Annotated in this window: 36 protein-coding genes and 1 other annotated feature; of the genes, 34 read left to right on the top strand and 2 right to left on the bottom strand. The window is 35.3% G+C overall.

The annotated features are described in order from the left end of the window. The 27 genes from JVV30_RS04670 to tuf all read left to right on the top strand — a co-directional run. Positions 1-81: UvrB/UvrC motif-containing protein (locus JVV30_RS04670; protein WP_204193574.1), on the top strand; the 81-nt coding region annotated here is incomplete at its 5' end. Next, on the top strand, positions 74-1,081 hold the full coding sequence (locus JVV30_RS04665) for a protein arginine kinase (RefSeq protein ID WP_070854638.1): 1,008 nt from the start codon (positions 74-76) through the stop codon (positions 1,079-1,081). The genes JVV30_RS04670 and JVV30_RS04665, both read left to right, overlap by 8 nt. A 15-nt stretch (positions 1,082-1,096) precedes the next feature. Beyond that, positions 1,097-3,577, top strand: coding sequence for an ATP-dependent Clp protease ATP-binding subunit (locus JVV30_RS04660; RefSeq protein WP_204193571.1), 2,481 nt, complete (start codon positions 1,097-1,099; stop codon positions 3,575-3,577). Between the two features lie 351 nt (positions 3,578-3,928). Next, positions 3,929-5,293, top strand: coding sequence for a DNA repair protein RadA (radA, locus tag JVV30_RS04655; protein ID WP_053031005.1), 1,365 nt, complete (start codon positions 3,929-3,931; stop codon positions 5,291-5,293). Positions 5,294-5,367: 74 nt separating this feature from the next. Further along, positions 5,368-6,390, top strand: a complete 1,023-nt coding sequence (locus tag JVV30_RS04650) for a PIN/TRAM domain-containing protein (protein ID WP_371106756.1) — start codon at positions 5,368-5,370, stop codon at positions 6,388-6,390. Between the two features lie 414 nt (positions 6,391-6,804). Then, on the top strand, positions 6,805-8,259 hold the full coding sequence (gltX, locus tag JVV30_RS04645) for a glutamate--tRNA ligase (RefSeq protein ID WP_070854636.1): 1,455 nt from the start codon (positions 6,805-6,807) through the stop codon (positions 8,257-8,259). Positions 8,260-8,701: 442 nt separating this feature from the next. After that, a complete protein-coding gene (cysE, locus tag JVV30_RS04640; protein ID WP_070854635.1) occupies positions 8,702-9,343 on the top strand; it encodes a serine O-acetyltransferase in 642 nt (213 codons plus the stop codon). Continuing rightward, positions 9,327-10,727 carry a cysteine--tRNA ligase gene (cysS, locus tag JVV30_RS04635; protein WP_053031010.1) on the top strand — a complete coding sequence of 467 codons (1,401 nt, stop codon included), beginning with the start codon at positions 9,327-9,329 and terminating at the stop codon, positions 10,725-10,727. Before cysE ends, cysS begins: the two co-directional genes overlap by 17 nt. A 1-nt stretch (position 10,728) precedes the next feature. Then, a complete protein-coding gene (locus JVV30_RS04630; protein ID WP_070854633.1) occupies positions 10,729-11,115 on the top strand; it encodes a Mini-ribonuclease 3 in 387 nt (128 codons plus the stop codon). An 8-nt stretch (positions 11,116-11,123) separates the two neighbouring features. Beyond that, positions 11,124-11,873 (top strand): 23S rRNA (guanosine(2251)-2'-O)-methyltransferase RlmB, encoded by a 750-nt coding sequence (gene rlmB, locus JVV30_RS04625; RefSeq protein WP_070854632.1) that lies wholly within the window; start codon positions 11,124-11,126, stop codon positions 11,871-11,873. Then, positions 11,870-12,397 carry an NYN domain-containing protein gene (locus JVV30_RS04620; RefSeq protein ID WP_053031016.1) on the top strand — a complete coding sequence of 176 codons (528 nt, stop codon included), beginning with the start codon at positions 11,870-11,872 and terminating at the stop codon, positions 12,395-12,397. Before rlmB ends, JVV30_RS04620 begins: the two co-directional genes overlap by 4 nt. A 70-nt stretch (positions 12,398-12,467) precedes the next feature. Next, positions 12,468-13,055, top strand: coding sequence for a sigma-70 family RNA polymerase sigma factor (locus JVV30_RS04615; RefSeq protein ID WP_070854631.1), 588 nt, complete (start codon positions 12,468-12,470; stop codon positions 13,053-13,055). Between the two features lie 98 nt (positions 13,056-13,153). Continuing rightward, positions 13,154-13,297, top strand: coding sequence for a 50S ribosomal protein L33 (gene rpmG / locus JVV30_RS04610; RefSeq protein ID WP_080365550.1), 144 nt, complete (start codon positions 13,154-13,156; stop codon positions 13,295-13,297). A 61-nt stretch (positions 13,298-13,358) separates the two neighbouring features. Beyond that, positions 13,359-13,559, top strand: coding sequence for a preprotein translocase subunit SecE (gene secE, locus JVV30_RS04605; protein ID WP_011276726.1), 201 nt, complete (start codon positions 13,359-13,361; stop codon positions 13,557-13,559). 17 nt (positions 13,560-13,576) lie between these two features. Next, entirely contained in the window at positions 13,577-14,125 is a 549-nt protein-coding gene (gene nusG / locus JVV30_RS04600; RefSeq protein ID WP_053031020.1) for a transcription termination/antitermination protein NusG, read from the top strand. A gap of 187 nt (positions 14,126-14,312) precedes the next feature. Continuing rightward, positions 14,313-14,735 carry a 50S ribosomal protein L11 gene (gene rplK, locus JVV30_RS04595; protein WP_001832298.1) on the top strand — a complete coding sequence of 141 codons (423 nt, stop codon included), beginning with the start codon at positions 14,313-14,315 and terminating at the stop codon, positions 14,733-14,735. Between the two features lie 224 nt (positions 14,736-14,959). After that, complete coding sequence (rplA, locus tag JVV30_RS04590; RefSeq protein WP_011276724.1) at positions 14,960-15,655, top strand: 50S ribosomal protein L1; 696 nt, start codon at positions 14,960-14,962, stop codon at positions 15,653-15,655. 277 nt (positions 15,656-15,932) lie between these two features. Beyond that, positions 15,933-16,085: a sequence feature (ribosomal protein L10 leader region), on the top strand. Positions 16,086-16,123: 38 nt separating this feature from the next. Further along, a complete protein-coding gene (gene rplJ / locus JVV30_RS04585) occupies positions 16,124-16,624 on the top strand; it encodes a 50S ribosomal protein L10 (protein ID WP_053031024.1) in 501 nt (166 codons plus the stop codon). A 39-nt stretch (positions 16,625-16,663) separates the two neighbouring features. Next, complete coding sequence (rplL, locus tag JVV30_RS04580; RefSeq protein WP_011276720.1) at positions 16,664-17,032, top strand: 50S ribosomal protein L7/L12; 369 nt, start codon at positions 16,664-16,666, stop codon at positions 17,030-17,032. Positions 17,033-17,206: 174 nt separating this feature from the next. Further along, entirely contained in the window at positions 17,207-17,815 is a 609-nt protein-coding gene (locus JVV30_RS04575) for a class I SAM-dependent methyltransferase (protein ID WP_070854630.1), read from the top strand. Positions 17,816-18,023: 208 nt separating this feature from the next. Then, positions 18,024-21,575 (top strand): DNA-directed RNA polymerase subunit beta, encoded by a 3,552-nt coding sequence (rpoB, locus tag JVV30_RS04570; RefSeq protein WP_070854629.1) that lies wholly within the window; start codon positions 18,024-18,026, stop codon positions 21,573-21,575. Between the two features lie 200 nt (positions 21,576-21,775). After that, positions 21,776-25,369, top strand: a complete 3,594-nt coding sequence (gene rpoC, locus JVV30_RS04565) for a DNA-directed RNA polymerase subunit beta' (RefSeq protein ID WP_174841861.1) — start codon at positions 21,776-21,778, stop codon at positions 25,367-25,369. Positions 25,370-25,566: 197 nt separating this feature from the next. Continuing rightward, entirely contained in the window at positions 25,567-25,827 is a 261-nt protein-coding gene (locus JVV30_RS04560; protein WP_053031031.1) for a ribosomal L7Ae/L30e/S12e/Gadd45 family protein, read from the top strand. 89 nt (positions 25,828-25,916) lie between these two features. Beyond that, on the top strand, positions 25,917-26,330 hold the full coding sequence (rpsL, locus tag JVV30_RS04555; protein WP_053031033.1) for a 30S ribosomal protein S12: 414 nt from the start codon (positions 25,917-25,919) through the stop codon (positions 26,328-26,330). A gap of 70 nt (positions 26,331-26,400) precedes the next feature. After that, entirely contained in the window at positions 26,401-26,871 is a 471-nt protein-coding gene (rpsG, locus tag JVV30_RS04550) for a 30S ribosomal protein S7 (protein WP_001137495.1), read from the top strand. A gap of 121 nt (positions 26,872-26,992) precedes the next feature. Then, entirely contained in the window at positions 26,993-29,074 is a 2,082-nt protein-coding gene (fusA, locus tag JVV30_RS04545) for an elongation factor G (RefSeq protein ID WP_070854628.1), read from the top strand. A gap of 204 nt (positions 29,075-29,278) precedes the next feature. Further along, positions 29,279-30,463, top strand: coding sequence for an elongation factor Tu (gene tuf / locus JVV30_RS04540; RefSeq protein ID WP_037552072.1), 1,185 nt, complete (start codon positions 29,279-29,281; stop codon positions 30,461-30,463). Positions 30,464-30,670: 207 nt separating this feature from the next. Here the strand turns inward: tuf and JVV30_RS04535 are convergent, their stop codons facing one another. Continuing rightward, positions 30,671-31,837, bottom strand: a complete 1,167-nt coding sequence (locus tag JVV30_RS04535; RefSeq protein ID WP_049396697.1) for a M20 family metallopeptidase — start codon at positions 31,835-31,837, stop codon at positions 30,671-30,673. A 235-nt stretch (positions 31,838-32,072) separates the two neighbouring features. Between JVV30_RS04535 and JVV30_RS04530 the strand changes: the two genes are divergently transcribed. The 4 genes from JVV30_RS04530 to JVV30_RS04515 all read left to right on the top strand — a co-directional run bounded on the left by JVV30_RS04530 (position 32,073) and on the right by JVV30_RS04515 (position 35,833). Beyond that, on the top strand, positions 32,073-33,263 hold the full coding sequence (locus JVV30_RS04530) for a glycine C-acetyltransferase (protein ID WP_033079549.1): 1,191 nt from the start codon (positions 32,073-32,075) through the stop codon (positions 33,261-33,263). Between the two features lie 212 nt (positions 33,264-33,475). Beyond that, positions 33,476-33,982, top strand: coding sequence for a GNAT family N-acetyltransferase (locus JVV30_RS04525; protein ID WP_204193569.1), 507 nt, complete (start codon positions 33,476-33,478; stop codon positions 33,980-33,982). 11 nt (positions 33,983-33,993) lie between these two features. Beyond that, positions 33,994-34,413: an NUDIX hydrolase gene (locus JVV30_RS04520; RefSeq protein ID WP_204193566.1), complete on the top strand. Its 420-nt coding sequence runs from the start codon at positions 33,994-33,996 to the stop codon at positions 34,411-34,413. Between the two features lie 460 nt (positions 34,414-34,873). Continuing rightward, entirely contained in the window at positions 34,874-35,833 is a 960-nt protein-coding gene (locus JVV30_RS04515; RefSeq protein ID WP_075140399.1) for an ornithine cyclodeaminase family protein, read from the top strand. Positions 35,834-36,031: 198 nt separating this feature from the next. Here JVV30_RS04515 and JVV30_RS04510 read toward each other — a convergent pair whose 3' ends face one another. Continuing rightward, positions 36,032-38,935 (bottom strand): 5'-nucleotidase C-terminal domain-containing protein, encoded by a 2,904-nt coding sequence (locus JVV30_RS04510; protein ID WP_075140400.1) that lies wholly within the window; start codon positions 38,933-38,935, stop codon positions 36,032-36,034. Positions 38,936-39,223: 288 nt separating this feature from the next. On the opposite strand from JVV30_RS04510, the gene JVV30_RS04505 reads away from it, so the two are divergent. The 3 genes from JVV30_RS04505 to JVV30_RS04495 all read left to right on the top strand — a co-directional run bounded on the left by JVV30_RS04505 (position 39,224) and on the right by JVV30_RS04495 (position 41,912). Beyond that, on the top strand, positions 39,224-40,180 hold the full coding sequence (locus JVV30_RS04505; protein WP_033079552.1) for an L-threonine 3-dehydrogenase: 957 nt from the start codon (positions 39,224-39,226) through the stop codon (positions 40,178-40,180). A gap of 242 nt (positions 40,181-40,422) precedes the next feature. Next, positions 40,423-41,499, top strand: coding sequence for a branched-chain amino acid aminotransferase (locus tag JVV30_RS04500; RefSeq protein ID WP_070860921.1), 1,077 nt, complete (start codon positions 40,423-40,425; stop codon positions 41,497-41,499). 149 nt (positions 41,500-41,648) lie between these two features. Continuing rightward, entirely contained in the window at positions 41,649-41,912 is a 264-nt protein-coding gene (locus tag JVV30_RS04495) for a TrmB family transcriptional regulator (RefSeq protein ID WP_142236911.1), read from the top strand. Positions 41,913-42,141 lie beyond the last annotated feature (229 nt).

The following is a 42,141-nucleotide window of genomic DNA, read 5'->3' as shown; positions in this document are numbered from 1 at the left end:
CAAAACTTTGAAGAAGCTGCTATCGTTAGAGACGAAATAAAAGCATTGAAAGACGAGAGCGGGGTGGAACGTAATGAGTGATATGAATACGCATATCAGTGAATGGATGAAGCAAACGGAAGAATCTCCAATTGTGATGTCTTCCAGAATCCGATTAGCTAGAAATTTAGAAAATCACGTCCATCCACTCATGTTTCCCTCAGAACAAGATGGCTTTAGAGTGATAAATGAAGTGCAAGATGTATTGCCTGATTTGTCTCTCATGCGATTAGATACAATGGATCAACAAAACAAGATGAAACTTGTTGCTAAACATTTAATTAGTCCTGAACTTATTAAACAACCGGCATCAGCAGTGTTATTAAATGAAGACGAATCAATCAGTATTATGATTAATGAAGAAGACCATATACGCATACAAGCAATGGGAAATGATTTGTCATTACATGATTTATATAACAAAGCGAGTGATATTGATGATACGTTAGATCAATCGCTAGACATTAGTTATGATGAACATTTAGGGTATTTAACAACATGCCCAACCAATATTGGTACAGGTATGAGAGCAAGTGTAATGCTACATTTGCCAGGGTTATCCATCATGAAACGTATGAATCGTATTGCACAGACCATTAATCGTTTTGGTTTTACGATTCGAGGTATATATGGAGAAGGCTCGCAAGTTTATGGCCATATCTATCAAATTTCAAATCAATTAACACTTGGTAAAACTGAAGAAGAAATTATAGATAACTTAACTGAAGTTGTTCAACAAATTATAAATGAAGAAATGCAAATTCGTGAACGCTTAACGCATTATAATGAATTGGAAACGTTAGACCGTGTTTATCGGTCGTTGGGTATCTTACAGAACAGTCGAATTATTTCAATGGAAGAAGCTTCCTATCGTTTAAGTGAAGTGAAATTAGGTATCGATTTAGGGTATTTAACATTGAAAGACTTTAAATTTAATGAATTAATGGTAAGTATTCAATCAGCGTTTATTTATAACGATGAAGATGAAACAATCTCTGTAAATGAGAAGAGAGCAGATATATTAAGAGAATATACACAATAGGAGGTACAGAAATATATGCTATTTGGTAGATTAACTGAACGTGCACAACGTGTCTTAGCACATGCGCAAGAAGAAGCTATACGTTTAAATCATTCTAATATAGGTACAGAACACTTACTACTTGGCTTAATGAAAGAGCCAGAAGGTATAGCCGCTAAAGTATTAGAGAGTTTCAATATTACCGAAGATAAAGTGATTGAAGAGGTTGAGAAATTAATCGGCCATGGACAAGATCAAACAGGAACATTGCATTATACACCTAGAGCCAAGAAGGTAATTGAACTTTCAATGGACGAAGCTAGAAAGTTACATCATAACTTTGTAGGTACAGAACATATTTTACTAGGTTTAATTCGTGAAAATGAGGGCGTAGCTGCGCGTGTGTTTGCTAATCTAGATTTAAATATTACAAAAGCGCGTGCTCAAGTGGTTAAAGCATTAGGAAGTCCTGAAATGAGCAATAAAAACGCTACAGCAAATAAATCAAATAATACACCTACATTAGATGGATTAGCACGTGATTTAACTGTGATTGCCAAAGATGGAACACTAGATCCTGTTGTGGGTAGAGACAAAGAAATTACGCGTGTGATTGAAGTATTGAGTCGTCGTACTAAAAATAACCCAGTACTAATTGGCGAACCTGGGGTAGGTAAAACTGCAATTGCAGAAGGTCTTGCACAGGCGATTGTTAATAATGAAGTGCCTGAAACATTAAAAGATAAACGTGTCATGTCACTTGATATGGGAACAGTTGTAGCAGGTACTAAATATCGTGGTGAATTTGAAGAACGTTTGAAAAAAGTAATGGAAGAAATCCATCAAGCTGGTAACGTTATTCTATTTATTGATGAATTGCACACATTAGTTGGTGCTGGAGGTGCAGAAGGCGCAATTGATGCATCAAATATATTAAAACCAGCATTAGCTCGTGGTGAATTACAATGTATTGGTGCTACAACATTAGATGAATACCGTAAAAACATCGAGAAAGATGCAGCGTTAGAACGTCGTTTCCAACCCATTCAAGTTGATGAACCTTCTGTTGAAGATACAATCGCAATTTTAAAAGGATTACGAGATCGTTATGAAGCGCATCATCGTATTAATATTTCTGATGAAGCACTTGAAGCGGCTGCTAAATTAAGTGATCGCTATATATCTGATCGTTTCTTGCCTGACAAAGCAATTGATTTAATTGACGAAGCAAGTTCCAAAGTAAGACTGAAAAGTCATACAACACCTAACAACTTGAAAGAAATTGAGCAAGAAATTGAAAAAGTAAAAAATGAAAAAGACGCTGCAGTTCACGCTCAAGAATTCGAAAATGCGGCTAATTTACGTGATAAACAAACGAGACTTGAAAAACAATATGAAGATGCTAAAAATGAATGGCAAACAACGCAAGGTGATAAATCTACATCACTATCTAAAGAAGATATTGGCGAAGTGATTGCAGGCTGGACAGGCATACCACTTACAAAAATCAATGAAACAGAGTCAGACCGATTATTGAATCTTGAACAAACATTACATGATAGAGTGATTGGTCAAAATGACGCTGTAACATCTATAAGTAAAGCAGTACGTCGCGCACGTGCAGGATTGAAAGACCCTAAACGTCCAATCGGTAGCTTTATCTTCTTAGGACCAACTGGTGTAGGTAAGACGGAACTAGCTAGAGCGTTAGCAGAATCAATGTTTGGCGAAGAAGATGCAATGATTCGTGTTGATATGAGTGAGTTTATGGAAAAACATGCAGTGAGCCGTTTAGTTGGAGCGCCTCCTGGCTACGTAGGTCATGATGAGGGTGGCCAATTAACTGAAAAAGTTAGACGTAAACCTTATTCAGTTATTTTATTTGATGAAATTGAAAAGGCACATCCAGATGTGTTTAACATCTTATTACAAGTGCTAGATGATGGTCATCTAACGGATACTAAAGGACGTCAAGTTGATTTCCGTAATACTGTGATTATTATGACATCAAATGTTGGTGCACAAGAATTACAAGATCAACGCTTTGCAGGTTTCGGTGGTGGCTCTGACGGTCATGACTATGAAACGATTCGCAAGACAATGTTGAAAGAATTAAAAAATTCATTCCGTCCAGAATTCTTAAACCGTGTAGACGACATTATCGTATTCCATAAACTTTCTAAAGATGAATTGAAAGAAATTGTTACAATGATGGTTAATAAATTAACACAACGTCTTTCTGAACAAGATATTAATATTGTAGTAACCGACAAAGCGAAAGAAAAAATTGCGGAAGAAGGTTATGATCCAGAGTATGGTGCACGTCCATTAATCAGAGCTATTCAAAAAACAGTTGAAGATAACTTAAGTGAATTAATTTTAGATGGCAACCAAATCGAAGGTAAAGAAGTCGTGATTGATCATGATGGCGATGAATTTAAATATAATATCAATGAAAAAAATAATAATGTTTCAGATTCAGACGAAGATAGTGACGTAACTGAAACAGAAGCATAATTTAATAAAATGAACGTTAGGCCTAGCTGTTTTTAGGATAAAAATAGTATAGGGTTATAACGCAAAGTACGTGCTAACTAATGAAGATGAGATAATATTTATATAGTGCGTTTCTTAGCACTCGTCATTTATCTGGGAGTGGGACATGAATTCTTAATGGATTCTGTTCCACTCCTATTACTTTTTGAAATATAATGTAATGATTTCAACTGAAATAAAATGATTATCTATATACGTCATTTCGAACAATAAATATCAATATATTTATATAAAATGCTTAAGTTTACATTTGTCATTGTGCAACGTTACATATAAAATAGATTTGTTCAAAGAAAAATCGGAGGTGCAATTTTGGCCAAAAAGAAAGTGATTTTTGAGTGTATGGCTTGTGGCTATCAATCTCCAAAATGGATGGGAAAATGTCCTAATTGTGGTTCATGGAATCAAATGGAGGAAATTGTTGAAAAAGCTTCAAATCCCAAACACGGCGTTAAGACATCAACATCTAGCGCAAAGGTCCAGAAATTAAATGATATTAAGAATGAAGTGACGCCAAGAGTTCAGACAGAATCAAAGGAATTTAACCGCGTTTTAGGTGGTGGTATTGTAAGTGGTTCTTTAGTGTTAATAGGTGGAGATCCTGGTATTGGGAAATCAACACTATTACTACAAATTTGTGCATCACTATCACAAAAATTAAATGTACTGTATATTACGGGTGAAGAATCACTTAATCAAACTAAATTACGAGCTGATCGTTTAGATGAAGATTCTAGTAATTTAAACGTGCTGGCAGAAACGGATTTAGAAGTGATATATCAAACGGTTCAACAAGCACAGCCAGATATTTTAGTGGTCGATTCGATCCAAACCATATATCATCCAGAGATTAGTTCGGCACCTGGCTCTGTATCTCAAGTTCGAGAAAGTACGCAGAGTTTGATGAATATTGCCAAACAAATGAATATCGCCACATTTATCGTTGGTCATGTAACCAAAGAAGGTCAAATTGCAGGACCACGTTTATTAGAACATATGGTTGATACTGTGTTGTACTTTGAAGGAGATGAGCATCATGCTTATCGTATCTTGAGAGCAGTTAAGAACCGTTTTGGTTCTACTAATGAAATGGGCATATTTGAAATGAAACAAAGCGGATTGAAAGGGGTACATAATCCGTCAGAAATGTTCTTGGAAGAGCGGTCTACTAATGTACCTGGATCAACAATTGTAGCAACGATGGAAGGTACGCGACCATTGCTAATAGAAGTTCAAGCGTTAGTGACACCTACCACATTTAATAACCCTAGACGTATGGCTACAGGAATTGATCATAATCGTTTGAGTTTATTAATGGCAGTATTAGAGAAAAAGGAAAATTATTTATTACAACAACAGGATGCTTATATTAAAGTGGCAGGTGGTGTTCGATTAACAGAACCAGCAGTTGATTTAAGCGTTATTGTAGCGACAGCTTCAAGTTTCAAAGATAAGGCAGTGGATGGACTGGATTGTTATATTGGAGAAGTAGGTTTGACTGGTGAAGTGAGACGTGTTTCTCGAATTGAGCAACGTGTTCAAGAAGCGGCTAAATTAGGGTTTGAACGAGTTGTTATTCCACAAACTAATATTGGTGGATGGCAATTCCCTGAAGGTATTAAAGTAGTAGGCGTCTCTACTGTACATGAGGCGCTTAAATATGCTTTTAAAGCGTAACATAAGCTGAAAAAGAGGTGAGACTTTTGAAAGTATTAAAAGGCATTGTAATCATTATATATATTATCTTAGGTATGGCACTTGGTATTTTGCTAATACCTGAAATACTCAAAGATTTTAATATTAATGGTTATCCATTTTTAAATAATTATTATATTGACGGCTTAATAGGTATCGTAGTATTTTTCTTGATTTTTGGCTTCTTTATTAATAAAGTAACAAGAACTTTCAAAGCCGTTGAACATTGGATTATGCAACGTAGCGCAGTTGAAATTTTATTTGCAACACTCGGACTTATCATTGGCCTATTTATTTCAGTAATGGCCTCGTTTATTCTAGAAATGATTGGAAATACGATACTGAATCATCTTATACCACTTATTATTACTTTATTGCTATGTTATTTAGGCTTCCAATTTGGTTTGAAGAAGCGTGACGAAATGCTCATGTTCTTGCCGGAAAACATGGCGCGTTCTATGTCTAAAAGTAATATTAGTGCCGTACCTAAACTATTAGATACAAGCGCAATTATCGATGGTCGTATCTTAGATGTCATTCGATGTGGTTTTATCGATGGCGAAATACTTATTCCGCAAGGTGTCATTAATGAACTTCAAGTCGTTGCTGATGCGAATGATAGCGTGAAGCGTGAAAAAGGGCAACGTGGATTAGATATATTAAATGAATTATATGATTTAGATTATCCGACACGTGTGATACATCCACAAAAGTCTCACAGTGATATCGATGAACTATTAGTGAAATTAGCACAGAAATATCATGCGCATGTGATTACTACCGATTTTAATTTAAATAAAGTATGTCACGTTCAAGGAATTAAAGCGTTGAATGTGAATGACTTGTCTGAAGCAATTAAACCAAATGTACATCAAGGCGATCGCATTAATATTCTATTGACTAAAATGGGTAAAGAACCTGGTCAAGGTGTTGGCTATTTAGATGACGGTACAATGGTAGTGGTTGATAATGCGAAACCACTTGTTGGTAAGCATGTAGACTTAGAGGTCATCAGTTTATTGCAAACATCATCAGGTCGTATTATTTTCGCTAAAAAAGTTGACGATTCGGAATCATGATTCATAGAATAGGTTTGATGATGACAATAAAATATGTGTAAATGACTAGGTTTCATGTGAAACGCTAAATGTTGAGCGTACGCTTTTCAAATAGCAAAGCATGAAACCTATTTATGTAATGTGAGTGAATGTGCAACTAAGTGTGGTAAGTGGAAACATGTGACTTATCAAAGTATTGATTTAATGCTACAATAATGAAGAAATGCGAACTTTTATCTAAGATGAATGTAAAGTGGAAAGTTATTCGGAAACACGTCTAAAATGATAGTTTGGAATAACTTTTTTCTAATGGTTTGAAGATGTTTCTGAATGGTGTATGACTGCTCGGTTAAATTACAGAGCGCGTCACCTATATTAGATAAAGCGTATGAATTCGATGGTAAAACAGAATTAATAATTATAGGAGTGAATACGATGAGTGAACGCATTAGAGTGAGATATGCGCCAAGTCCAACTGGATATTTACACATTGGTAATGCAAGAACTGCATTATTTAACTATTTATTTGCTAAACATTACGATGGTGATTTCGTAGTGCGTATTGAAGATACAGATAGTAAACGTAATCTTGAAGATGGTGAGTCATCTCAATTTGATAACTTGAAATGGTTAGGTTTAGATTGGGATGAATCTATCGATAAAGATAAAGGTTATGGTCCTTATCGTCAATCTGAACGCGGTGACATCTATAATCCACTTATCCAGCAATTATTGGATGAAGATAAAGCTTATAAATGTTATATGACTGAAGAAGAACTTGAAAAAGAACGTGAAGAACAAATTGCACGTGGTGAAATGCCACGTTATGGTGGCCAACACGCACATTTAACTGAAGAGGAACGTCAACAATTTGAAGCTGAAGGACGTCGCCCATCAATTAGATTCCGTGTGCCTCAAGATCAAACGTATACGTTTAATGACATGGTGAAAGGTGAAATTTCATTCGATTCAAATAACATAGGAGATTGGGTTATCGTTAAAAAAGACGGCATACCTACGTATAATTTTGCTGTAGCCATCGATGATCACTATATGGAAATTTCTGATGTTATTCGTGGGGATGACCATGTTTCTAACACACCTAAACAACTTATGATTTATGAAGCGTTTGGTTGGGAACCACCACGTTTTGGTCATATGTCATTAATTGTTAATGAAGAACGCAAAAAACTAAGTAAACGTGATGGTCAAATTTTACAATTTATCGAGCAATATCGTGACTTAGGTTACTTACCAGAAGCATTATTTAACTTTATTACATTATTAGGTTGGTCTCCAGAAGGCGAAGAAGAAATCTATTCTAAAGAAGAATTTATTAAGATCTTTGATGAGAAACGTCTTTCTAAATCACCAGCAATGTTCGATAGACAAAAATTAGCTTGGGTTAATAACCAATATATGAAAACGAAAGATACGGATACTGTATTTGAACTTGCATTACCGCATCTTATCAAAGCTAATTTAATCCCAGAATCTCCAAGTGAAGCTGATAGAGAATGGGGTCGCAAATTAGTTGCACTTTACCAAAAAGAAATGAGTTATGCAGGCGAAATTGTACCGTTATCTGAAATGTTCTTCCATGAAATGCCTGAATTAGGTGAAGAAGAGCAAGAGGTTATTAATGGGGAACAAGTACCAGAATTAATGTCACATCTATATGGTAAATTAGAAGCTTTAGAACCATTTGAAGCGGGTGACATCAAAAAGACAATTAAAGAAGTACAAAAAGAAACAGGTATTAAAGGTAAACAATTATTCATGCCAATTCGTGTTGCCGTAACAGGTCAAATGCATGGTCCTGAATTACCAAATACTATTGAAGTACTAGGTAAAGACAAAGTATTATCACGATTAAAAAAATACGTGTAAATGGTGTAAAGCATATACGTGAACAAGATGAACTTTTCATTTAGCTAACACTTGAAATTTTACATTAAAGCAAATAAGATAAAGTTAAACATGGTAAAGTCATGTTAATATTGATATTACAAGCGCAAAGGATTAGTAAATATTAGACTATGATTTCAGAGAGTGTACGGTCGCTGCGAGTACACCATAGACGATATTGAATGCACCTTTGTTTGATCAACTAAATAAAGTCAATGAGTATGATAAAGTTAACTTTATCACCTATAGGTAGGGTGAAGTACTAGCTTAATTTTATCTAGAATACAGAGTGGAACCGTGCAGTAGCGCCTCTAGCATCTTAGTGTTAGGGGTGCTATTTTGTTTATCTATTATGTATATCAGTAGTGTGTATATTGATTTTGATAAATTTTTAACTTTTTAAAAAACTGAGGGGGCGACAGTCTTGATAAAAAGAATTAGAGACGATGTGAAAATGGTGTTTGAACAAGACCCAGCAGCGCGTACAACATTTGAGGTGATTACAACTTATGCTGGATTACATGCAGTATGGAGTCATCTAATTGCGCATAAACTATATAATAAAAAACGTTATGTACTTGCGAGAATCATATCTCAAGTATCACGTTTCTTTACAGGGATTGAAATACATCCAGGTGCTAAAATTGGCAAACGCTTATTCATAGACCATGGTATGGGCGTTGTCATTGGTGAAACTTGTACAATTGGTGATAATGTAACTATTTATCAAGGTGTCACACTAGGTGGTACAGGTAAAGAAAAAGGAAAACGTCATCCTGATATTGGCGATAACGTATTAATCGCAGCGGGATCAAAAGTGCTAGGTAATATTCAAATTGATTCAAATGTAAATATTGGTGCGAATTCAGTAGTATTACAATCAGTTCCAAGTTATACGACTGTCGTCGGTATTCCAGGACATATTGTTAAACAAGAAGGTAAACGTATTGGTAAAACATTTGATCATCGTAATTTACCTGACCCATTATTTGAACAAATTAAGCAACTAGAAAAACAACTAGAAAAAGCTAAGAACGGAGAGATTAAAGATGATTACATTATATAATACTTTGACACGTCAAAAAGAGACATTTGAACCGATTGAACCAGGTAAGGTGAAAATGTATGTTTGCGGTCCGACGGTATACAATTACATTCATATTGGTAATGCGCGTCCAGCTATTAATTATGATGTGGTGCGTAGATATTTCGAATATAAAGGGTATGAAGTGATTTATGTTTCAAATTTCACTGATGTAGACGATAAATTAATTAACCGTTCGAAAGAATTGAATGAGAGTGTGCCAGATATTGCAGATAAATATATTAAAGCATTTTATGAAGATGTTGGCGCATTAAATGTTAAGAAAGCTACTTCAAATCCTCGTGTAATGAATCATATGGACGAGATTATTGATTTTATTAAAGATTTAGTTGACGACGGTTATGCCTACGAGAGTGATGGCGATGTATATTTTAGAACGCGTCAATTTGAGGGGTACGGTAAATTAAGTCATCAGTCATTAGATGATTTAAAAGTAGGCGCAAGAATTGAAGCTGGAGAACAAAAAGAAGATGCGCTAGATTTCACATTATGGAAAAAAGCAAAACCTGGTGAAATTAGTTGGGAAAGTCCTTTTGGTGAAGGACGTCCAGGTTGGCATATTGAATGTTCTGTAATGGCGTTTCACGAATTAGGTAAAACAATTGATATTCACGCCGGTGGTTCTGATTTACAATTCCCACATCATGAAAATGAGATTGCCCAATCAGAAGCACATAATCACGCGCCATTTGCAAATTACTGGATGCATAACGGCTTTATAAATATTGATAACGAAAAAATGAGTAAATCATTAGGTAACTTTATTTTAGTGCATGACATTATTAAAGAAGTAGATCCTGATGTATTACGATTCTTTATGATTAGCGTACATTATAGAAGTCCTATTAATTATAATTTAGAACTGGTTAATGCAGCTAAGAGTGGTTTAGAGCGTATCCGAAATAGTTATCAATTGATAGAAGAACGTGAAACGATTGCGACAGATATTGTTGACCAATCTAATTATATTGATCAAATCGATGCTATTTTAGAACAATTTGAGACTGTTATGGATGATGATTTCAATACTGCCAACGCAGTTACTGCTTGGTATGATTTGTCTAAACTTGCGAATAAATACGTTTTAGAAAACAATACATCTACGCAAGTCATTTCAAGATTTAAAGAAGTTTATCAAATATTCAGTGATGTGCTCGGTGTGCCACTTAAAGGTAATGAATCAGATATGTTACTTGATGAAGATATTGAAAAACTCATCGAAGAACGTAATGAAGCGCGTAAAAATAAAGACTTTGCACGTGCAGATGAAATTAGAGATATGCTTAAAGAACAAAATATTATACTAGAAGATACGCCGCAAGGTGTACGCTTTAAACGTGGATAGTATGGATATTAAATTATTAAATCCATTAACATTAGCCTACATGGGTGACGCAGTATTGGACCAGCACGTGCGTGAATATATTGTTCTTAAATTACAAAGTAAGCCCAATCGATTACATCAAGTTTCGAAAAGTTATGTGTCTGCTAAAAGTCAGGCACAAACTTTAGAAACATTGTTTGAAATGAATTGGTTCACTGATGAAGAACGAGACATTGTTAAAAGAGGTCGCAATGCTAAAAGTCACACTAAGGCTAAAAATACAGATATTCAAACTTACCGTAAAAGTTCTGGGTTAGAAGCAGTCATTGGATTTTTATATTTAGATCATCAAGAAGAAAGATTGAAAAATTTACTTGATATGATTGTACAAACAGTCAATGAAAGGTAGTGAAGACAGTGGAAGATATCGTTATTGTCGGTAGACATGCTGTTAAAGAAGCGATTGTTTCTGGCCATACAATTAATAAAATTTGGATTCAAGAAGGTATTAGAAAGCAACAAATTAATGATATTTTACAAAATGCAAAAGCACAAAAATTAATTGTGCAAACTGTGCCAAAATCCAAATTAGATAATTTAGCAAATGCACCTCATCAAGGTGTCGCTGCACTGATTGCCCCATATGAATATGCGGATTTCGATCAATTTATACAATCGCAAAAAGATAAAGAAGGTTTATCAACGGTTGTAATTTTAGATGGCTTGGAAGACCCACATAACTTAGGTTCAATATTAAGAACGGCAGATGCTAGTGGTGTTGATGGTGTTATTATTCCTAAAAGACGTTCAGTTGCGCTGACACAAACTGTAGCTAAAGCATCCACTGGTGCGATCCAACACGTTCCGGTTATGCGTGTTACAAATTTAGCTAAAACCATTGATGAATTAAAGGAACATGGCTACTGGGTGGCTGGTGCTGAAGCGGATAATGCCACAGACTATAGAGATATGGCGGCGGATATGCCATTAGCTATCGTTATAGGTAGTGAAGGTCAAGGTATGAGTAGATTAGTTAAAGATAAATGTGATTTTTACATCAAGATACCAATGGTTGGACATGTGAATAGCCTTAATGCATCTGTAGCTGCGAGTCTAATGATGTATGAGGTCTATCGTAAACGTCATCAAATTGAGGACAACGCATGAAAGATAGATATTTAATTATTGATGGCTACAATATGATTGGACAGTCACCGGAACTCGGTAAGATTGCAAAGCATAATTTGCAAGAAGCACGCGAACAATTATTAGATGCCATTGCTAACTATAATGCTGTTGTCGCTGATGAAGTTGTATGTGTGTTTGATGCATATGAACAATCAGGTATAGAAAGAGAATACATTTATCATGGTGTAAAAACAGTATTTACTAAAGAAAAAGAAACAGCAGATAGCTATATCGAACGTTATGTTTATAACCTATATAACAAACACACAACACATATTACCGTTGTAACGAGTGATATGAGTGAGCAACATGCCATATTTGGTGCTGGCGCATATCGAGTATCTTCGAGAGAAATGTGGCGTGATTTAAGAGAGAATGAAATCACGGTCAGTAAGTCTTTGGATAATTTCACAGAAAGTAAACCAAGAACTCGAATTTCATTATCAAATGATGTATTAGCAGAATTTGAAAAAATAAGACGCGGGAATCATAACAAAGATTGAAATTGCCCACTTGTCTTTTGAAAATAACATCGTATAAACTTTCTCTAACTTAATTTGAAAGGGAAGGTTTATGGCGCATCAATTCAAACAACTAGAGGAGACATTTAAAGCGTTTCAAAATAGTCATTGCAGTCTCGAACGAGAAAGATTATTTATAGAAATAGTAAATCATATACAACCGAAGCTTATTCAAAAGTTTAAAAGTTCTAGAGTACAGAATGAAGAAATAGAAGATTTAGTACAAGAATCACTAATCAGAATTTACCTAGCACTCCATACATTTGATTTTAGTACGAATGTTCCTTTCGAACATTATTTAAACTGTATTGTACGTTCAATGCGAAATGATTTTTGGAGAAGAAAGTATACCGAAATGAATAAACGAGATAGTATGATTAATGACTATGTCATCGAATATAGATTGAACCAATCTATCAAACGTATTGAAGAAGCATGTATGTTACATGAGCAACGTAAAATGCTAACGCGTAGTTTAACAGCACTAAGTCAGTTTGAACGTTGCGTAGCACAATTACTAATGTCTGATTATACGCCTAATGAAATTGCGAAACATTTAGGTATTAAAGATAAAGTGGTTTACAATAGTATTCAACGTTGTAAAATAAAAATGAAGTGTTATTTATTGAAGCATCATTAGTAAGTTGTAATAGCATTTATATAGCGGTGCTAGTTTGACATTTAATGTTTGATTTATGTATAGTATACTGGTATTAAAATGAGCAAAGGTGAACTGAATTGAAAAAAGTACCTTTAATTTGTGAAGTTTGTGGTACAAGAAACTATAATGTACCGAAAAAAGAAACTTCTGCAACGAGATTAGAATTAAAAAAATATTGTTCGAGATGTAATGCGCATACGATTCACAAAGAGTCTAAATAATAGTGGAACTATTACGATTAGAGGTAGCGGTTAACTAACTGTGAGTATGGAGGTAATTTTGATGGCTAAAGATAAGGGCACAAACAAAGAAAAAGATAGTTTCTTCCAAGGCGTTAAAAGTGAAATGGAAAAAACAAGTTGGCCAACAAAAGAAGAACTTTTTAAATATACTGTGATTGTAGTTTCTACAGTAATCTTCTTTATGGTCTTTTTCTGGGTGTTAGATATAGGTATTGGTAATTTAATTGAATTATTTAGATAAGAATAAGGAGTGACAACATGTCTGAAGAGGTTGGCGCAAAGCGTTGGTATGCTGTGCATACGTATTCTGGATATGAAAACAAGGTTAAGAAGAATTTAGAAAAAAGAGTAGAATCAATGAATATGACAGAACAGATTTTTAGAGTTGTCATACCTGAAGAGGAAGAAACACAAGTTAAAGATGGGAAAGCTAAAAAACTACTTAAAAAAACATTCCCTGGTTATGTACTTGTAGAATTAGTAATGACTGATGAATCTTGGTATGTAGTACGTAATACACCAGGTGTTACAGGATTCGTTGGTTCAGCTGGTGCAGGTTCTAAACCAAATCCATTACTTCCTGAAGAAATGAGATTCATCTTGAAACAAATGGGATTGAAAGAAAAAACAATTGATGTTGAATTAGATGTCGGTGAACAAGTTCGTATTAAATCTGGACCATTTGCTAATCAAGTAGGAGAAGTTCAAGAGATTGAACCTGACAAGTTCAAATTAACAGTATTGGTTGATATGTTCGGAAGAGAAACACCAGTTGAAGTTGAATTTGATCAAATCGAAAAATTATAATCAAGTAATTATGGAAAAATATTGAACAACTAAAAAGATGAAATTTTACTATTGCTTTTTAAGTTGGTTCAGTGTTAAAATAATGTGGTCGCGTTTTTATAGCGCTCATTTCGTCACGAAATGTTTATGAGTGGGAGGGCAAAACTGAGCCCTGTGACCACATCACGATATCAAGGAGGTGCACATCGTGGCTAAAAAAGTAGAAAAAGTAGTTAAATTACAAATTCCTGCAGGTAAAGCGAACCCAGCACCACCAGTTGGTCCAGCATTAGGTCAAGCAGGTGTGAACATCATGGGATTCTGTAAAGAATTCAACGCACGTACGCAAGAACAAGCAGGTTTAATCATTCCGGTAGAAATCAGTGTTTATGAAGATCGTTCATTTACATTCATTACTAAAACTCCACCGGCTCCAGTACTACTTAAAAAAGCAGCTGGCGTAGAAAAAGGTTCTGGTGAACCTAACAAAACTAAAGTTGCTACAGTAACTAAAGATCAAGTACGTGAAATTGCTCAAACTAAAATGCAAGACTTAAATGCTGCAGACGAAGAAGCAGCTATGCGTATTATCGAAGGTACTGCACGTAGTATGGGTATCACTGTACAATAATTAAAGAATATTAAGTTAGTTTAATTTTGAAATAAACTGATAGACGATAGCAGGTAACAGAAATGACAACGACAATATTGTCTATGATTGGTCTGGATGACTAGTAATTTCTTATGAGATTACTCAAACATTAGACATTCATCTGTTATCTGCTCTTAACTTGTGTTAGACACAAGTAAGCGTGGGAGGAAATTCCGCTAAAACCACTAAAGGAGGAACAATAAATGGCTAAAAAAGGTAAAAAGTATCAAGAAGCAGCTAATAAAGTTGATCGTACTAAACACTATAGTGTTGAAGAAGCAATCAGCTTAGCTAAAGAAACAAGCATTGCTAACTTTGACGCATCAGTTGAAGTTGCTTTCCGTTTAGGAATTGATACACGTAAAAATGACCAACAAATCCGTGGTGCAGTAGTGTTACCAAACGGAACTGGTAAATCACAACGTGTATTAGTATTTGCTAAAGGTGACAAAATCACTGAAGCAGAAGAAGCAGGCGCAGATTACGTAGGTGAATCTGAATACGTACAAAAAATCCAACAAGGTTGGTTCGACTTTGACGTAGTAGTAGCTACTCCAGACATGATGGGCGAAGTTGGTAAATTAGGTCGTGTATTAGGACCTAAAGGTTTAATGCCAAACCCTAAAACTGGTACAGTAACTATGGACGTTAAAAAAGCTGTTGAAGAAATCAAAGCTGGTAAAGTTGAATACCGTGCTGAAAAAGCTGGTATTGTACATGCTTCAATCGGTAAAGTTTCATTTAGCGATGAAAAATTAGTTGAAAACTTCAAAACGTTACAAGATGTTTTAGCTAAAGCTAAACCATCATCAGCTAAAGGTACTTACTTCAAATCTGTTGCTGTAACTACAACAATGGGTCCTGGAGTTAAAATTGATACTTCATCATTCAAATTATAATTAAGTGTAAACTTATTGAAAATAGAACCTGTGACTTTTTGAAAGTCGCAGGTTATTTTTATGTATAGATATAAATTAAGTCCTGTAAAAAGTGTCGCATGAAGATGACGCGTAAAACATCTGTATGCACAGGCTATTAAAAGTCATCTATAAACATTAGTGGTCGTATGTGGATGTAACATAACGCTTAATTTCTACAATGACTATAACTTTTGCTCGGTTGATTACAAAAAAATTGAAAAAGTTATTGACATATTACAACAATGAGGTTATATTATTTATTGTGATTATTTTACCTAAGACAGTAGGAGTTAACCATTAACTTAAAACATCATCCTGCCGAGGCTAAAATTGACTTGAACGTGTGATCATATAAATGATCTTTCAAGCGCTTTTTGCCGTGGGTAGAAAGTGCTTTTTTTATTGAGAAATTTAAAAAGCACCAAAAATAAAAATGGAGGTGTCTGAATGTCTGCTATTATCGAAGCTAAAAAACAACAAGTTGATGTTATTGCTGAACAACTTAAAAATTCAGTTTCAACTGTTATCGTCGACTACCGTGGCTTAACTGTTGCAGAAGTAACTGAATTACGTTCACAATTACGTGAAGCTGGTGTTGAATATAAAGTTTATAAAAACACTATGGTTCGTCGTGCAGCTGAACAAGCAGGTATCGAAGGCTTAGATGAATTCTTAACAGGTCCTACAGCTGTTGCAACTTCAACTGAAGATGTAGTAGCACCAGCGAAAGTTATCGCAGGATTTGCTAAAGAACATGAAGCTTTAGAAATCAAAACAGGCGTTATGGAAGGTAACCTTATTTCAGCAGAAGAAGTTAAAACTGTTGGTTCATTACCTTCACACGATGGTCTTGTTTCTATGCTTTTATCAGTATTACAAGCTCCAGTACGCAACTTCGCTTATGCGGTTAAAGCTGTTGGAGAACAAAAAGAAGAAAGCGCTGAATAATTGCGCATAAAATTTTAAAATAATTGGAGGAAATATAAAATGGCTAATCAAGAACAAATCATTGAAGCAATTAAAGAAATGTCAGTATTAGAATTAAACGATTTAGTAAAAGCAATTGAAGAAGAATTTGGTGTAACAGCAGCAGCTCCTGTAGCAGCAGCTGGTGCAGCTGGTGGCGGAGACGCAGCAGCAGAAAAAACTGAATTTGACGTTGAGTTAACTTCAGCTGGATCTTCAAAAATCAAAGTTGTTAAAGCAGTTAAAGAAGCAACTGGCTTAGGCTTAAAAGATGCTAAAGAATTAGTAGATAACGCTCCTAAAGTAATCAAAGAAGGCGTTGCTAAAGAAGAAGCTGAAAAACTTAAAGAACAATTAGAAGAAGTTGGAGCTACTGTAGAATTAAAATAATTCTAGTATCTTAACTTAATATCGAAAGTTAGTATATTCGATGTATTTATAACAGTACATTGATATAATTAACTTGAATTCTTTGAGAAATTAAAACCCCGTTATCACGATAACGGGGTTTTACTTCATTTTCTAGTAAAATAAAGATGAACAATGAAAAAAAGAGGTGGCGTTATGGGACACTATTATGATGAAAATCCTGATGTACAAAGTGATGAAAGAGTCATTCACTATCATTACCATAAACATCAATTAAATCTAACTACAGATGCAGGCGTATTCTCAAAAGCGCAAGTAGATTTTGGATCAGATACTTTAGTACAAACCTTTTTAAATGAACATCCTCCTGGTCCAAGTAAAGCAATTGCTGATGTCGGGTGTGGCTATGGCCCGATTGGATTAATGATTGCTAAAGTTTCACCGCATCATCAAATTACCATGGTTGATGTTAATCATCGTGCGTTAAGTCTTGCTGAAAAGAATAAAAAAGCAAATCAAATTGATAACGTCATTATTAAGGAAAGCGATGGTTTATCGCAATTGAAGGATTGTCATTTCGATTATGTGCTAACAAATCCTCCTATTAGAGCTGGAAAAGAAGTTGTTCATCGTATTTTCGAAGAAGCATATCAACAGCTCAATGCTCAAGGTGAGTTGTACGTTGTGATCCAAAAGAAACAGGGTATGCCTTCTGCTAAGAAGAAAATGGAAGAGATTTTTAATAATGTCGAAATTGTTAATAAGAACAAGGGATACTACATTTTGAAAAGCCGAAAAGGTTGATTTCAAAAGTGTATTCTGATATAGTTATAAAATGTAAAAATTTATGTTCAATAAGTGTGTACTTTTACGCGAAAAGAGTATGATAAACAAGAATAAATGTAGAATCGAAAATGGTGTCATCAACTGTGTTGCCGTTTTCTTTTTGTCTTGTTATACGAAATTTTCATGCGTATTGGTTCATCACACAATATTTGAGGGGTGAATCTGTTTGGCAGGTCAAGTTGTCCAATATGGAAGACATCGTAAACGTAGAAATTATGCGAGAATTTCAGAAGTATTAGAATTACCAAACTTAATAGAAATTCAAACTAAATCTTACGACTGGTTCCTAAAAGAAGGTTTATTAGAAATGTTCCGTGATATCTCTCCAATTGAAGATTTCACAGGTAACCTTTCATTAGAATTTGTAGATTATCGATTAGGTGAACCAAAATATGATTTAGAAGAATCAAAAAACCGTGACGCTACTTATGCTGCACCTCTTCGTGTTAAAGTACGTCTAATAATTAAAGAAACTGGCGAAGTTAAAGAACAAGAAGTATTCATGGGTGACTTCCCATTAATGACAGATACAGGTACATTTGTAATCAATGGTGCAGAACGTGTAATCGTGTCTCAATTAGTACGTTCACCATCCGTTTACTTCAATGAGAAAATTGACAAAAACGGTCGTGAAAACTACGATGCAACAATTATTCCTAACCGTGGTGCATGGTTAGAATATGAAACGGATGCGAAAGATGTAGTATATGTACGTATTGATAGAACACGTAAATTACCGTTAACAGTATTATTACGTGCTTTAGGTTTCTCTCACGATCAATCAATTATTGATTTATTAGGAGACAGTGAATACTTACGTAATACACTTGAAAAAGACAGCACTGAAAATACTGAACAAGCATTATTAGAAATATACGAACGTTTACGTCCTGGTGAGCCACCAACAGTTGAAAATGCGAAAAGTTTATTATATTCACGCTTTTTCGACCCTAAACGTTATGATTTAGCAAGTGTTGGTCGTTACAAAGCAAATAAAAAGTTACACTTAAAACACCGCTTATTTAACCAAAAATTAGCAGAACCAATCGTCAATAGCGAAACTGGTGAAATTGTTGCTGAAGAAGGTACAGTATTAGATCGTCGTAAATTAGACGAAATTATGGAAGTTTTAGAAACAAATGCTAATAGTGAAGTGTTTGAATTAGAAGGTACAGTTATTGATGAACCTGTTGAAATTCAATCAATTAAAGTTTACGTTCCAAATGATGAAGAAGGTCGTACAACTACTTTAATTGGTAATGCTTTACCTGATTCAGAAGTTAAATGTATTACACCAGCAGATATCATTGCGTCAATGAGTTATTTCTTTAACTTGTTAAATGGTATTGGTTATACAGACGACATTGACCATTTAGGTAACCGTCGTTTACGTTCAGTTGGTGAATTATTACAAAACCAATTCCGTATCGGTTTATCAAGAATGGAACGTGTTGTGCGTGAAAGAATGTCAATTCAAGATACAGATTCAATCACACCACAACAATTAATTAATATTCGTCCTGTAATTGCTTCTATTAAAGAGTTCTTCGGTAGCTCTCAATTATCACAATTCATGGACCAAGCTAACCCGTTAGCTGAGTTAACACATAAACGTCGTCTATCTGCCCTAGGACCTGGTGGTTTAACACGTGAACGTGCTCAAATGGAAGTGCGTGACGTTCACTACTCTCACTATGGACGTATGTGTCCTATCGAGACACCAGAGGGACCAAACATTGGTTTGATCAACTCACTTTCAAGTTATGCACGTGTGAATGAATTTGGTTTCATTGAAACACCATATCGTAAAGTAGACTTAGACACTAACTCTATTACAGATCAAATCGACTACTTAACAGCTGATGAAGAAGATAGCTATGTAGTTGCCCAAGCGAACTCTCGCTTAGATGAAAATGGCCGTTTCTTAGATGATGAAGTAGTATGTCGTTTCCGTGGTAATAACACAGTTATGGCCAAAGAGAAAATGGACTACATGGACGTATCTCCAAAACAAGTAGTATCAGCTGCGACAGCATGTATTCCATTCCTTGAAAACGATGACTCTAACCGTGCCTTAATGGGTGCGAACATGCAACGTCAAGCAGTACCATTGATGAACACTGAAGCACCATTTGTTGGTACAGGTATGGAACACGTTGCTGCACGTGACTCAGGCGCTGCAATTACTGCTAAACATAGAGGTCGTGTTGAACATGTTGAATCTAAAGAAATCTTAGTTCGTCGATTAGTAGAAGAGAACGGCATTGAACATGAAGGTGAATTAGATCGCTATCCATTAGCTAAATTCAAACGTTCAAATACAGGTACGTGTTATAACCAACGTCCAATTGTTACAGTTGGCGACGTTGTTGAGTACAATGAAATTTTAGCTGACGGACCATCTATGGAATTAGGTGAAATGGCGTTAGGACGTAACGTTGTAGTTGGTTTCATGACTTGGGACGGTTACAACTATGAGGATGCTGTTATTATGAGTGAACGTCTAGTTAAAGATGACGTTTATACTTCAATTCATATTGAAGAATATGAATCAGAAGCGCGTGATACTAAACTAGGACCTGAAGAAATCACTCGTGACATTCCAAACGTGTCAGAAAATGCACTTAAAAACTTAGATGATCGTGGTATTGTCTACGTTGGTGCTGAAGTTAAAGACGGTGACATCTTAGTAGGTAAAGTAACGCCTAAAGGTGTGACTGAATTAACAGCTGAAGAAAGATTATTACATGCTATCTTCGGTGAGAAAGCACGTGAAGTACGTGATACATCATTACGTGTACCTCACGGTGCCGGTGGTATCGTTCTTGATGTTAAAGTGTTTAATCGTGAAGAAGGCGATGATACTTTATCACCAGGCGTTAACCAATTAGTACGTGTATACATCGTACAAAAACGTAAAATCCACGTTGGGGATAAAATGTGTGGTCGTCACGGTAACAAAGGGGTTATCTCTAAGATTGTACCTGAAGAAGATATGCCTTACTTACCAGATGGACGTCCAATCGATATCATGTTAAACCCACTTGGTGTACCATCTCGTATGAACATCGGACAAGTATTAGAACTACACTTAGGTATGGCTGCTAAAAACTTAGGCATCCATGTTGCATCTCCAGTATTCGATGGTGCGAACGATGATGATGTATGGTCAACAATCGAAGAGGCAGGTATGGCGCGTGACGGTAAAACAGTCTTATACGATGGTAGAACAGGTGAACCATTCGATAATCGTATTTCTGTTGGTGTTATGTACATGCTTAAACTTGCACACATGGTTGACGACAAACTTCATGCGCGTTCAACTGGTCCATACTCACTTGTAACGCAACAACCACTTGGTGGTAAAGCACAATTCGGTGGACAACGTTTTGGTGAGATGGAGGTATGGGCACTAGAAGCTTATGGTGCTGCTTACACATTACAAGAAATCTTAACTTACAAATCTGACGATACTGTAGGACGTGTTAAAACTTACGAAGCTATCGTTAAAGGTGAAAACATCTCTAGACCAAGTGTTCCAGAATCATTCCGTGTATTGATGAAAGAATTACAAAGTTTAGGTTTAGATGTCAAAGTTATGGATGAACATGATAATGAAATCGAAATGGCGGATGTTGATGATGAAGATGCAACTGAGCGCAAAGTAGATTTACAACAAAAAGATGTTCCTGAAACACAAAAAGAAACTACTGACTAATTAGAAATAGAAGTTATCTAACATAAGGGATATGAAACTCAGTTCGATTTAATTCTGAAACATGGATAAATCGTACTGATTTCCTCCCTATATTCATAATGACTTGTTTTAGTTTCAATAGATGTAAATCAATCAAATAGCACAGCTAATCTAAATTGAAGGAGGTAGGCTCCTTGATTGATGTAAATAATTTCCATTATATGAAAATCGGTTTAGCCTCACCTGAAAAAATCCGTTCATGGTCATACGGTGAAGTAAAAAAACCAGAAACAATCAACTATCGTACATTGAAACCAGAAAAAGATGGTCTTTTCTGTGAAAGAATTTTTGGACCTACAAAAGACTGGGAATGTAGTTGTGGTAAGTACAAACGTGTACGCTACAAAGGCATGGTCTGTGACAGATGTGGTGTAGAAGTAACTAAATCTAAAGTACGTCGTGAAAGAATGGGACACATTGAATTAGCTGCTCCAGTTTCACATATTTGGTATTTCAAAGGTATTCCAAGTCGTATGGGTCTTTTATTAGACATGTCTCCTAGAGCATTAGAAGAAGTGATTTACTTCGCTTCATATGTTGTTGTAGATCCAGGCCCAACTGGCTTAGAGAAAAAATCTTTACTATCTGAAGCTGAATTCAGAGATTATTATGATAAATATCCAGGCCAATTTGTCGCTAAAATGGGTGCTGAAGGTATTAAAGATTTATTAGAAGAAATCAACTTAGACGAAGAATTAAAATCATTACGTGACGAATTAGAATCTGCAACAGGTCAAAGATTGACACGTGCGATTAAACGTTTAGAAGTTGTTGAATCATTCAGAAACTCTGGTAATAACCCAGCATGGATGATTTTAGATGTACTTCCAATTATTCCACCAGAAATCCGTCCAATGGTTCAGTTAGATGGTGGACGTTTCGCAACAAGTGATTTAAATGACTTATACCGTCGTGTAATTAACCGTAACAACCGTTTGAAACGTTTATTAGACTTAGGTGCTCCTGGCATCATCGTTCAAAACGAAAAACGTATGTTACAAGAAGCTGTAGATGCTTTAATTGACAACGGTCGTCGTGGTCGTCCAGTTACTGGTCCAGGTAACAGACCATTGAAATCTCTTTCACATATGCTGAAAGGTAAACAAGGTCGTTTCCGTCAAAACTTACTTGGTAAACGTGTTGACTATTCAGGTCGTTCAGTTATTGCAGTTGGACCAAGCTTGAAAATGTATCAATGTGGATTACCTAAAGAAATGGCCCTTGAATTGTTCAAACCATTCGTAATGAAAGAATTAGTTCAACGTGAAATTGCTACGAACATCAAAAACGCTAAAAGTAAAATTGAACGTATGGACGATGAAGTTTGGGACGTATTAGAAGATGTTATCAGAGAACATCCTGTATTACTTAACCGTGCACCTACACTTCACAGATTAGGTATCCAAGCATTCGAACCTACATTAGTTGAAGGTCGTGCTATCCGTCTTCACCCACTTGTAACAACAGCTTACAACGCGGACTTTGACGGTGACCAAATGGCTGTTCACGTTCCTTTATCTAAAGAAGCACAAGCTGAAGCACGTATGTTAATGCTAGCTGCGCAAAACATCTTGAACCCTAAAGATGGTAAACCTGTTGTAACACCATCACAAGATATGGTACTAGGTAACTATTACCTTACTTTAGAACGTAAAGATGCAGTAAACACTGGCACAATCTTTAATGATACTAATGAAGTGCTTAAAGCATATGCAAATGGTTATGTACATTTACACACTCGTATTGGTGTGCATGCGAAATCATTTAATAACCCTACATTTACAGAAGCTCAAAACAACAAAATTTTAGCTACTTCAGTAGGTAAAGTGATCTTCAATGAAATCATTCCTGATTCATTCGCATTTATTAATGAACCTAGCCAAACTAATCTTGAAGGTAAAACACCGGATAAATACTTTATTGATCCAACTCAATTAGGTGAAGGTGGACTTAAAGCTTACTTTGAAGAACAAGAACTTATTGAACCATTCAATAAAAAATTCTTAGGTAATATTATTGCCGAAGTCTTCAATAGATTTAGCATCACTGACACATCTATGATGCTTGACCGTATGAAAGATTTAGGTTTCAAATTCTCATCTAAAGCGGGTATTACTGTTGGTGTAGCAGATATTGTTGTACTTCCAGATAAACAAGATATCTTAGATGAACATGAAAAATTAGTTGAACGCGTATCTAAACAATTTAACCGTGGTTTAATTACTGAAGATGAACGTTATAATGCGGTTGTTGAAATTTGGACAGATGCCAAAGATCAAATTCAAGGCGAATTAATGCAATCACTTGAGAAAACAAACCCAATCTTCATGATGAGTGACTCTGGTGCCCGTGGTAACGCATCTAACTTTACTCAGTTAGCTGGTATGCGTGGTTTAATGGCCGCTCCATCAGGTAAAATTATCGAGTTACCTATCACATCTTCATTCCGTGAAGGTTTAACGGTATTAGAATACTTCATCTCTACTCACGGTGCGCGTAAAGGTCTTGCCGATACAGCCCTTAAAACAGCTGACTCTGGTTACCTTACTCGTCGTCTTGTTGACGTTGCACAAGATGTTATCGTTCGTGAAGAAGACTGTGGTACAGACCGTGGTTTACTCGTTTCTGATATCAAAGAAGGTACAGAAATGATCGAACCATTCATCGAACGTATTGAAGGACGTTACTCTAAAGAAACAATTCGTCATCCTGAAACGGATGAAATTATCATTCGTCCAGATGAATTAATTACAGCTGAAATTGCTAAGAAAATCACTGATGCAGGCATTGAACAAATGTACATCCGCTCAGCATTTACTTGTAACACACGTCACGGTGTTTGTGAAAAATGTTACGGTAAAAACCTTGCAACAGGTGAAAAAGTTGAAGTGGGTGAAGCAGTTGGTACAATCGCTGCACAATCAATCGGTGAACCTGGTACCCAACTTACAATGCGTACATTCCATACAGGTGGTGTAGCAGGAAGCGATATCACTCAAGGTCTTCCTCGTATCCAAGAGATTTTCGAAGCACGTAATCCTAAAGGTCAAGCCGTGATTACTGAAATCGAAGGTGTCGTTGAAGATATTAAATTAGCTAAAGACCGTCAACAAGAAATTGTTGTTAAAGGTGCTAATGAAACAAGATCTTACTTAGCTTCAGGTACTTCTAGATTGAAAGTAGAAATCGGTCAATCAGTTGAACGTGGTGAAGTGTTAACAGAAGGTTCAATCGAGCCTAAGAACTTCTTAGCCGTTGCTGGTTTAAATGCAACTGAAAGCTACTTACTTAAAGAAGTTCAAAAAGTTTATCGTATGCAAGGTGTAGAAATCGACGATAAACACGTTGAAGTAATGGTAAGACAAATGCTACGTAAAGTTAGAATCATTGAAGCTGGCGATACTAAGTTATTACCTGGTTCATTGGTTGATATTCATAACTTTACAGATGCAAACAGAGAAGCATTTAAAGAACGTAAACGTCCAGCAACAGCTAAACCAGTATTGCTTGGTATTACTAAAGCTTCTCTTGAAACAGAAAGCTTCTTATCAGCAGCGTCATTCCAAGAAACAACACGTGTGCTTACAGATGCAGCTATCAAAGGTAAACGTGATGACTTACTTGGACTTAAAGAGAACGTTATTATCGGTAAGTTAATTCCAGCTGGTACTGGTATGAGACGTTATAGCGACGTTAAATACGATAAAGCGGAAACACCAGTTACTGAAACTGAAGAAGCCGAAGTTATTGAATAAACTATAAAATAAAGCCTATTAGGAATTATTTTCATAATTGACGAGACGGGACATATCTAACTTTTAAAGAGGTAGTCTCGCTCTCGTTCTTTAATTTTTAAAATGAGTAAAAAGTCTACAAAAAATGTTGACTTGATACTTCAATAAGTGTTATTATTGTAAAGGTTGATGCAAGCAGAACTTTGGAGGATATTTTAATGTCTAATGAAAAAGTTGCACGCTTTAACAAACAACACTATGTAGTTGGTCTTAAAGAAACGCTTAAAGCGTTAAATAGAGATCAAGTTGCATCTTTGATTATTGCTCAAGACGTTGAGGTGCATTTGTTAGCTCACGTATTTAGTTTAATCAATCATAAAAATATACCTATCACTTATTATCAAAGCAAACATGCTTTAGGTAACTATGTAGGTATTAATGTTAATGCAACCATTGTTGCGTTATTGAATGAGAATTAGTAAGTATTTTGCTTACTAAATTTTATTTAACCTAAAAATGAACCACCTGGATGTGTGGAATTAAAAAGTGAAGAGAGGAGGACATTTCAATGCCAACTATTAACCAATTAGTACGTAAACCTAGACAAAGCAAATCTAAAAAATCAGATTCACCAGCTTTAAACAAAGGTTTTAATAGTAAAAAGAAACAATTTACTAACTTAAACTCACCTCAAAAACGTGGTGTTTGTACTCGTGTAGGTACTATGACACCTAAAAAACCTAACTCAGCGTTACGTAAATATGCACGTGTGCGTTTATCAAACAATATTGAAATCAACGCATACATCCCTGGTATCGGCCATAACTTACAAGAACACAGTGTAGTACTTGTACGTGGTGGACGTGTAAAAGACTTACCTGGTGTGCGTTACCACATCGTACGTGGTGCACTTGATACTTCAGGTGTTGACGGACGTAGACAAGGCCGTTCATTATACGGAACTAAAAAACCTAAAAATTAAGTTTAAGATTGTGTAAATTTTAATTTCAATTTTTAATAATATACTATAATAGGAAGGGAGGATTTTAATTATGCCTCGTAAAGGATCAGTACCTAAAAGAGACGTATTACCAGATCCAATTCATAACTCTAAATTAGTTACAAAATTGATCAACAAAATTATGTTAGATGGTAAACGCGGAACTGCACAAAGAATTCTTTATTCAGCATTTGACCTTGTAGAACAACGCAGTGGTCGTGATGCTTTAGAAGTATTTGAAGAAGCAATCAACAATATTATGCCAGTATTAGAAGTAAAAGCTCGTCGTGTGGGTGGTTCAAACTACCAAGTACCAGTTGAGGTTCGCCCTGAACGTCGTACGACTCTAGGATTACGTTGGTTAGTAAACTACGCTCGTCTTCGTGGTGAAAAAACTATGGAAGATCGTTTAGCTAACGAAATCTTAGATGCTGCTAATAATACAGGTGGTGCCGTTAAGAAACGTGAGGACACTCACAAAATGGCTGAAGCGAACAAAGCATTCGCTCACTACCGCTGGTAAGATTAAAGCTTTAACCCTGAGTGTGTTCCGTCACATTGGTTTACCAAATAAGATGGCTCATGCTTAGGGCATCGCCATATTCAATAGTACTTATTCAGTAATTACTGGAAGGAGAAAAACAATGGCTAGAGACTTTTCTTTGAAAAACACTCGTAATATCGGTATCATGGCTCACATCGATGCTGGTAAAACAACTACGACTGAACGTATTCTTTACTATACAGGTCGTATCCACAAAATTGGTGAAACACACGAAGGTGCTTCACAAATGGACTGGATGGAACAAGAACAAGACCGTGGTATTACAATCACATCAGCTGCTACAACAGCTCAATGGGATGGCCACCGTGTAAACATTATCGATACTCCAGGACACGTAGACTTCACTGTAGAGGTTGAACGTTCATTACGTGTACTTGATGGTGCGGTTACTGTACTTGATGCGCAATCAGGTGTAGAACCTCAAACTGAAACAGTTTGGCGTCAAGCTACAACATACGGTGTACCTCGTATCGTATTCGTAAACAAAATGGATAAATTAGGTGCTAACTTCGATTATTCTGTAAGCACATTACATGATCGTTTAGATGCTAACGCTGCACCTATCCAATTACCAATTGGTGCCGAAGACGAATTTGAAGCTATCATTGACTTAGTTGAAATGAAATGTTTCAAATATACAAACGACTTAGGTACTGAAATTGACGAAATTGAAATTCCTGAAGATCACAAAGAAAGAGCAGAAGAAGCTCGTTCTAATTTAATCGAAGCAGTTGCTGAAACTAACGACGATTTAATGGAAAAATATCTTGGTGACGAAGAAATTTCAGTTGAAGAATTAAAAGATGCTATCCGTCAAGCAACTACTGACGTAGAATTCTACCCAGTACTTTGTGGTACAGCATTCAAAAACAAAGGTGTTCAATTAATGCTTAACGCAGTAATTGACTACTTACCATCACCTTTAGATGTTAAACCAATTGTTGGCCACCGTGCTGACAATCCTGAAGAAGAAGTAATTGCTAAACCAGACGATTCAGCTGAATTCGCTGCATTAGCATTTAAAGTTATGACTGACCCTTATGTTGGTAAATTAACTTTCTTCCGTGTATATTCAGGTACTTTAACATCAGGTTCTTACATTAAGAACTCAACTAAAGACAAACGTGAACGTGTAGGTCGTTTATTACAAATGCACGCTAACTCACGTCAAGAAATCGATACTGTTTACTCAGGCGATATCGCTGCTGCAGTTGGTCTTAAAGATACAGGTACTGGTGACACATTATGTGGTGAAAAGAATGACATTATCTTAGAATCAATGGAATTCCCAGAACCAGTTATCCACTTATCAGTAGAACCTAAATCTAAAGCTGACCAAGATAAAATGACTCAAGCTTTAGTTAAATTACAAGAAGAAGACCCTACTTTCCATGCACACACAGATGAAGAAACTGGACAAGTTATCATCGGTGGTATGGGTGAGTTACACTTAGACATCTTAGTTGACCGTATGAAGAAAGAATTCAACGTTGAATGTAATGTAGGTGCGCCAATGGTTTCATACCGTGAAACATTCAAGCAATCTGCACAAGTTCAAGGTAAATTCTCTCGTCAATCTGGTGGTCGTGGTCAATACGGTGATGTTCACATTGAATTCACACCAAACGAAACTGGCGCAGGTTTCGAATTCGAAAACGCTATCGTTGGTGGTGTAGTTCCTCGTGAATACATTCCATCAGTTGAAGCTGGTCTTAAAGATGCTATGGAAAACGGTGTCTTAGCTGGATATCCATTAATCGATGTTAAAGCTAAATTATTTGATGGTTCATACCATGATGTCGATTCATCAGAAATGGCCTTCAAAATTGCTGCATCATTAGCGCTTAAAGAAGCTGCTAAAAAATGTGATCCAGTTATCTTAGAACCAATGATGAAAGTAACAATCGAAATGCCTGAAGAATACATGGGCGATATCATGGGTGACGTAACAGCTCGTCGTGGACGTGTTGATGGTATGGAACCTCGTGGTAATGCACAAGTTGTTAACGCTTATGTACCACTTTCAGAAATGTTCGGTTATGCAACTTCATTACGTTCTAACACTCAAGGTCGCGGTACTTACACAATGTACTTCGATCACTATGCAGAAGTTCCAAAATCAATCGCTGATGATATCATCAAAAAAAATAAAGGTGAATAATTAAACTTGTTTTAACTAGATTTTCTAGGTAAAATACAGCGTATGCTTATTCTTTAAGCAAACACCTTTATGAATTGATTTTTTACTGAAAATGCATTATAAATGAATTATGAATTCTAACAATCATTATGTCTCATGATGGTGAGAAACTATCATGAGAGATAATATTGAAATAACTTTTACTAGAATAGGAGAGATTTAATAATGGCAAAAGAAAAATTTGATCGCTCAAAAGAACATGCCAATATTGGTACTATCGGTCACGTTGACCATGGTAAAACTACTTTAACAGCTGCTATCGCAACTGTATTAGCTAAAAATGGTGACACTGTAGCACAATCATATGACATGATTGACAACGCTCCAGAAGAAAAAGAACGTGGTATCACAATCAATACTGCACACATCGAATACCAAACTGACAAACGTCACTATGCTCACGTTGACTGCCCAGGACACGCTGACTATGTTAAAAACATGATCACTGGTGCTGCTCAAATGGACGGCGGTATCTTAGTAGTGTCTGCTGCTGACGGTCCAATGCCACAAACTCGTGAACACATTCTTTTATCACGTAACGTTGGTGTACCAGCATTAGTAGTATTCTTAAACAAAGTTGACATGGTTGACGATGAAGAATTATTAGAATTAGTTGAAATGGAAGTACGTGACTTATTATCTGAATACGACTTCCCAGGTGACGACGTACCTGTAATCGCTGGTTCAGCTTTAAAAGCTTTAGAAGGCGATGCTCAATACGAAGAAAAAATCTTAGAATTAATGCAAGCAGTTGATGATTACATTCCAACTCCAGAACGTGATTCTGACAAACCATTCATGATGCCAGTTGAGGACGTATTCTCAATCACTGGTCGTGGTACTGTTGCTACAGGCCGTGTTGAACGTGGTCAAATCAAAGTTGGTGAAGAAGTTGAAATCATTGGTATCCATGACACTTCTAAAACAACTGTTACTGGTGTAGAAATGTTCCGTAAATTATTAGACTACGCTGAAGCTGGTGACAACATCGGTGCATTATTACGTGGTGTTGCTCGTGAAGACGTACAACGTGGTCAAGTATTAGCTGCTCCAGGTTCAATCACACCTCACACAAAATTCAAAGCAGACGTATACGTTTTATCTAAAGACGAAGGTGGACGTCACACTCCATTCTTCACAAACTATCGTCCACAATTCTATTTCCGTACTACTGACGTAACTGGTGTTGTTAACTTACCAGAAGGTACTGAAATGGTTATGCCTGGCGACAACGTTGAAATGACAGTAGAATTAATCGCTCCTATCGCGATTGAAGACGGTACTCGTTTCTCAATCCGTGAAGGTGGACGTACTGTAGGATCAGGCGTTGTAACTGAAATCTTCGAATAATTTTAATTATTCCTTATTTCTAAATGAGACTCCCTATTGGGAGTCTTTTTTTATTTTTGTAAATGTCATATTTACATTTTAATCTTATTTCTAGTTTTCAGATTATGTTTTTTCAATCTCATTTTTAATAATAATAAAAAATGCCTATGATCAACTCAATATAAAAGTAATCATAGACATACAGAATCTAAATAAATTTATTCAATTTTAAAATACTTGTTCAATTTCTAAAATTTTTAAAAACTCACTAGCTGCATACTTAAATGCAGACTCATCGATGTCAAAGTGAGGGTTATGATGTGGCGCTGTTATGCCTTTGTCTGGATTACCACAGCCAGTTAAGAAAAAAGCACCTGGACGTACTTTTAAATAGTGAGAGAAATCCTCACCAATCATCATTAATTCAGATTCATTAAAACGTAAATGTAAATCATTCGCTGCTTGTTTAACAACTTCATATGCATTTAGATGATTATGTACAGGTAAATAACCACGAATGTATTCCAAGTCATAAGTTATGTCGTTTGCTAACGCAAGTCCTTGTAATAACTTATCCATTTTATTGTGTATATGAGTTTGAAGTTCTGTGTCGAATGTTCGCACAGTTCCTTTACAAAAGGCACTATCAGGAATAACACTATCCGATGATCCTGCTTGAATCATTCCGAATGTGAGCACGGCTTCTTTTACAGGATCAATTGTTCTAGAGATGATCTTTTGCGCACTTAGGATAAACTCTGCCATGATGATGATAGGGTCAATGGTTTCATGTGGCTTAGCACCATGTCCACCTTTACCATTAATTGTAACTGAGAACTCATCTGGTGATGCCATAATAGCACCAGGTCTTGAATATATTGTACCAGTACGATAACCACTCCATAAATGTGTACCATAAATTTTGTCTACACCATTTAAGCAACCATCATCAATCATTTCTTGAGAACCACCAGGCATAATTTCCTCACCATATTGGAAGATAAAGACCACATTTCCTTTTAATAAATGACGGTGTTCATACACAATTTCAGCGACACCCAATAGGATTGCTGTATGTCCGTCATGACCACATGCATGCATTAATCCATCATTTTTAGATTTATAGGGTACATCGTTAAGTTCTTGTACCGGCAAAGCATCAAAGTCAGCGCGAAAGGCCACAGTAGGGCCATCTTCTTTTCCTTTAAACGTTGCTTTAATACCATTACGCCCAATAGGTGATTCGATCTCGCAATCAAGATGACTGAGCTGATTTAGAATATAATTATGCGTCCAAGTTTCCTCGAAAGAAGGTTCAGGATATTGATGCATATATCGGCGCATCTGTATCATTCTATTTTCCTTATTACTGGCTAATTGAAACCAATCTAACACATTAACCACTTCTTCCTAATTATTATGAATTTTAGTATATCAAATTCTAATACAACTCAATAGTTTAATTATTTATTTTTTGAAAAATGAAGTGAAAATTACATGTTGTATGAACAATTGTACATGAGGTGAAGAATATGCAATATATTGAATTTACTGGAATGATAGTGCTTTCATGTTGAAGGAAAATCAGTTATGATTATGTTGATATAAAAAATACAAAGGGGATATGAATATGGTTCAATCACTACACAATTTCTTAGAAGAAAATATTCAATATTTAAAAGATAATGGATTATATAACGAAATCGATTCTATCGAAGGTGCTAATGGTCCAGAAATCACAATCAATGGGAAACAATATATTAACTTATCATCAAACAACTACTTAGGACTAGCAACAAATGAAGATTTAAAATCTGCTGCTAAACATGCTATCGATTCACACGGTGTTGGTGCTGGTGCCGTACGTTCAATCAACGGTACATTAGACCTACACGATGAATTAGAAGAGACTTTAGCTAAATTCAAAGGTACTGAAGCAGCTATCGCTTATCAATCAGGTTTCAACTGTAACATGGCAGCTATTTCAGCAGTAATGAACAAAAACGATGCGATTCTTTCAGATGAATTAAACCATGCTTCAATTATTGATGGTTGTCGTCTATCTAAAGCTAAAATCATCCGTGTTAACCACTCTGATATGGATGACTTAAGAGCTAAAGCAAAAGAAGCTGTAGAATCTGGTCAATATAATAAAGTAATGTACATTACTGATGGTGTATTCAGTATGGATGGAGATGTTGCTAAATTACCAGAAATCGTTGAAATTGCTGAAGAATTCGGTTTAATTACTTATGTTGATGATGCACATGGTTCAGGCGTTATGGGTAAAGGTGCAGGTACGGTTAAACATTTTGGCCTACAAGATAAAATTGATTTCCAAATCGGTACACTTTCTAAAGCTATCGGTGTAGTTGGCGGTTACGTAGCAGGAACTAAAGAATTAATTGATTGGTTAAAAGCTCAATCACGTCCATTCTTATTCTCAACTTCTTTAGCACCTGGAGATACAAAAGCAATTACAGAAGCTGTGAAAAAATTAATGGCTTCTACTGAATTACACGATCAATTATGGGATAACGCTAAATATTTAAAAGATGGCTTAGAAAAACTTGGATTCAATACTGGTGAATCAGAAACACCAATTACACCAGTTATTATTGGTGATGAAAAAGAAACTCAAGAATTTAGTAAACGTCTTAAAGATGAAGGCGTGTATGTAAAATCTATCGTATTCCCAACAGTACCTCGTGGTACAGGTCGTGTGAGAAACATGCCTACAGCAGCACATACAAAAGAAATGTTAGATAAAGCAATTGCTGCTTATGAAAAAGTTGGTAAAGAATTAGGTACTATTAAATAAATTAAAATAGAAGATAGAATTTTTAGACTGGGATGATATTCATTGTCCCAGTCTTTTTATTGTGACAAAAAGTTGATTTTGAAATTTATGCTTTGTTTTTATGTGAGGAACAGATTAGTATTTTGGTAAAATTGATTTATAACAAATAATTTTAAAATATGAAGTGAGAAACTAAAACAATATAAGCTTATAGTGCAGAAGGAGAGATACTCGTGTTACGTTTAAGACAATTGAGTTATGCAGATAAAGATGCTTTAACGAAGTACCTCCAAGAATGGTATGTGAATGATGAACCAATAGTGCCTTCAAACACAGACATGTCAAGGTATGAATCATTTGAGAGTATGGTAGACTATCTAAATAGTACTGAAGTTGATGACGGCTGGGTACCGACGACAACATTATTTTGTTTCGAGGATGAGGTGATTGTTGGTGCAGTCGATATTCGTCATTACTTGAATCAACGCTTAGTAAATATAGGTGGTCATGTAGGTTACGGAGTGTGTAGGTCACGTAGAGGACAAGGTATTGCTTTGTTGATGCTGAAAGAGGCTAAAGCTTTTCTAAAAGAAATAGGCGTAGATAAAGTGTTAATGACTACAAATCCCAAAAACGTTGCCTCTCAAAAAGTGATCAAACATAGTGGTGGTTATGAAATTGAATCTTACGTCAAAAAGAATGGAAATTTGGTCAGTCGATTTGAAATTCCTAATGAATGAAGGTTAGATGAATGAAGGATTTAAAAGTAGTATATGCATTGATACAAAATGAAGAGAGGAACGTGTTATTAGTTCATAATACGGATGGTGGCGGATGGTCATTACCAGGTGGCAAAGTTGAATACGGTGAAACTTTAGTTGAAGCGCTAAATCGGGAAGTTAGAGAAGAAACAGGATTATTAGTTGAAGTTAACGACATAGTAAGTGTTAATGAGGGTAAATCGACACAAATGAATGTTCATACACTTTTTTTCATGTTCAAAGCACAGGTTCAAGATTATACAACAGACATACAAATGAAAGATGAAATTTCGACATTAGGTTGGTTCTCGATTCCAGAAGCTGATGAAAAGTTAATCTATTATCATCATAGTTTGAATGCGTTTTTAAATAATAAGGCTACTTATTATGATGAGGGTTTCGTGGATTGAAATGTGAAAAAGAGGATGGGCCAAATATAATATTTTAATCATTCAGAGTACATTTGCAGAAGCTAACTCAACTGAAAAGACACTTAAATCAAGCACATCAAAATTTTTAGTACATTTAAGAGTGAAATCTAGCTAAAAAATTTAAAAGATTAATGAATAATACAAATTAGAGTGGCACAACGATTTCGTCGTGCCACTCTAGGCGTCAAAAGTTTATAAATAGTTTCATAATAAGCATGAAATCTCAAGGCTACACTTCTGTGCAAGCCTTTTATTTATAGTAATAAGATAGCACCATTAACATATAAGCACAATACTAAATTAATACTTTAATCAAATTAACTTAACATATATACATTTTTGAAATAATGGTATTGATAATGCCATTTAACAATGACAATTTGGTGTTTTGACGGGTAAAAGATAAATAGATATTAAATATAAAGTGGAGGTATCAGACATGTTAGTTTTGAATGAACAAGACCAGCAATCATTATTAGACATGAAAGAAGTCATTGATGAAGTTGCGAATTCATTAAAGGCATTTTCAGGAGGGAAGACAGACACACCGTTAAGGTATGTCTTACCGTTTAATGAAGGTAATAGATATTTAGTTATGCCAGCATTATCTGATGATCTTAAAGTGGTTGGTATTAAAACAGTTACATTTGCGCCAGATAATCCTAAAAAAGGCAAAAAGACAATTACAGGATCAGTGTTATTAAGTGATTATGAAACTGGGGAAACATTAGCTGTATTAGATGGTAGTTATTTAACTAAGATTCGTACAGGTGCTATCTCTGGAGTAGCAACTAAATACTTGGCACGTGAAGATGCTAAAACACTATGTGTTATTGGTTCTGGTGATCAAGCACAAGGACTAATTGCTGCAGTAATGGCAGTTAGAAATATCGATACAATTCACTTTTCGAGTCGTACTAAGGAAAATGCAGAACGTTTAGCTCAAGAAGTAGCTAATAATTATAATGTATCGACAAAAGTCTTTGAAGAAGCGGATGATGCGATGGAAGAGGCTGATGTTGTTGTAACTGCGACAAATTCTAATCATCCGGTATATTCACATTCATTACATCCCGGCGTTCATTTAAACGCAGTAGGCTCATTTAAACCAGATATGCAGGAATTACCATCAGAGTCTATGTTAGTAGCGAATAAAATTGTCGTTGAATCAGTAGAAGCAGCGATGGAAGAAACTGGTGATTTAAAGGTACCTCAAGAAGAAGGAATTATAACGAAAGATTCATTACATGGTGAACTAGGGGACATCGTAGCCGGTAAAGTTTCAGGGCGTGAAGATAATAAGGAAGTAACGCTATTTAAATCAGTAGGGTTAGCAATTGTAGATATCGTTGTTGCTAATTATTTCTATAAAAAAGCAGTAGCAAATAAAGAAGTATAATGTTGAAGTAGCTTTAATATTGTGAGGAAATTGCGAGTGTAAGTATGTAATCTTAAATAAATAGACTGCCGGGCCACTAAAAATTAAAGTATTCACATTAAAGAACTTACTGTGTTTATCTGCACATTTTCAAAATTATGAATAAACCGTGTAAATGACATATTGTTAACTGTCATCTACACGGTTTTTAATTTGAAATTATGCTGATTTTTTACGAGTTCGGATGTAAATTAATCCTGTTCCTGCTACTACTAATATAATAGCGATACCATGTTCTAAACTGCCATCTTTCAAACCTGCATTTGGTAATGATGTGATGGCGTCATGTTCTTGTGTAAACATAAGATTTGAATTTTTAGAAGCATTACTATTAGTAGTTATTAGTGTCTCATTATAAAAATTATCTTTAGGATTCATTTGAACTGGGAATTTAATGACATCTTTATAATGTTGTGAATGACTTGCATAACAAGTCAATTGGTCTCGTGTTCCTTTGTTGTTATTAGAAATACTCACTAAGTTTGAAGTAGGGTGATGTTCGATTGCATTTCCTTTTATGTTGTTAGTATGCATCTTGTCGGTAGCGCTTGGAATGACAATATTATCATCAGTGCTATTATGAGTTTGATTATTGTTAGCTGGGATTTCAATTACGTTGTCATTATCTTTTTGATGGTCTTTATTAGGGAATTCAATGACATTATCTTTATTAGAAGAATCAGTTTGTTTATCGTCTTTAGTATTGTCATCATTGTCATTAATATGACCGGTATTGTCTTTGTCATCATTGTTTGAATCTGGTGTTTGTTGTTGGCTATCTTGTCCATTAGTTGAATGATTATTATCATTATCTTCTTTACCAGTATTTGGTTGTTCATTACTTTCCGGTAGACCATTAATGATACGTACAGGTTCTTCGGTATTGTATTGATTTAAATCTGTATTCTTAATATATTGAGCGACAACTGCATCTAAAGAAATGCCTTCCTCACGTTGTCCACCAAACATATCATAGCCATCTCCTTGATTAGCTGTGAAGTCATTGGTAGTTACATAGTAAGTACGGTTAGGATCTAGATCTTCATATTCTCCATTCTCTTTATTCAGTACCTTGATTGCATTAATGCGTTGGCCAGATGCTTTATTGATATCATAATACACTCTGAGTGAGTCAGATACTTGTAAGAATCCTCCATTTGCACCTAAGACCTTCTTACCGTCATGAGTTTCAGTATCAGCACTTAAACTGTGTTCAAATGCTTTTTCAACATCTGAACCTTTCACTTGAATTTGAGAAATTAAATTACCGAATGGTAACACTGTTATGATGTCATTTTCAGTAACCTCACCTTTTTCAATTGAAGCTCGAATACCACCACCGTTAGTGATTGCGAAATCAGATTGATGTGAGAAATTCTTAGAGGCATATGCTTCCATAGCATCCGTAATTAGGTTACCTAGGTTTGTTTCTTGCGTGCGCGCTTGAGCACGTTCACCATTTAACGTCACTGTATTATTAGGTATAACAACTGTTGATGTTTCTTTTAAGAAGTCGTCATTTGCCTTTTTAGTTTGTGCATCAATTTGTGAGTCAGGTGTGATATCTTTGGCGTCCGCTACATTGATTAATGATGCTTTGATATCAGACGCTTTTTGATTTTGAAAAGTAAAATCCACACGTCCTACATTTGCTAGTGCAGTACCAGTTTGAGCGAGTAGATTATTAGTACCATAATGTTCACCGTTATCAATCACGGTATGTGAGTGACCATCTAATACGAAGATAGGTTGTTTAAATGAACCGTCTTTCGTAAGTTGATCAATTAAATAATCACCACGCCAAGTTTTTTGCGTCGATTTATCTACACCTAAGTGCGATAAGATAACGAATACATCGACATTGTTTTTAATCTCATTCATGGCTTGTTTGACACTAGTTAATGGGTCTTTAAATTCAACACCTTCAACAGCAGTAGGCGACGTTTTAGTTTTTGTTTCAGGTGTCGTGACACCTACAATACCATAACGGACATTGTTTTTAGTTACTGTAGTTGAAAAATCAAATACGCGTTTACCATTTTTGTAGATATTAGAAGAAACAATAGGGAAGTTTAATTGTTTCTGCAATTTAAGTAATTGATCATAACCAAAGTCAAATTCATGGTTTCCGACAGTCATTGCATCATAGCCAACACTATTCATAGCTTTGGCCATTTCTTCTCCCTTTGAATTGTTAGAAACAGGTAAACCTTGAAAAGCATCTCCTGAATCCACCATTAAATCCGGATTATATTTGTCTTTAAGACCTTTTACTTTAGCCATACCGATGACTCTCCCATCATCCTCTACAAATCGGCCATGAATATCATTTGTATGTAAAATTGTATGTTCATTTGTGTTGTCAGAAGTAGTTGCCATTCTTTTGTTGACAGTCACATGTTGAGATTTAGGTGCTGCTTGTTCTGATGTAGTATTGCTATTTTTAGATACTTGCTTTGAAGCAGGTGTAGATTGTTGTGATTCTGGAACATTACGCTTTTGCTGTTGTTGAGTTGATTCTTGAGGTGTTTGTTTAACTTTAGTGGAAGTAGATTCTTTTGTAGTTTCTACTTGCTTAGACTTGCTTTGCTCCGACGTCGAAGGAGAAGGTTTCACCTCCGTATCATGGGATTGCGATGTATTATTTTCATTTGAAGTGGATTCAGACGATGCTTTTTCTTGTGAAGATGTATTATTTTCGTTTGTAGCAGGTTCAGGTGTAGCTTTTTCTTGTGAAAAGGCAGAACCTTGAGATGAATTATTATGCTTCTCTGAAGTAGTGTTTTGTGTTGTAGACGTTTCAAAATTAAGATGTGAAGTTGTTTCAGACGAAGGTGTGGCTTGGTAATTATGTGAAACGTTGTTTGACTCAAGAGATAAAGGTTTATTAGTTGATTCAATGTTAGCTGATAATGCTTCTTTTGAAGCAGATTGTGGTACTTCTGCGGTAGCTGTTGTGTTAGTAGCTTGTGTTGCCTGTGATTCAGCTGCATAAGAGGTACCAGTTGTAATACCAAATACGATAAAACATAAAACTAAAAGTGGAATAAGATATCGCTTCATATTTGCCTCCTTTATTAGATGAAATTTACATTCTCATATTAGCATAAGTCGCAAAGCCTTAAGCTTACTCATTAAATTATTTACAATAATTTTAAAAACAATTAATAAATATAACGTTATGAAGAGTATGTATCTCTGACTTTTCAAAAATAAAATGAATTTAAAAGAGTGTACTTTGTGAGTATACAAGAAAGCGCTTTTATATTATAATAAGCATGTAAATAGGGATTATGTACACCCTAAAAGGACAATAATTCGTGGTAAACACACAAAGGGAGTTTTTTATTTATGGAAAGAATCGTAATTACAGGAGCACTTGGTCAAATTGGTACTGAGTTGGTATTAAAATGCAGAGAAATTTACGGAAATGACAATGTATTAGCTACGGATATTAGAGAGCCGGAAGAAGATTCACCAGTTAACAATGGTCCGTTTGAAGTATTAGATGTTACAAATCGTGAAGCTATGATGGCAATCGTTGAGAACTTTAAAGCAGATACGTTAATGCATATGGCTGCATTATTATCAGCGACTGCAGAGAAAAATCCTTTATTAGCATGGGATTTAAATATGGGCGGTCTAATGAACGCATTAGAAACAGCTAGAACGTATGAATTACATTTCTTCACACCAAGTTCAATTGGTGCATTTGGTGATTCAACGCCTAAGAAAGATACACCACAAAATACAATTCAACAACCTACTACAATGTATGGTGTGAACAAAGTTGCAGGTGAGTTATTATGCCAATACTATTTCACAAAATTTGGTGTCGATACGCGTAGTGTGAGATTCCCAGGACTTATCTCTCATGTTAAAGAACCAGGTGGCGGTACTACTGATTATGCTGTTGAAATTTATTTTGAAGCGGTTAGAAAAGGTCGTTACACAAGCTATATTGCTAAAGACACATACATGGATATGATGTATATGGATGATGCAATTGATGCAATTATTAAATTAATGGAAGCAGATAGCGACAAACTTGTAACACGTAATGGCTATAACTTAAGTGCTATGAGTTTTGAACCTGAGCAAATTAAAGCTGAAATCCAAAAACATTATCCTGACTTCGCATTAGATTATGAAGTAGATCCAGTACGTCAAGCAATTGCTGATAGCTGGCCAGATAATATTGATACAAGTTATTCTCGTAAAGAGTGGGGCTTTAACCCTAAATACGATTTAGCTGGTATGACTGAATTAATGTTAAAAGCAATTGAAGAAAAAGAACAAAATAAATAAAGTTTGACTGTCATACAAGTCATATAACACAGAACCTCAGACGAAATGTTTGAGGTTTTCTTTTTTATCCGAAATTAGTTAGTAACGGCCATTAAAAATTTACTAAAGTATGTTATTTTAAAGAAAGGGTTTACAATTAGTATTTAGTTTGAATTTTTAGAAAATTCATTGAATCAACATTACGAGATTGCTATAATTTAATATACTATTACTAACTAAGATTTATTTAGGAGGCTTTCATCATGTCAGAAAAAGTTAAATTTGAACAACGCGACTCGCTTAAAGAAAAACCAGAAGGTAATTTAGGGTTCGGTCAATACTTTACAGATTATATGTTAAGCTTTGATTATGATGTAGATAAAGGTTGGCATGATTTAAAAATTGTTCCTTACGCACCATTTGAAGTTTCACCAGCTGCACAAGGTCTTCACTATGGACAAGCGGTATTTGAAGGTTTAAAAGCATACAAACATGAAGGAGAAGTTGTATTATTTAGACCAGACCAAAACTTCAAACGTATTAATGATTCATTAGCACGATTAGAAATGCCTAAAGTAGATGAAGAATTATTACTAGAAGGTTTAAAACAATTAGTAGACGTTGAACGTGATTGGGTACCTGAGGGAGAAGGACAATCATTATATATCCGTCCGTTTGTATTTGCGACTGAAGGCATTTTAGGAGTAAGAGCATCTCATCAATATAAATTATTAATTATTTTATCTCCATCAGGCGCGTATTATGGCGGAGACACTTTAAAAACAACTAAAATTTACGTTGAAGATGAATATGTTCGTGCCGTACGCGGTGGTGTAGGATTCGCTAAAGTAGCAGGTAACTATGCTGCAAGCTTATTAGCACAAACAAATGCTAATAATTTAGGCTATGATCAAGTATTATGGTTAGACGGTGTAGAACAAAAATATGTTGAAGAAGTTGGTAGTATGAACATCTTCTTCGTTGAAAATGGTAAATTAGTTACACCTGCTTTAAATGGAAGTATCTTACCAGGTATTACACGTAAATCAATCATTGAATTAGCTAAAGAGTTAGGCTATGAGGTTGAAGAACGTAAAGTGTCAATCGATGAATTATTCGAAGCTTACGACAAAGGTGAATTAACTGAAGTATTCGGTTCAGGTACAGCAGCAGTTATTTCTCCAGTCGGTACATTAAAGTATGAAGATAGAGAAATCGTTATTAACAATAACGAGCCAGGAGAAATTACTAAAAAATTATACGACACATATACTGGTATCCAAAGTGGTAAATTAGAAGATACACATGGTTGGCGTGTAGTTGTCCCAGAATATAAATAAGGTAAGTTTAAAGAACTAGAAATCCTGAGGAATCGAGGTTTCTAGTTTTTTTGTTTTATTGCGAAGGTTTAAATATAAGATTGCTGATTTATTATTAGAAATAGATAGAAACTTTTGAAAATAATACAGAAATCCTTAAAAGACTTGCAATGGCACTTGATCAACAAGAATTGAATAAATATGATTCAGATGTTCTCTTTATATTACTTCAAGATAAAATTTTGGGAAGTAAATATTCTAGAATTACTATTAAAGGAGTCAAAGATATCGCAGGATATTCAAGAAATAAAGTTAATGAGGTAATAAAAAAATATGAAAGCAAATTAATTAAGTTAAAAAGTAATCCTGTTGTTTACGAGGTGAAGGATAGTTACGTACAAGAATTGCTTTCTATGCAAAACAATATAAATTGAAATATATAAACATACAAATACGCAATATTAATGGGCAATTACGCAATAAACGCCAAATTTATCCTCAGGTGCTTACAATTAAAGTGTAATTTAAATATTAATGAAGGAGTGGAATCAAATGACAGACGTATTCGGTTTCATAAAAAAAACGATTGACTTTATTAGTAGCATTTTAGTACACGGTGAACCTAAATAATTATTTTTATAAGACGAATTGTAATATTAAGTG

Origin of the sequence: Staphylococcus sp. GDY8P47P, from assembly GCF_016892225.1 — a bacterium.
Taxonomy (GTDB): domain Bacteria; phylum Bacillota; class Bacilli; order Staphylococcales; family Staphylococcaceae; genus Staphylococcus; species Staphylococcus borealis.
This window is presented reverse-complemented; position numbering and strand designations above follow the sequence as displayed.

Coding starts and splice junctions, on each gene's coding strand:
- JVV30_RS04665 (WP_070854638.1), top strand. CDS start 74: ATGAGTGATATGAATACGCATATCAGTGAATGGATGAAGCAAACGGAA.
- JVV30_RS04660 (WP_204193571.1), top strand. CDS start 1,097: ATGCTATTTGGTAGATTAACTGAACGTGCACAACGTGTCTTAGCACAT.
- JVV30_RS04650 (WP_371106756.1), top strand. CDS start 5,368: ATGGCACTTGGTATTTTGCTAATACCTGAAATACTCAAAGATTTTAAT.
- gltX (WP_070854636.1), top strand. CDS start 6,805: ATGAGTGAACGCATTAGAGTGAGATATGCGCCAAGTCCAACTGGATAT.
- cysS (WP_053031010.1), top strand. CDS start 9,327: ATGATTACATTATATAATACTTTGACACGTCAAAAAGAGACATTTGAA.
- JVV30_RS04630 (WP_070854633.1), top strand. CDS start 10,729: ATGGATATTAAATTATTAAATCCATTAACATTAGCCTACATGGGTGAC.
- JVV30_RS04620 (WP_053031016.1), top strand. CDS start 11,870: ATGAAAGATAGATATTTAATTATTGATGGCTACAATATGATTGGACAG.
- JVV30_RS04615 (WP_070854631.1), top strand. CDS start 12,468: ATGGCGCATCAATTCAAACAACTAGAGGAGACATTTAAAGCGTTTCAA.
- secE (WP_011276726.1), top strand. CDS start 13,359: ATGGCTAAAGATAAGGGCACAAACAAAGAAAAAGATAGTTTCTTCCAA.
- nusG (WP_053031020.1), top strand. CDS start 13,577: ATGTCTGAAGAGGTTGGCGCAAAGCGTTGGTATGCTGTGCATACGTAT.
- rplA (WP_011276724.1), top strand. CDS start 14,960: ATGGCTAAAAAAGGTAAAAAGTATCAAGAAGCAGCTAATAAAGTTGAT.
- rplJ (WP_053031024.1), top strand. CDS start 16,124: ATGTCTGCTATTATCGAAGCTAAAAAACAACAAGTTGATGTTATTGCT.
- rplL (WP_011276720.1), top strand. CDS start 16,664: ATGGCTAATCAAGAACAAATCATTGAAGCAATTAAAGAAATGTCAGTA.
- JVV30_RS04575 (WP_070854630.1), top strand. CDS start 17,207: ATGGGACACTATTATGATGAAAATCCTGATGTACAAAGTGATGAAAGA.
- rpoC (WP_174841861.1), top strand. CDS start 21,776: ATGAAAATCGGTTTAGCCTCACCTGAAAAAATCCGTTCATGGTCATAC.
- JVV30_RS04560 (WP_053031031.1), top strand. CDS start 25,567: ATGTCTAATGAAAAAGTTGCACGCTTTAACAAACAACACTATGTAGTT.
- rpsL (WP_053031033.1), top strand. CDS start 25,917: ATGCCAACTATTAACCAATTAGTACGTAAACCTAGACAAAGCAAATCT.
- rpsG (WP_001137495.1), top strand. CDS start 26,401: ATGCCTCGTAAAGGATCAGTACCTAAAAGAGACGTATTACCAGATCCA.
- fusA (WP_070854628.1), top strand. CDS start 26,993: ATGGCTAGAGACTTTTCTTTGAAAAACACTCGTAATATCGGTATCATG.
- tuf (WP_037552072.1), top strand. CDS start 29,279: ATGGCAAAAGAAAAATTTGATCGCTCAAAAGAACATGCCAATATTGGT.
- JVV30_RS04530 (WP_033079549.1), top strand. CDS start 32,073: ATGGTTCAATCACTACACAATTTCTTAGAAGAAAATATTCAATATTTA.
- JVV30_RS04520 (WP_204193566.1), top strand. CDS start 33,994: ATGAAGGATTTAAAAGTAGTATATGCATTGATACAAAATGAAGAGAGG.
- JVV30_RS04515 (WP_075140399.1), top strand. CDS start 34,874: ATGTTAGTTTTGAATGAACAAGACCAGCAATCATTATTAGACATGAAA.
- JVV30_RS04510 (WP_075140400.1), bottom strand. CDS start 38,935: ATGAAGCGATATCTTATTCCACTTTTAGTTTTATGTTTTATCGTATTT.
- JVV30_RS04505 (WP_033079552.1), top strand. CDS start 39,224: ATGGAAAGAATCGTAATTACAGGAGCACTTGGTCAAATTGGTACTGAG.
- JVV30_RS04500 (WP_070860921.1), top strand. CDS start 40,423: ATGTCAGAAAAAGTTAAATTTGAACAACGCGACTCGCTTAAAGAAAAA.
- JVV30_RS04495 (WP_142236911.1), top strand. CDS start 41,649: ATGGCACTTGATCAACAAGAATTGAATAAATATGATTCAGATGTTCTC.